The organism is Streptomyces sp. NPDC111516, from assembly GCF_055635345.1.
In genome coordinates, this window is the sequence record NZ_JBVKBV010000003.1 from 110,703 (window position 1) to 168,373 (window position 57,671).

The 57,671-nt window shown below is 70.0% G+C and carries 47 protein-coding genes (2 of these 47 cut by a window edge); 19 read left to right on the forward strand and 28 right to left on the reverse strand.

Annotated features, from left to right (window positions below; genetic code table 11):
* The 7 genes from ACZ7L9_RS08495 to ACZ7L9_RS08525 form a co-directional block, all read right to left on the reverse strand.
* Positions 1–322: the start of an ATP-binding protein gene (locus ACZ7L9_RS08495; RefSeq protein ID WP_471413673.1), read on the reverse strand. It extends 917 nt beyond the left edge of the window; only the first 322 of its 1,239 coding nucleotides appear in the window; the start codon lies at positions 320–322; the stop codon falls past the left edge of the window.
* Between the two features lie 456 nt (positions 323–778).
* Entirely contained in the window at positions 779–1,678 is a 900-nt protein-coding gene (locus ACZ7L9_RS08500) for an SCO2400 family protein (RefSeq protein ID WP_471413675.1), read from the reverse strand.
* Between the two features lie 226 nt (positions 1,679–1,904).
* The gene (locus tag ACZ7L9_RS08505; protein ID WP_471413676.1) at positions 1,905–2,738 is read right to left on the reverse strand and encodes a L,D-transpeptidase family protein; all 834 of its coding nucleotides are present in this window, start codon (positions 2,736–2,738) and stop codon (positions 1,905–1,907) included.
* A 353-nt stretch (positions 2,739–3,091) separates the two neighbouring features.
* Positions 3,092–3,760, reverse strand: a complete 669-nt coding sequence (locus tag ACZ7L9_RS08510) for a class I SAM-dependent methyltransferase (RefSeq protein ID WP_471413678.1) — start codon at positions 3,758–3,760, stop codon at positions 3,092–3,094.
* A gap of 40 nt (positions 3,761–3,800) precedes the next feature.
* Positions 3,801–4,526, reverse strand: a complete 726-nt coding sequence (locus ACZ7L9_RS08515; RefSeq protein WP_471413680.1) for a dienelactone hydrolase family protein — start codon at positions 4,524–4,526, stop codon at positions 3,801–3,803.
* A 92-nt stretch (positions 4,527–4,618) separates the two neighbouring features.
* Positions 4,619–4,816, reverse strand: coding sequence for a DUF397 domain-containing protein (locus ACZ7L9_RS08520; protein WP_471413682.1), 198 nt, complete (start codon positions 4,814–4,816; stop codon positions 4,619–4,621).
* Between the two features lie 11 nt (positions 4,817–4,827).
* Positions 4,828–5,691 carry a helix-turn-helix domain-containing protein gene (locus ACZ7L9_RS08525; protein WP_471413684.1) on the reverse strand — a complete coding sequence of 288 codons (864 nt, stop codon included), beginning with the start codon at positions 5,689–5,691 and terminating at the stop codon, positions 4,828–4,830.
* A gap of 204 nt (positions 5,692–5,895) precedes the next feature.
* On the opposite strand from ACZ7L9_RS08525, the gene ACZ7L9_RS08530 reads away from it, so the two are divergent.
* Positions 5,896–6,315: an ATP-binding protein gene (locus ACZ7L9_RS08530; RefSeq protein WP_471413686.1), complete on the forward strand. Its 420-nt coding sequence runs from the start codon at positions 5,896–5,898 to the stop codon at positions 6,313–6,315.
* 138 nt (positions 6,316–6,453) lie between these two features.
* Here the strand turns inward: ACZ7L9_RS08530 and aspS are convergent, their stop codons facing one another.
* Positions 6,454–8,238, reverse strand: coding sequence for an aspartate--tRNA ligase (aspS, locus tag ACZ7L9_RS08535; RefSeq protein ID WP_471413688.1), 1,785 nt, complete (start codon positions 8,236–8,238; stop codon positions 6,454–6,456).
* A 195-nt stretch (positions 8,239–8,433) separates the two neighbouring features.
* Here aspS and ACZ7L9_RS08540 point away from each other — a divergent pair, with 195 nt between their 5' ends.
* Entirely contained in the window at positions 8,434–10,524 is a 2,091-nt protein-coding gene (locus ACZ7L9_RS08540; RefSeq protein ID WP_471413690.1) for an ATP-binding SpoIIE family protein phosphatase, read from the forward strand.
* Between the two features lie 105 nt (positions 10,525–10,629).
* Here the strand turns inward: ACZ7L9_RS08540 and ACZ7L9_RS08545 are convergent, their stop codons facing one another.
* From ACZ7L9_RS08545 to ACZ7L9_RS08555, 3 genes are all read right to left on the reverse strand, one after another.
* Positions 10,630–11,709, reverse strand: a complete 1,080-nt coding sequence (locus ACZ7L9_RS08545; RefSeq protein ID WP_471413692.1) for an AI-2E family transporter — start codon at positions 11,707–11,709, stop codon at positions 10,630–10,632.
* Between the two features lie 82 nt (positions 11,710–11,791).
* Positions 11,792–12,748 (reverse strand): pirin family protein, encoded by a 957-nt coding sequence (locus ACZ7L9_RS08550; protein ID WP_471413693.1) that lies wholly within the window; start codon positions 12,746–12,748, stop codon positions 11,792–11,794.
* A 149-nt stretch (positions 12,749–12,897) separates the two neighbouring features.
* The gene (locus ACZ7L9_RS08555) at positions 12,898–13,338 is read right to left on the reverse strand and encodes an SseB family protein (RefSeq protein WP_072487501.1); all 441 of its coding nucleotides are present in this window, start codon (positions 13,336–13,338) and stop codon (positions 12,898–12,900) included.
* A 172-nt stretch (positions 13,339–13,510) separates the two neighbouring features.
* Here ACZ7L9_RS08555 and ACZ7L9_RS08560 point away from each other — a divergent pair, with 172 nt between their 5' ends.
* The 5 genes from ACZ7L9_RS08560 to ACZ7L9_RS08580 all read left to right on the forward strand — a co-directional run bounded on the left by ACZ7L9_RS08560 (position 13,511) and on the right by ACZ7L9_RS08580 (position 21,533).
* Complete coding sequence (locus ACZ7L9_RS08560; RefSeq protein ID WP_471413695.1) at positions 13,511–15,337, forward strand: acyl-CoA dehydrogenase; 1,827 nt, start codon at positions 13,511–13,513, stop codon at positions 15,335–15,337.
* A 275-nt stretch (positions 15,338–15,612) separates the two neighbouring features.
* Complete coding sequence (locus ACZ7L9_RS08565) at positions 15,613–16,233, forward strand: Uma2 family endonuclease (RefSeq protein ID WP_471413696.1); 621 nt, start codon at positions 15,613–15,615, stop codon at positions 16,231–16,233.
* Positions 16,234–16,336: 103 nt separating this feature from the next.
* Complete coding sequence (locus tag ACZ7L9_RS08570) at positions 16,337–17,665, forward strand: M18 family aminopeptidase (protein WP_471413698.1); 1,329 nt, start codon at positions 16,337–16,339, stop codon at positions 17,663–17,665.
* Positions 17,666–17,784: 119 nt separating this feature from the next.
* Entirely contained in the window at positions 17,785–20,604 is a 2,820-nt protein-coding gene (locus tag ACZ7L9_RS08575) for an AfsR/SARP family transcriptional regulator (RefSeq protein ID WP_471413700.1), read from the forward strand.
* 173 nt (positions 20,605–20,777) lie between these two features.
* Positions 20,778–21,533: a DUF4232 domain-containing protein gene (locus tag ACZ7L9_RS08580; protein WP_471413702.1), complete on the forward strand. Its 756-nt coding sequence runs from the start codon at positions 20,778–20,780 to the stop codon at positions 21,531–21,533.
* 107 nt (positions 21,534–21,640) lie between these two features.
* Here the strand turns inward: ACZ7L9_RS08580 and ACZ7L9_RS08585 are convergent, their stop codons facing one another.
* Positions 21,641–23,500: an NHL domain-containing thioredoxin family protein gene (locus tag ACZ7L9_RS08585; RefSeq protein WP_471413704.1), complete on the reverse strand. Its 1,860-nt coding sequence runs from the start codon at positions 23,498–23,500 to the stop codon at positions 21,641–21,643.
* Between the two features lie 530 nt (positions 23,501–24,030).
* Complete coding sequence (locus tag ACZ7L9_RS08590; RefSeq protein WP_471413705.1) at positions 24,031–25,581, reverse strand: recombinase family protein; 1,551 nt, start codon at positions 25,579–25,581, stop codon at positions 24,031–24,033.
* Between the two features lie 132 nt (positions 25,582–25,713).
* On the opposite strand from ACZ7L9_RS08590, the gene ACZ7L9_RS08595 reads away from it, so the two are divergent.
* Entirely contained in the window at positions 25,714–26,205 is a 492-nt protein-coding gene (locus ACZ7L9_RS08595; RefSeq protein WP_471413707.1) for an LURP-one-related/scramblase family protein, read from the forward strand.
* A 329-nt stretch (positions 26,206–26,534) separates the two neighbouring features.
* On the opposite strand, the gene ACZ7L9_RS08600 is transcribed toward ACZ7L9_RS08595, so the two are convergent.
* Complete coding sequence (locus tag ACZ7L9_RS08600) at positions 26,535–27,335, reverse strand: carbon-nitrogen family hydrolase (protein WP_471413709.1); 801 nt, start codon at positions 27,333–27,335, stop codon at positions 26,535–26,537.
* Between the two features lie 171 nt (positions 27,336–27,506).
* Here ACZ7L9_RS08600 and ACZ7L9_RS08605 point away from each other — a divergent pair, with 171 nt between their 5' ends.
* Positions 27,507–28,331 (forward strand): maleylpyruvate isomerase family mycothiol-dependent enzyme, encoded by an 825-nt coding sequence (locus ACZ7L9_RS08605; RefSeq protein WP_471413711.1) that lies wholly within the window; start codon positions 27,507–27,509, stop codon positions 28,329–28,331.
* Positions 28,332–28,444: 113 nt separating this feature from the next.
* On the opposite strand, the gene ACZ7L9_RS08610 is transcribed toward ACZ7L9_RS08605, so the two are convergent.
* Together ACZ7L9_RS08610 and ACZ7L9_RS08615 are read right to left on the reverse strand one after the other, a co-directional pair.
* Positions 28,445–29,755: an MFS transporter gene (locus ACZ7L9_RS08610; protein ID WP_471413712.1), complete on the reverse strand. Its 1,311-nt coding sequence runs from the start codon at positions 29,753–29,755 to the stop codon at positions 28,445–28,447.
* A complete protein-coding gene (locus ACZ7L9_RS08615; protein WP_471413714.1) occupies positions 29,752–30,459 on the reverse strand; it encodes a GntR family transcriptional regulator in 708 nt (235 codons plus the stop codon). Before ACZ7L9_RS08615 ends, ACZ7L9_RS08610 begins: the two co-directional genes overlap by 4 nt.
* 281 nt (positions 30,460–30,740) lie before the next feature.
* Here ACZ7L9_RS08615 and ACZ7L9_RS08620 point away from each other — a divergent pair, with 281 nt between their 5' ends.
* Positions 30,741–31,640 carry a D-alanyl-D-alanine carboxypeptidase family protein gene (locus ACZ7L9_RS08620; RefSeq protein WP_471413716.1) on the forward strand — a complete coding sequence of 300 codons (900 nt, stop codon included), beginning with the start codon at positions 30,741–30,743 and terminating at the stop codon, positions 31,638–31,640.
* Positions 31,641–31,793: 153 nt separating this feature from the next.
* On the opposite strand, the gene ACZ7L9_RS08625 is transcribed toward ACZ7L9_RS08620, so the two are convergent.
* From ACZ7L9_RS08625 to pdhA (ACZ7L9_RS08640), 4 genes are all read right to left on the reverse strand, one after another.
* Positions 31,794–32,465, reverse strand: coding sequence for a DUF4232 domain-containing protein (locus tag ACZ7L9_RS08625; protein WP_471413718.1), 672 nt, complete (start codon positions 32,463–32,465; stop codon positions 31,794–31,796).
* 568 nt (positions 32,466–33,033) lie between these two features.
* Positions 33,034–34,437, reverse strand: coding sequence for a dihydrolipoamide acetyltransferase family protein (locus ACZ7L9_RS08630; protein ID WP_471413720.1), 1,404 nt, complete (start codon positions 34,435–34,437; stop codon positions 33,034–33,036).
* A gap of 10 nt (positions 34,438–34,447) precedes the next feature.
* The gene (locus tag ACZ7L9_RS08635) at positions 34,448–35,428 is read right to left on the reverse strand and encodes an alpha-ketoacid dehydrogenase subunit beta (protein ID WP_471413722.1); all 981 of its coding nucleotides are present in this window, start codon (positions 35,426–35,428) and stop codon (positions 34,448–34,450) included.
* Between the two features lie 2 nt (positions 35,429–35,430).
* Complete coding sequence (gene pdhA, locus ACZ7L9_RS08640) at positions 35,431–36,630, reverse strand: pyruvate dehydrogenase (acetyl-transferring) E1 component subunit alpha (RefSeq protein ID WP_471413724.1); 1,200 nt, start codon at positions 36,628–36,630, stop codon at positions 35,431–35,433.
* A 340-nt stretch (positions 36,631–36,970) separates the two neighbouring features.
* Between pdhA (ACZ7L9_RS08640) and ACZ7L9_RS08645 the strand changes: the two genes are divergently transcribed.
* The 3 genes from ACZ7L9_RS08645 to ACZ7L9_RS08655 all read left to right on the forward strand — a co-directional run bounded on the left by ACZ7L9_RS08645 (position 36,971) and on the right by ACZ7L9_RS08655 (position 39,323).
* Positions 36,971–37,630, forward strand: a complete 660-nt coding sequence (locus tag ACZ7L9_RS08645) for a response regulator (protein WP_471413726.1) — start codon at positions 36,971–36,973, stop codon at positions 37,628–37,630.
* 144 nt (positions 37,631–37,774) lie between these two features.
* Entirely contained in the window at positions 37,775–38,209 is a 435-nt protein-coding gene (locus ACZ7L9_RS08650) for a pyridoxamine 5'-phosphate oxidase family protein (RefSeq protein WP_471413728.1), read from the forward strand.
* Positions 38,210–38,330: 121 nt separating this feature from the next.
* The gene (locus tag ACZ7L9_RS08655) at positions 38,331–39,323 is read left to right on the forward strand and encodes a phosphotransferase (RefSeq protein WP_471414114.1); all 993 of its coding nucleotides are present in this window, start codon (positions 38,331–38,333) and stop codon (positions 39,321–39,323) included.
* A 47-nt stretch (positions 39,324–39,370) separates the two neighbouring features.
* Here ACZ7L9_RS08655 and ACZ7L9_RS08660 read toward each other — a convergent pair whose 3' ends face one another.
* Positions 39,371–41,008, reverse strand: a complete 1,638-nt coding sequence (locus tag ACZ7L9_RS08660) for a protein kinase domain-containing protein (protein WP_471413730.1) — start codon at positions 41,006–41,008, stop codon at positions 39,371–39,373.
* A gap of 295 nt (positions 41,009–41,303) precedes the next feature.
* Here ACZ7L9_RS08660 and ACZ7L9_RS08665 point away from each other — a divergent pair, with 295 nt between their 5' ends.
* From ACZ7L9_RS08665 to ACZ7L9_RS08690, 6 genes are all read left to right on the forward strand, one after another.
* The gene (locus tag ACZ7L9_RS08665; protein ID WP_471413732.1) at positions 41,304–42,947 is read left to right on the forward strand and encodes a protein kinase domain-containing protein; all 1,644 of its coding nucleotides are present in this window, start codon (positions 41,304–41,306) and stop codon (positions 42,945–42,947) included.
* Positions 42,948–43,092: 145 nt separating this feature from the next.
* Positions 43,093–43,827, forward strand: coding sequence for a hypothetical protein (locus ACZ7L9_RS08670; protein WP_471413734.1), 735 nt, complete (start codon positions 43,093–43,095; stop codon positions 43,825–43,827).
* Between the two features lie 80 nt (positions 43,828–43,907).
* Entirely contained in the window at positions 43,908–44,537 is a 630-nt protein-coding gene (locus ACZ7L9_RS08675) for a PadR family transcriptional regulator (RefSeq protein WP_471413736.1), read from the forward strand.
* Between the two features lie 154 nt (positions 44,538–44,691).
* Positions 44,692–45,471, forward strand: coding sequence for an ABC transporter ATP-binding protein (locus ACZ7L9_RS08680; RefSeq protein WP_471413738.1), 780 nt, complete (start codon positions 44,692–44,694; stop codon positions 45,469–45,471).
* Positions 45,468–48,314, forward strand: a complete 2,847-nt coding sequence (locus ACZ7L9_RS08685; RefSeq protein WP_471413740.1) for an FtsX-like permease family protein — start codon at positions 45,468–45,470, stop codon at positions 48,312–48,314. Before ACZ7L9_RS08680 ends, ACZ7L9_RS08685 begins: the two co-directional genes overlap by 4 nt.
* A 119-nt stretch (positions 48,315–48,433) precedes the next feature.
* A complete protein-coding gene (locus tag ACZ7L9_RS08690; RefSeq protein ID WP_323183884.1) occupies positions 48,434–48,982 on the forward strand; it encodes a bacterial proteasome activator family protein in 549 nt (182 codons plus the stop codon).
* Between the two features lie 149 nt (positions 48,983–49,131).
* Here the strand turns inward: ACZ7L9_RS08690 and ACZ7L9_RS08695 are convergent, their stop codons facing one another.
* The 7 genes from ACZ7L9_RS08695 to pdhA (ACZ7L9_RS08725) form a co-directional block, all read right to left on the reverse strand.
* Entirely contained in the window at positions 49,132–50,118 is a 987-nt protein-coding gene (locus tag ACZ7L9_RS08695; protein WP_471413742.1) for an NAD(P)H-quinone oxidoreductase, read from the reverse strand.
* A gap of 165 nt (positions 50,119–50,283) precedes the next feature.
* Positions 50,284–51,420: a potassium channel family protein gene (locus ACZ7L9_RS08700; protein WP_471413744.1), complete on the reverse strand. Its 1,137-nt coding sequence runs from the start codon at positions 51,418–51,420 to the stop codon at positions 50,284–50,286.
* A complete protein-coding gene (locus ACZ7L9_RS08705; protein WP_471414115.1) occupies positions 51,378–53,081 on the reverse strand; it encodes a molybdopterin molybdotransferase MoeA in 1,704 nt (567 codons plus the stop codon). Before ACZ7L9_RS08705 ends, ACZ7L9_RS08700 begins: the two co-directional genes overlap by 43 nt.
* Before the next feature lie 50 nt (positions 53,082–53,131).
* Complete coding sequence (locus ACZ7L9_RS08710; RefSeq protein WP_471413746.1) at positions 53,132–53,980, reverse strand: NTP transferase domain-containing protein; 849 nt, start codon at positions 53,978–53,980, stop codon at positions 53,132–53,134.
* A 98-nt stretch (positions 53,981–54,078) separates the two neighbouring features.
* Positions 54,079–55,626: a dihydrolipoamide acetyltransferase family protein gene (locus ACZ7L9_RS08715; protein WP_471413747.1), complete on the reverse strand. Its 1,548-nt coding sequence runs from the start codon at positions 55,624–55,626 to the stop codon at positions 54,079–54,081.
* Positions 55,626–56,657 (reverse strand): alpha-ketoacid dehydrogenase subunit beta, encoded by a 1,032-nt coding sequence (locus tag ACZ7L9_RS08720; protein ID WP_471413749.1) that lies wholly within the window; start codon positions 56,655–56,657, stop codon positions 55,626–55,628. Before ACZ7L9_RS08720 ends, ACZ7L9_RS08715 begins: the two co-directional genes overlap by 1 nt.
* Positions 56,654–57,671, reverse strand: the 3' portion of a protein-coding gene (pdhA, locus tag ACZ7L9_RS08725; protein WP_471413751.1) for a pyruvate dehydrogenase (acetyl-transferring) E1 component subunit alpha. It continues 146 nt past the right edge of the window; the window shows 1,018 of its 1,164 coding nt (coding positions 147–1,164); its start codon lies off the right edge, out of view — the gene reads right to left on this strand; the stop codon is at positions 56,654–56,656. The genes ACZ7L9_RS08720 and pdhA (ACZ7L9_RS08725) overlap by 4 nt, the downstream gene beginning before the upstream one ends.

Genomic DNA, 57,671 nt, shown 5'->3' on the forward strand with positions numbered 1-57,671 from the left:
TGTTCTGGGCGTTCACGACGACCACCTGCTGCTCGTCCGCGAGTCCTTGGAGGGTGCGCACGGCCGCCTTGAGGACGGCCTTGGTCTCCTCTTCCGCGTCCTTGCGGACCTCGGCCATTTCAGCGGCCTGGCGGTGCAGCAGACCGGTGTGGGCGACGTGGAGCTCGTCCCGATGCCGTTGCAGCGCGTCCCGCTCCTCCCGTAGCCGGGAGTTCTGTCTGCGAAGCCCGATATTGGTCTTACGAGCCCGCAGGACGGCACCGACAGCGACCAGTGCTACGACAACCAGCGCCCAGAGGAGCAGGCCCTGTGCAAATGTCATGAGACTCACTTCAAGTGCCATGGCTGGAAAACGGCTTGACGCTTCCTCATGTGCTGTGCAAGCCAGGCTCATTGAGCCACAGCATGGGTCACGCGGGGAAGGCCCCTCCGAAAGCGGGGCCGAGGAATTCATCCCTGCCGGAATGCCCCCATATGCCATCAGCCCACTGGAAGTAAGATGATCTTAGCATCGGCTCGTCGGGTAAATGTCAAGACCGACACGCCAGTTGCACTCTTGACGCGGAATGTTCACATCCGGGGTGCGGATCCGCCGCTCACAGGTGCGCGCCGGGGGGCCGGCTCGGGCGTACCGCAGCGGTGAGCGCCGAAGGCACACACATATATACCGGCTGTGCTCGCGGAGTGCGACGGCACCGCCCGGCCGCAGAGGTGCGGACGGGCGGTGCGCGTTTCCGTCAGGGCGAGCAGACGCCGGCGTGCGACGGCAACGGGGCAATCAGCCGATGCACAGGACGATCAGACACACCTGCTTCTGCTTCGGCGATTTCGGCTCGGCCGCCGACGTTTCCGGCAAGGGGTTCACAGTCGATGTGTCCACGCCGGTCCGCGCGGCGGAAGCGGGCGCGGTCGTCTCTGGGACTGCGGCCGGGGCGGGGGCCGGGGCTGAGGCGGCGGCGTTGTCGACGTGCGTCACCTTGGGTGACTCGGGTGCGGTGTGCCGCGTCGTGCTCGTGGTCGCGGGGGGTTGGGCCGCGGCGGCGGCCGTCGGCTGCCGGTTCGTCCGCACAGTGGAAGGCGTGGCGACGGTGACCTTCCGATGCCGGCCCGTTGTCATGGACGGATGAGAGCCGCGATGCCCCGAAGCCACCCCGGTGTCCGGTTGCTCCGATACCGAGTCGGTGGTCGCCGTCCGTGGCACCGCCGTAACCGGGTCCGGCGGTGAGGCTGCGTGCGTGTGGCCGGCGGAAGGCCTGGTGGTCGGCATCGCAGCAACGGTCAGACCGCCACCGACTAGGGCAACGGCCGTTGCAGCCAAGGCGCGACGCCGGTGCTTCTTCCAACGTGCCAGCTGCCGACGCCGAGCCGCCCGGCCCTGACCGGTGGGGACGGCACCTTCGAAACCGCTGAGTGGTTCAGTGCCCGATGTGGTGCCCGATGCGGTGTCCGCTGCTTCGGGCACCACGTCCTCGAATGCACCGCTACCCGCCCATGCCGCCTCGGAGGGATGAATGCCGAGGTAGGACCCCGGAGCAGGGACCTCCCCCGTCGTTGCCATGGTGGCGACCGTGCCGTGGAGGCGTTGGGCAGGTGGGGCGATGTCCGGAGCGTATGCGCCGCACCCTGGACACACGAGTGCTCCATTGAGATTCCGGCGGCACGTGGAGCAGTAGTCCATCTGGGATCTTCCTGTGCTGACTGCGCCGCCGTGGACCGGCGACCTGTTTCACGTTCGCACGCGGGGTCGAGCGGCCAGTAACGCTAACGGCACCCGGCGAACGTGGTGCGCAGGCCTTGTGGCGCTCCTGCGAAGATTCACTGACGGTGACATGCCATATCCCGGACATGTCGTCACGAATGCCGGGATGAGACTTCGGGCTACGAGGTGATCTTCGTGTTCCCGTTCACCGCTCCAGCGCCTCCGCGTCCCCCATCACGACGACCGGCTTCTTCTCCGGGTCGAGGAGGCGGAGCAGTTCCCTCATCCGGTCCTTGGGGAGCGAAATGCAGCCCTGGGTCGGACCGCCGTGGTCCACATGGATCCAGATGCCGCCACCGCGTTCCTGGCCGAGCGGGCGTTCCGGGTCCAGGGGGGAGGTGCCGGGGACCCGGTTGTAGTCGACGGCGACGACATAGTCGAAGGAACCCTCCAGGGCCTCCCCTTCGAACCCTTCACCGCTCACGGCGAACTCCGGGCGCTGCTCGTACGGGAACGCGGTCTCCGGGGGTTCGAAGCGGCCACCCGCGGCCGTCAGCCCGTAGACCCCCACCGGGGAGCGGAAGTCACCCTCCCGGTGATCGTCGGTCCAGCCGTTCAGGGCATTGTGGGCCGGCCAGCGGTCCGTGGCCGCGCGCCAGCCCACGGTGGGATCGTCGCGGGTGTAGAGGACCGCGGTGGACAGGCTGGAGTCGTAGGAATCGCCCGTGATGACGAGCGCCTGCCGGGAGTCCGCCGGGATCTCGCCCGTGGTGCGCAGCCCCAGCGCGGGGATCCCACGGGGATGGAGGCGCGGCGCGTACGGACCGGGGGCGGCCCGCCCCCGATCCCCCGCGGCCGGAGGACCAGCGACACCGGCGGAAGCCGTGGCCGCCGCCCGGACCTCGTGGCTACCGGCGGCGGTCTCGGAGGTATCACCGCAGGCGGTGAGCAGCAGAATCGTTCCTGCACACGTTCCGGCGCAGACGGCGTACGGGGGACGCCGCCGGGCGGCCGATGGACGGGTCGCGGACACGGGCACTCCTCAGCGGTCGTGGGTGAAGACGGCACAGGCGGGGCTCCCCGTCACGTTTCGTCCCGCCGAACCCAGTTAACGCCGCGTCGCCGATGCGCGAATCCGCACGTGGGCCATACGGCTGTACCGTCCGCCCGACACGCGCACGGATGGGCCCCGGAACCATGTCGGTCGTGTAGGTTCCGGGCCCCTTCCCCTCCGGGGGAGGACGGAGGCCTGAGGACAGGTCAGAGATCCGTGCCGGTCGCGGTCGCCGCGCCGACTGCTGCCCGCCGGAGCAGCACCTTCGACCGGTGCCGCAACCGTCCGGAGGAACCTTGCCCGGCACGAGACCCTGTGCCGCTTCCGACGCCTGATCCTCAGCCGGGTTGCTTGGCCATGACGACCAGAGCCGGCCCGCTTTGCTCATCCGCAGGGAGCCGAAGTTCGGCGACCGGGCGCAGTCCAGCCTGCTCGATCAGGTCCACGAGTTGTTCCGGCCGCCATTTGTGTGTCGTCCAACGAACGGGTACGCCTCCGTAGGCCTCGGTGCGCACCGCGTCTTCGTCGCCGACGTGTGTTGCGGTGATGAAGTGTCCGCCTGGCTTCAACGCGCGCGCGAACAGGGCGAGAACCTGAGGAAGGACGTCACGGGGGAGGTTGAACAGTGACCACCACCCGAGCACCCCGCCGAGGGACGCTTCACCGAGGTCGAGGTCGGTGGCAGAGGCGACGCTGAAGCGGCATTGCGGATGAAGACGGCGCGCGTTCTCGATCATGCGAGGAGAGAGATCCACCCCGGACACGTCGAGTCCGCGTTCGGCAAGGTAGGCGGTCACCGTTCCGGGTCCGCAGCCGACGTCGAGAACAGGCCCGAGCTCGCTCACGGTGTCGGCGAAGGCGTCGATCGATGCCTTGAGCCATGGATGCCTACGGATGTCGCCGACTCCCGTCGTCACCACCATGTGGGCGTAGTTGTCGGCCACCCGGTCATAGGACTCACGTACCACGTCGAGATCGTCCGGGCGGTCAATATGGTGTGTGCGCATCAGCCAACGATAGGACTGTGCAACGGCGTTGGCCGCCAGATCACTCCGTTACGGGCAGGCACTCGGCAAGCAGCTCGACGATGTCGCGCCAGGCCCGCTGCGCGTGCTGCGGGTGGTAGCCGACGCCGGGGAGCACGGTGTGGTCGACCGGTGGGTGGTGGAAGGCGTGCAGGGCTCCGCCGTAGACCACGAGGCGCCAGTCGATGCCCGCGGCCTGCATCTCGGCGGTGAACGCGTCCCGTTGCGCGGGCGGCATGATCGGGTCTTGCGACCCGACCCCGGCCCACACCGGGCAGCGAATGCGTGCCGCCTCGCCCGGTCGGCCCGTGGTCAGTGCGTTGACCGTCCCGATCGCGCGCAGGTTGACGCCGTCGCGCCCGAGTTCCAGCCCGATTGCGCCCCCGGTGCCGTAGCCGACGGCGGCGATCCGGTCGGGGTCGGCCCGCGGTTCGGCGCGCAGCACGTCGAGCGCCGCGTGGCCGATGCCCCGCATCCGGTCGGGGTCGGCGAGCAGCGGCATGCAACGGGCCAGCATCTCCTCGGGGTCGCCCAAATAGCGCCCGCCGTGGAGGTCAAAGGCCAATGCCACGTATCCCAGCTCAGCCAGGGCATCGGCTCGGCGGCGCTCGACGTCGCTGAGCCCCATCCCCTCGGGCCCGACCAGGACTGCGGGCCGGCGGTCGACACCGGCCGGGAGCGCGAGGTGCCCGATCATCGTCAGGCCGTCGGCCGGGTACTCGACCGTGCGCGTTGTGACCGTCGTCATGAGACTGGACCGTAGTGGTCGTCGAGCCCGGTCGGGCCGGTGTTCACCGCTGGCAGAACAGCGCGGGTGTGCGTCTGGAATGCTGCCGGATGTCACGCCCCGCGGAGCCGCCCGCCCTTCACACCCCGAAAGAACCGGGCCAGTTGCTCCGGGGTGAGCGCCAGCTCCGTACCCAGGTCGTCGCTCTCGCGTAGCCGTATGCGGCCTTCGCCGAGGGCCAGTTCGACGCAATTGGACGAATCGCCCCCGCCGGAGAACGAGGACTTTTGCCACACGACGTCCTTTGTCATGCCGGGACCTTTCACATGCTCCGCACAAGGCGACGAATGAAGTCCCTCGACTCTATGACGCCCAACGAGACCGTCTCCAGCTTGCGCACGACCTCGCGGTACCGGCAGAGCTGTGCCTGCGCGTCCAGCAATGCACCGCCGTGCGGGGTGTCCATGAGAACGGTATCGAGCGACGGCACTGGCCCACCCGCGTACACCAGCGGGTCGCCCATTCCCGCGAACCCGTCCAGATCGAATGGAATGACCCGCACCGTCACATGCGGCAGTTCGGACTGCTCCAGGATGCGCAGAAGCTGACCTCGTGCGACCTTGCTGTCGGCGACCCTGATCCGCAGAGCGGCTTCGTGAATCACCGCTTCGTAATGGCCCATTCGCCCCTCGGCAAGAGCCTCCTGCCGCCTCAGCCGGAACCGCATGCGTACCGCGAGTTCCTCCTCGGACAGTGCCGGCACCGTCGCGGCAAAGATGGCCCGGACCTGCTGCTCCGTCTGCAACAGCCCCGGCACATGCACGGTCTCGAAGTTCTTCACCCAGGTGGCATGGTGCTCAAGCTCGGCCAGGTCCAGGTACCCGGAGGGCACCTGTTCCCGGTATTCCTCCCACCATCCGCGTACGCGCTCGACAGCCATGCCTGCCAGGGCATCGATCAGCGCGGCGTCGTCACACGCGTACTGGTTGGCCAGGTGGCGCACGCGTTCAGCACTGACACCGACCCTGCCCGCCTCCATGCTGGACATCTTGCTCTCGGCCATGCCCATGGCCCTTGCGGCATCACGACCGGTCAGACCTGCCCGCTCCCGAAGCTTGCGCAGCTCAGCCCCCAACCGTTCCTGGCGTGCCGTGATGACGCTCCTACCGGGCATGTTGCCTCCCATTCAGGCGAGTTGACCGTATGAGTATCACAGTCACGCTTGACTGGGGGAAAGCTTTACCCCTACCTTCAGTGACGTGCCGCACACACTGCGAAACGCCGGGACCCCGGAAGCGCACCGCCCCGCCCTGCCATGACGGGTACGACATGCCACCGCCCGCAAACCGCCGCGCCCCACAACCACTCACGCACCAAACGGAGTTCCCGTATGCCGAACTCGCCTGTGAGCACCGATGCCCCCTGGGAGTACACGCTCTACATCCCCCACGACGCCCGCGCGGTCACGGTCTCCCGCCGGACCCTGCGTCTGATCCTCACCCTGCACGACCTGCTCCCCCTCTCCGAGACGGCCGAACTCGTCGCCACCGAACTGGTGGGCAACGCGGTACGCCACACCAAGGGTCCGGCCGCCTTACGTCTGCGCTGGGCGGGCCGCGTACTGCGCATCGGCGTCTGGGACGCGGACCCGACGCCACCCGCGCCGCCGCTCCACCCTTCCGCGGAAGCCGACAGCGGACGCGGCCTCGACCTGATCCGCAACTGCACGGACGGCTGGGGCTGGTATCCACTCAGCAGCACCGGCGATTCCGGAAAGTTCGTCTGGTGCGAGCTACTGGCCGCCGCCTGAATGGTGACGCTCGGGGGGCCGTCGTCGCGTCACTCCCGTACCACCACGGCGTAACAGCGAACGTCCCCCGACCGAACCCGGCCGGGGGACGTTTCACGTGGAACCAGGAGAAGAGGATCCAGGAGAAATAACGGGCGGCTACTTCTCCGTCTTGTCCTTCGCCGTCGCGGCCGGCTTGCGGAGCTGGATGTTCAGCTCGCGCAGGCGGGACTCGTCCAGCTCCGTCGGGGCGCCCATCATCAGGTCCTGGGCGTTGCCGTTGAGCGGGAAGGCGATCGTTTCGCGGATGTTGGGCTCGTCGGCCAGCAGCATCACGATGCGGTCGACGCCCGGGGCGATGCCGCCGTGCGGCGGGGCGCCGAGGCGGAAGGCGCGGAGCATGCCCGCGAACTCGTGCTCGACGGTCTCCCGGTCGTAGCCAGCGATCTCGAACGCCTTGAGCATGACGTCGGGCTCGTGGTTACGGATGGCGCCGGAGGACAGCTCGATGCCGTTGCAGACGATGTCGTACTGCCAGGCGAGGATGTCGAGGGGGTCCTTCTCCTCCAGGTCCTTCATGCCGCCCTGGGGCATCGAGAAGGGGTTGTGGGAGAAGTCGATCTTGCCGGTGTCCTCGTCCTTCTCGTACATCGGGAAGTCGACGACCCAGCAGAACCGGAAGACGCCCTCCTCGAAGTGGCCGGCGCGCTTGGCGGCCTCGACGCGGACTGCGGACATGATCTTCGAGACCTCGTCGAACTCGCCCGCGCCGAAGAAGACCGCGTGGCCGGGGACGAGGGACAGACGCTCGGTGAGGGTCTTGATGTCGGTCTCGGTGAGGAACTTGGCGATCGGGCCGGTGAGGCCGCCGTCCTCGCCGACGCGGACCCAGGCCAGGCCCTTGGCGCCGTGCTGGACGGCGTAGTCGCCGAGGCCGTCGAAGAACTTCCGGGACTGGCCGGCGGTGTCCGGGACCGGGAGGGCGCGGACGTGCTTGCCGGCGAACGCCTTGAACTCCGAGTCGGCGAAGATGTCGGAGATGTCGACCAGTTCCAGCTGGGCGCGCAGGTCCGGCTTGTCGTTGCCGTACTTCAGCATCGCCTCGCGGAACGGGATGCGCGGGAACGGCGAGGTGACGTGGCGGCCGTTGCCGAACTCCTCGAAGAGCTCGGTCATCAGCTTCTCGATCGGCTGGAAGACGTCTTCCTGCTCGACGAACGAGAGCTCGACGTCGAGCTGGTAGAACTCGCCGGGCGAACGGTCGGCGCGGGCGTCCTCGTCGCGGAAGCACGGCGCGATCTGGAAGTAGCGGTCGAAGCCGGAGATCATCAGCAGCTGCTTGAACTGCTGCGGGGCCTGCGGCAGGGCGTAGAACTTGCCCGGGTTCAGGCGGGACGGGACGACGAAGTCGCGGGCGCCCTCGGGAGAGGTCGCGGTGAGGATCGGGGTCGCCAGCTCGTTGAAGCCGAGAGCCACCATCTTGGCGCGGATGGAGGCGATGACGGCCGAGCGCAGCATGATGTTGCGGTGCATGCGCTCGCGGCGCAGGTCGAGGAACCGGTACTCCAGGCGCCGCTCCTCGTTGACCCCGTCTTCGGCGTTGATCGTGAACGGCAGCGGGGCGGCCTCGCCCAGCACCTCGACCTCGGTGACCTCGATCTCGATCTCGCCGGTCGGGAGCTCCGGGTTCACGTTGTCGGCGCCGCGCGCGGAGACCTTGCCGTCGATCCGTACGACGGTCTCCTTGGTGAGCTTCGCCAGGGCCTCGTTGCCGGGGGTGCCGGGGCGGGCGACGAGCTGCACCAGACCGTAGTGGTCGCGCAGATCGATGAAGAGGATGCCGCCCAGGTCTCGGCGATTGTGCAGCCAGCCGCTCAGCCGGACGTCGGTGCCGACGTCAGAGGCGCGGAGCTCGCCGCAGGTGTGGGACCTGTACCGATGCATTCTCGTTCATCCAGTCTTCGCGGTTCGGGGTGGATTCAGCCTCCCCAGGCTACCGCCCGCACCCGTACCAAATCATTGACATTGACATTTCAAGATCATCCGGCACCGGGCGGACGGGCGGCGGACCGTACCTGGAGGGGGCCGGACCGCCGTCCTCGGTGGCGTTCGCGGAGCAGATCTTCTTAAAGTGGGGCAATGCGCACCGAGGACGTCCTGGCCGCGACCGCCACCGGTCTGTGGCGCTGGGACAACGCGGCCGGGACCGTCACGCTCGATGCGGAGGCGGCCCGGCTGCTCGAGCTGCCCGCCGCGGCCGGTGTCTTCCGCGAGTCCGCGGTGCGTTCCCGCTTCCATCCGGTCGACTGGAACGAGATCTACGGTGTGGTGAATCTCGCGGTCGCCGAGCGCACCCTCGCCGAGGCCCGGCTGCGGATCGTGGACGGACACGGCCGGGTGCTGCGTACCGTACGCAGCCGTTCCAAGCCGCTCCCGGCCGTGCAGCCGGACGGCACGGACTACGTGCTGGTCGGCACCCTTCAGGAGGTCGCCGAGCCCCAGCCAGGCACCACCGGCGCGCACACCCGCATCACCGGGGACTGGCGCCGCTCCCGCGAGGCGTTCCTGCTGGACGCCGGCCGGGCGCTGGCCGAGGCCCGGTCCACCGCGGAGGTGCTGCGGGTCGCCGCCTCGCTCTCCATGCCGGGGTTCTCGCCCGACGGCCTGGCGGTCTTCGGCATCGCGGGCGACCACCTGACGGTCATCGGGCACCACGGGCAGAACATGGACGACGAGGGCCCGTCCAACGACATGCCGCTGGAGACCGACTATCCGGCCGCCGAGGTCATACGGACGGGGCAGGCGATCTATCTGCCCTCGCCCGAGGAGTACCGCCGCCGCTACCCGGCCACCTGGCCGCTCGCCGGCCGGTTCGGACGCCGCTCCTGGGCCTTTCTGCCACTGATCGTGGCCGGGCGGACCATGGGCGCCTGGATGGCGGGGTTCCGGCATCCGGTGTCCTTCTCGCCGGAGGAGCGTTCCGTGCTGACGACCGTGGCCCGGATGCTCGCGCAGGCGCTGACCCGTGCCGGGGTCGCCGAGACCGAGCGGGAGCTGTCGCTGGGGCTGCAGCGCTCGATGATGCCGTCCCTCGGGCCCGGGGTCCCGGGGATGACGGTCGCCGCCCGCTACATCCCGACCGGCGGCGGGCTCCAGGTCGGGGGCGACTGGTACGACATGATCCCGCTCCCCAACGGCCGTATCGCCCTCGTCATCGGCGACGTCCAGGGCCACGACGTGCGCGCCGCGGGTCTGATGGGGCAGCTGCGGATCGCCCTGCGCGCGTACGCCTCCGAAGGGCACCGCCCGGACGCGGTGCTCTCCCGCGCGTCCCGGTTCCTGTCCGGGCTCACCGACGCGTACGAGGACGGGGCGGAGACCGGGCCGCGCTTCGCGACCTGTCTGTACGCGGAGGCCGACCCGGAGACCGGCACCCTGGAGATCGCCCGGGCCGGCCACCCCGAACCGGTGGTGATGACCGCCGACGGGACCGCGTTGATCCGCCGGACCGAGGGCGGGCTGCCGCTCGGCGTCGAGGCGGACGCCGACTACCCGACGACCAGATTCACCCTGGAGGCCGGAGAAACGATCATGCTCTGCACGGACGGGCTGATCGAGACCGGCGGCCATGACATGTGGACCGGCTGGATCCGGCTGCGGCCGGTCCTGGAAGGGGAAACGGCCGATCTGGAGAAACTCGCCGACGCCCTCGTCCAGGCCGTGCACGGGCCGACGTCGCACTACACGACGGGGCCGCTGGCGGACCGCCGCGAGGACGACATCGCGGTGCTGCTGCTGCGGCGCGACGGGGGGACGCCGACGGATACGGCGCTGCGGCGCACCGCGCTGACCATCGCGCAGGCCGAGCCGGAGCGGATCTCGGCGGCCCGGCAGCAGCTGCGGGAGCTGCTGCACGACTGGGCGGATCCGGAACAGGTCGACGCGGCGGTGCTGATGTTCTCCGAGATGGCCACCAATGTCCTCGTCCACACGGACGGGGACGCCCTGATGGTCGCCCGCGCGACGGGGGAGCTCGGCGAGCGGCGGCTGCGGGTGGAAGTGGCGGACGCCAGCGACGAGCTGCCGCACAGGCGGCGGCCCGGGGAGATGGCCTCCAGCGGGCGGGGGCTGGTGCTGATGGAGATGCTCGCCGACGCGTGGGGGGTGGATCCGCGAGGGTCGGGGAAGTCGATCTGGTTCGAGCTGTACGAGTCGGAGGCGGGAGGCTGAGAGCCGGGTCGTCGGGCTCGGGCTCTCCGGGTGAACGGTTCCGTCCTCGAACGACGGTCGGGCCGGCCCGGGTCGCCGTGGTCCGGGAAGGGGCCGGCCGCCCCGTCAGACGTCGGACGGGCCGGAAGGCCGAACGCCGGACGGGCCGGGACGCTCTCCGCGCAGTTCGCCGAGGATGCCGAAGGCCGCCGCGCAGGCCGGCACCGCGAGCAGCATGCCCAGCAGGCCCGCCACGCTGGCGCCCGCGGTGATCGCGATCATGATGGTGGCCGGGTGCATCTGGACCGTACGGCTCTGAATCATCGGCTGCAGGACGTGGCCCTCCAGCACCTGTACGGCGAGCACGACCCCCAGTGCCCAGAGCGCGATCACGAATCCCCGGTCGGCGAGCGCGACGAGCACCGCGACCGCGCCCGAGATGAACGCCCCGAGGTAGGGGATGTAGGCGCCGACGAGGACCAGCGCACCGAGCCCCACCGCGCCCGGCACCCTCAGGATCAGCAGGCCCACGGTGATGCACACCGCGTCGATCAGTGCGATGAACGTGGTGCCGCGCATGAAGCCCTGCACGGCTTCGAAGGCCCGCCGCCCCATGGCCTCGACCAGGTCCCCGGTACCGCGCGGGGCCACCGAGTGGGCGAGGCCCACGGCCTTGTCGGAATCGCGCAGGAAGAAGAAGGTCAGCAGGAGGGCGAGGATGCTGGTCGCGATCAGCGAGCCGATCAGGCTGATCCCGGAGAGGAGCCCGCCCGCGGCGCTCGCGCCGAACTTCTGGACGATTTTCTGGGCGTTCGCGGCGAGCTCGTTCACATTGGTCTGCCTGCTGATGCCGAAGTGGTCGACGACCCACTGCCCGGCGTCCTTCAGCGAGCGGAGGATCTGGTCGCCGGTGTCGACGAGCGCGGTGACGACGATGTAACCGGCGCCGCCGACCACCGCGACGAGCAGGGCGCAGGTGAGCCCCGCGGCCAGCGAACGGTTCATTCCGCGGGCGGTCAGCCGGCGGTGGACCGGTCCGAGCAGCGCCGTACCGAGCAGCGCGAGCAGCACGGGCGTGACCGCGGTCTTGAAGATGACGCACAGCCAGACGGCAACCGCGGCGACCCCGGTGACGAGGAGAACAACACCGCACCAGGCGGCCGTACGTCGCGCGCCGTCGGGCAGGAGGGGTTTGGGGGTCTGCACCCTCCCACCCGATCACGGCGCGGGGCGATAATCCGCTTGCACCGCCGTACGTGTGTGGATCGTCACACGTCGGCGGCAGATGTCACATCCCGTGCACGGCGGGCACCGTACCGAGTCGGCCGGCCTGGAAGTCCTCGAAGGCCTGCTTCAGTTCGGCCTGGCTGTTCATCACGAACGGCCCGTAGTGCGCCATCGGCTCGCGGATCGGACGGCCGCCGAGCAGGACGACCTCCAGGTCCGGGGTGTTGCCGTCCTGCTTCTCGTCCGCGCGGACGGTCAGCGAGGAACCGGCGCCGAAGACCGCGGTCTGCCCCATGTGGACGGGGCGGTGCTCCGCGCCGACGGTGCCGCGCCCGGCGAGGACGTACGCGAGTCCGTTGAAGTCCTCGCGCCAGGGCAGGGTCATTTCGGCGCCGGGACGGACGGTGGCGTGGATCATCGTGATCGGGGTGTGCGTGATGCCGGGGCCCTCGTGCCCGTCGAGCTCACCGGCGATGACGCGGAGCAGCGCGCCGCCGTCCGGGGAGGACAGGAGCTGGACCTGGCCGCCGCGGATGTCCTGATAGCGGGGGTCCATCATCTTGTCGGCCTTGGGCAGGTTCACCCAGAGCTGGAGGCCGTGGAAGAGACCGCCCGACATCACGAGGGACTCCGGCGGGGCCTCGATGTGGAGGAGGCCGGACCCGGCCGTCATCCACTGGGTGTCGCCATTGGTGATGGTGCCGCCACCGCCGTTGGAGTCCTGGTGGTCGAAGGTGCCGTCGATGATGTAGGTGACGGTCTCGAAGCCGCGGTGGGGGTGCCACGGGGTCCCTTTCGGCTCCCCGGGCTGATACTCCACCTCGCCCATCTGGTCCATCATGATGAACGGGTCGAGGTACTTGTAGTTGATCCCGGCGAACGCGCGGCGAACCGGGAAGCCCTCGCCCTCGAATCCGCTCGGCGCCGTGGTGACGGCGAGCACGGGACGGGCCGTGGCGTCGCCCGAGGCGGCGACCTTGGGCAGGGTCAGCGGGTTTTCGACGGTCACTGCGGGCATGGGAGCCACCTCCGGGATTGTCCTGAGTTCAATTTAGTTGAATGGTGAACATCCTGCAAGGCGGCATCCATTCCCGCACCCCGGCCACCACGACGAGAAGGGGCCCGTACCTGGCGGTACGGGCCCCTTCTCGAACGAAGAACCGGACGTCAGCCGTACATACGGCGCATCGCGAAGTCGACCATCTGCTCCACGGCCTTGGCGTCGAAGACCATGCGGTGCTCGCCCTCCATGTCGAGGACGAAGCCGTAGCCGGTCGGCAGCAGGTCGATCACCTCGGCCCCGGTGATCACGAAGTACTTGGACTCCTTGCCCGCGTACAGCCGAAGCTCCTTGAGCGTGGTGAACATCGGGATCACCGGCTGCTGGGTGTTGTGCAGCGCGAGGAATCCGGGGTTGTCGCCGCGCGGGCAGTAGACCTTCGACGTCGCGAAGATCTGCTGGAAGTCCTCGGCGGACAGCGAGCCGGTCGTGAAGGCCCGTACCGCGTCCCCCAGGGACGGCGGCGAGGGCTCGGGATACAGCGGCTGCTCGCCGTAGCCGCCACCCATCTGCTGCTGTGCGCCGGGGTTCTGGTCGTAGCCGTACATGCCGCAAAGAGTAATCGGACACATCAGGCCCTTGAGGGGTTGCGTCTTATTACTGACGGGTAGCATCATCGGAGAGGTCAGCTGATATACGCACCACCAGCTCGTCGCCCGCCCGGCCCATACCCCTTCCCGGGGCGCTGTGCGCCACTGCTATTGATTACGGAGCCTTCCCATGGGGCACTACAAGTCGAATCTCCGCGACATCGAGTTCAACCTCTTCGGGGTCCTCGGGCGCGACAAGACGTACGGCACCGGCCCGTTCGCCGAGATGGACGTCGAGACGGCGAAGAGCATCCTCGACGAGATCGCCCGCCTCGCGGAGAACGAGCTGGCCGACTCCTTCGCCGACGCCGACCGCAACCCGCCGGTCTTCGACCCGGAGACCAACACCGCACCGGTCCCGGAGACCTTCAAGAGGTCGTACCAGGCGTTCATGGACTCCGAGTACTGGCGTCTGGGCCTGCCCGAGGAGATCGGTGGCACCACCTCCCCGCGCTCCCTGATCTGGGGCTACGCGGAGCTGCTGCTCGGCTCGAACCCGGCCATCTGGATGTACTCCTCCGGCCCGGCGTTCGCCGGCATCCTCTTCGACGAGGGCAACGAGGCGCAGAAGAAGATCGCCGAGATCGCCGTCGAGAGGCAGTGGGGCTCGACGATGGTGCTGACCGAGCCGGACGCCGGTTCGGACGTCGGCGCGGGCCGCACGAAGGCCGTCGAGCAGGAGGACGGCTCTTGGCACATCGAGGGTGTGAAGCGCTTCATCACCTCGGGCGAGCACGACATGTCCGAGAACATCATCCACTACGTGCTGGCCCGCCCCGAGGGCGCCGGCCCCGGCACCAAGGGCCTCTCGCTCTTCATGGTCCCGAAGTTCCACTTCGACTGGACCACCGGCGAGCTGGGCGAGCGCAACGGCGTGTACGCGACGAACGTCGAGCACAAGATGGGCCTCAAGGCGTCCAACACCTGCGAGATGACGTTCGGCGACCGGCACCCCGCCAAGGGCTGGCTGATCGGTGACAAGCACGACGGCATCCGCCAGATGTTCCGCATCATCGAGTTCGCCCGCATGATGGTCGGCACGAAGGCCATCGCGACCCTGTCGACCGGCTACCTGAACGCGCTGGAATACGCCAAGGAGCGCGTCCAGGGCACCGACCTGTCGCAGTTCATGGACAAGACCGCCCCCAAGGTCACCATCACGCACCACCCCGACGTGCGCCGCTCCCTCATGACGCAGAAGGCGTACGCGGAGGGCATGCGCTCCCTCGTGCTGTACACCGCCTCCGTCCAGGACGCGATCCAGGAGAAGGAGGCGGCGGGCGAGGACGCCAAGGCGCTGCACGGCCTCAACGACCTGCTGCTCCCGATCGTGAAGGGCTACGGCTCCGAGAAGTCGTACGAGCAGCTGGCGCAGTCGCTCCAGACGTTCGGCGGCTCCGGGTATCTCCAGGAGTACCCGATCGAGCAGTACATCCGTGACGCCAAGATCGACACGCTGTACGAGGGCACGACGGCGATCCAGGGCCAGGACTTCTTCTTCCGGAAGATCGTCCGCGACCAGGGCGCCTCGCTCAACGCGCTCTCCGAGGAGATCAAGAAGTTCCTCGCGGGCGCCCAGGGCAACGAGGAGCTGTCCGGTGCGCTGGACTCGCTCGCCAAGGCGGCCGTGGACCTGGAGGCGATCGTCGGCACGATGATCACCGACCTGACCGCGACCGGCGAGGACGTCAAGAACATCTACAAGGTCGGCCTCAACACCACCCGCCTGTTGATGGCCTCCGGCGATGTCGTCGTCGGCTACCTGCTGCTCAAGGGCGCGGCCGTGGCGGCCGAGAAGCTGCCGACCGCCGCCGCGAAGGATGTCGCCTTCTACCGGGGCAAGATCGCCGCCGCGAAGTTCTTCGCCGCGAACGTCCTGCCGGGCGTCTCCACCGAGCGCGCGCTCGCCGAGTCCGTCGACAACTCGCTGATGGAGCTGGACGAGGCGGCGTTCTAGTGCCGTGACCGGCAATGTTTGCCCCGTAAGGAGCGTCGTCCGGTGCGTGCGATCGCAAGGCGGCCGGAAGTCCTTGTAGCGGAGCTACCAGGGCTTTTGGCCAACGCGGCGAGCGTGCGTGCTGGGCGGCGCGACGGGGCAAAGCTTGCCGGGAGGGGCACTAGCCTCCGGCCCCGCTCACGATCGTCAACCCGCACCGCCACCCGGACATGCGTCGGGTGGCGGTGCTGTCGTATCAGCTGGGTACGCTGAGCGCACGGCCGAGAATCCCGTCCATGGGAGGAACCGTGACCGCCGAGGCCCTGCCCCAGGCGTCGCAGCCGCGGCGCGAGACATCCAAGTGGCCGGTCCCGCCCGAGGACGGCTACACCGTGGACGATTTCTTCACGCTTGACCTCCCGCCACACACAGAGCTGATCGACGGGAGCCTGGTTTTCGTCAGTCCGCAGCAAAAGTTCCACACGCTGGCGATGTATCTGCTGGAGCAGGGCCTGCGCAGGCACGTACCCGCCGATCTGCGCGTGCGCCGGGAGATGGCCATCGTGCTCGGCAAGCGGAACGCCCCGGAACCCGACCTGGTTGTGGTGCGGGAAGAAGGTGCGGTGAACCAGCGGCAGACGCGCTACGACGCCGCCGACGTCCTGCTCGCCGTGGAGGTCGTCTCGCCCGACTCCGAGGCCCGGGACCGCGACACCAAGCCGCACAAGTACGCGGGGGCGGGCATCCCGAACTTCTGGCTCGTCGAGATGGCCGGGAACGACCGGCCCGTGGTCTGGACCTACGCGCTGGACCCGGTCAACAAGAAGTACGTCTCCACCGGCGTCCACCACGACCGCCTGAAGCTCTCCGACCCGTACGACATCGATATCGACCTGACCGCCATCGACCAGCTGTAGGCCCCGCCTCCCCGCACGCGCCCCGGCCTCCGCGGGGCGCCCCGCGGCACCGCCCGCGAACGACGGTGAAACCTCCCCGTCCGGCCTCGTTACAGTGAAGAACATGAGTTCCTCCCTCCGCTTCGACCGCGGTCACACCGACGACCTGATGGCCTTCCTGATGGCCTCCCCCTCCCCGTACCACGCCGTGGCCACCGCGGCCGAGCGGCTGGAGAAGGCCGGATTCCGCCAGGTCGAGGAGACCGCGGCCTGGGACGGCACCAGCGGCGGGAAGTACGTCCTGCGCGGCGGTGCGATCGTCGCCTGGTACGTGCCGGAGGGCGCCACGGCGCACACCCCGTACCGGATCGTCGGAGCGCACACCGACTCGCCGAATCTGCGGGTGAAGCCGCTGCCCGACACCGGGGCGTACGGCTGGCGGCAGGTCGCCGTGGAGATCTACGGCGGGACGCTCCTCAACACCTGGCTCGACCGTGACCTCGGGCTCGCCGGCCGCATCTCGCTGCGAGGGGGCACCTCCCAGGCCGGAGGCTCTGGGGGAGGCACGCACAGGCTGGTGAACATCGACCGGCCGCTCCTGCGCGTACCGCAGCTGGCCGTGCATCTGGACCGGTCGTCCAACACCGACGGTCTGAAGCTCGACCGGCAGAAGCACATGCAGCCGATCTGGGGGCTCGGGGACGTCGAGGAGGGCGACCTGATCCGGTTCGTCGCCGAGGAGGCGGGGGTCGACGCCGCGGACGTGACCGGCTGGGACCTGATGCCGCACCCCGTCGAGCCGCCCGCCTACCTGGGCCGGGACCGCGAGCTGCTGGCCGGGCCCCGGATGGACAACCTGCTCTCCGTGCACGCGGCGACCGCCGCGCTCGCCGCCGTCGCCGGGCAGCCGGACTCCGAGCTTCCGTACATCCCGGTCATGGCCGCCTTCGACCACGAGGAGAACGGCTCCCAGTCCGACACCGGCGCCGACGGACCGCTGCTCGGCACGGTCCTGGAGCGTTCCGTCTTCGCCCGCGGCGGCACGTACGAGGACCGCGCCCGGGCCTTCGCCGGGACCGTCTGTCTCTCCTCCGACACCGGCCACGCGATCCACCCCAACTACGCCGAGCGCCACGACCCGACCCACCACCCGGTGGTCAACGGCGGACCGATCCTCAAGGTCAACGTCAACATGCGGTACGCGACCGACGGCAGCGGCCGGGCCGTGTTCGCGGAGGCGTGCCGGAAGGCGGACGTGCCGTGGCAGACGTTCGTCTCCAACAACTCGATGCCGTGCGGCACCACGATCGGCCCGATCACCGCAGCCCGGCACGGCATCCAGACCGTGGACATCGGCGTCGCGATCCTGTCGATGCACAGCGCCCGTGAACTGTGCGGCGCGGACGACCCGTACCTGCTGGCCAACGCGGTGGCGGCGTTCCTGGCGGGCTGAGCCCTCCGGCCGCGCCGACCGGGCGGCAACCCTTCACCGGCTCCACGGCACCCCCGATATCCTGGGTCATTGCCCGTGCCCCCACCTCGGGTGCACCTCGCCCGGAAGGGAACCCGTACGTGGAGTTCCGGCTGCTCGGCACCGTCTCCGTGGACACGCGCACCGGGCCGCTGCCGCTCGGCCCGGCCAAACGCCGCAGCCTGCTGGCCGCGTTGCTGCTGTCCGCCAACACACCCGTATCCGTCAGCCGGTTGGCGGACTCCCTGTGGGACGACGAGCCGCCGCTGCATGCCCGCAGCGTCATCCAGGGACATGTGTCGCGGCTCCGCGCCCTCCTGGTGGGCGCGGACGCGGAGGCGTACGGGGTGGAACTGATCACGCTCGGCGACGCGTATGTGCTGCGGGTGCCGGAGACCCTGCTGGACTCGCAGCGGTTCGAGGAGCTGCTGGTCCTGGCGCGGGAGCAGCGCAGCCCCGCCGACGCCGTGCTGATGCTCAAGGAGGCCCTGTCCCTGTGGCAGGGCCCGGCGCTCACCGGTGCGTTCGCCGGCCCGCCGCTCCAGGCCGCCGCACACTCCCTGGAGGAGTCGCGGCTGGCCGCGGTCGAGCAACTGGCCTGCGCCTATGCGGCGCTGGGGGAGCACAGCCGGGCGGCGTCGGTGCTGCGGGCGGAAGCGGTCGCCCATCCGATGCGGGAGTCGCTGGCGGCGGCGCTGATGACGGCGCTGTACCGGGCGGGGCGTCAGTCGGAGGCACTGGACTGGTTCCACCGCACGCGGCGGCTGCTCGCCGATGAGCTGGGGATCGACCCGGGACACGAACTCGCCGACGCGTACGCGCTGATCCTGCGCGGCGAGCCAGGGCCGGAGGACCGCGCCGAACCGGCCGACGGCTCGGGGGACTTGAGCAGCGGTACCGGGAAAAGCACGATCAGGGCAGGGGCCGGAGCCCGTACGGACAGCACGCCCGGCCCGCCGCTTTCGCCCCGTCCCCTGGCTCCACCGCCCCTCGTCGGCGAGCCGCACCCCACCGATCTGCTGCCCCGCGCGCCTCGCGGCTTCCACGGTCGGGTCCCCGAACTGGCCGCGCTCACCCGGGCCGCGGCGGGCGAGGCCCCCGTCTGTCTGGTCACCGGACCGGCCGGCGTGGGAAAGACCGCGCTGGCCCTGCAGTGGGCGCACCGCAACCCCGCCGCCTTCCCGGACGGACGGCTCTTCGCCGATCTGCGCGGGTTCAGCGACACCGGAGAGCCGGCGCTCATCGAGGTCCTGCGCGAGTTCCTGCTGGCGCTCGGTGTCGCACCACGCCGCGTCCCCGAGTCCGTGCGCGCCGCGGCCGCGCTCTTCCGGTCCCTGACCGACCGGCGCCGGCTGCTCGTCGTCCTCGACAACGCCCGTGACTCCGCCACCGTCAGGCCCCTGCTGCCGGGCGGCACCGACTGCGTCACGCTGGTCACCAGCCGGCACCGGCTGGAAGGACTCATCGCCTCGGACGCGGCCCGCCCCGTCCCGCTCGACATACTCGAACCGCACGACGGCACGGCCCTGCTGGCCGGTGTGCTCGGCGAGGAACGGGTCCTCGCCGAACCCGTGGCGGCCCGCCGGCTCGCCGGGCTCTGCGGCGGACTGCCGCTCGCCCTGCGCGTCACCGCGGCCCGGCTGGCTGGACGTCCGCAGCGGACACTGGCCGGGCTGGCCGACGAACTGGCCGACGAACACAGCCGCCTGACGTACCTCGACGTGGACGACACCGGTGTCTCGGCCGCGCTGCGGCTGACCGTGCAGCAGCTACCGCCGGACGCCGTCCACCAGTTCAGCCGGCTCGGCCACCACCCCGGCAGCCACTTCGACCCGCACACCGCCGCCGCACTCGCCGGCACGGACCCGGTCACCGCCGCCGCGGCGCTGGAACGGCTCGCCACCGCCCACCTCGTCACCGAGAGGGCACCCGGGCGCTGGGTGCTGCACGATCTGGTCCGCCTCTACGCCCGCGGCCTGGACCCCGCGTCCGGACCCGAGGCCCTCCTCTGCGTCCTCGACCACTACATAGCCACCGCGCTCGCCGCCGCCGACACGGCCGAACCCGGCGGTGAGCCCTGCTTCGTCCTGCCGGACGGCTACCACCGCCCCTCCGCCGTCAGGGACTTCACCGACCGGGCGGCGGCGATGAGCTGGCTGGCCGCCGAACGCGACGATCTGGCCCTGGCCGCCGTCGCGGCCCGGACCGCCGGGCTCGACGACCGGGCCTGGCGGATCATTCTGCTCCAGTGGCCGCAGGTGGTGTGGCGGGTCCGGGACGGCTGGGCCCCGCTGCTGGAACTGGCGCTGGACTCCGCCCGCACCGAGAACGATCCGTACGCCGAATCGCGGGTGCTCAATCTGCTGGGCTGGGTGCTGACCGAGGAGGGCAGGAACGCTGAGGCCATCGCCCTGCTGGAGCGCTCGCCCGCTCTTGCCCGGCAGGCCGGAGACCGGCTCGGTGAAGCGACCGCGCTGATCAACCTGGCCATCGTCCAGGCCGAACAGGGCGGGCTCGACATGGCGCTGGAGGGCTGCGAACGCGCCGTCGGCCTGGCCCGCGAGGAATCCGACGCGCGCACCGAGATGCTCGCCCTGCAGCACCTCGCCCGGATGCAGCTCACCGCCAACCGCCCGCAGGACGCCCTGCACTCCGCCCGGACGGCGCTCGACCTCGGGCCCGAGCACGAGGAGGCCGCACGCCGGGTGCTGCTGCTGACCGTCAGCGGCGAGGCCCGGCTGGCACTCGGCGAGGAGGACGACGGCATCCGGCTGCTGGACCTGGCGGCCGGGGAGGCGGAAGCCGCCGGTTACGACGAGGGCGCGGTCCGGGCCCTCGAAGCACTGCTCCGCGTCACGGCACGGACGGAGTACCGCAAACGGTACGAAGAGGCGGTCCGGCGGCTCACCGAAGACGGCTGAGAGCCTGACGCCCGTGCCGTGACGTCAGAGCGCCGGTCCCGGACATCAGCGGGACGTCAGTGGGACGTCAGCAGAACATGAGCGACGCACCCCAGAGTCATGCATGTCAGCAGGTCAGGGGCGCTCGCCAATGACCAGGCGTCCGCCGCACCGTCACACTCGGGGGAAATTCCATGAGTACGCTCCGCAACCGCACCACCGTCCTCGCCGCCGCGACCACCGCCGTGCTCGCACTGGCCCTCACCGCCTGCGGCGGGGACGACTCCGGTACGAAGTCCGCCGGCCCGGCGAACGACGCCGCAGCGGCCGCCGCTTCGGCGGACGCCTCCCAGCCCGCCACCGACGCGACGACCGCGAGCACCGCGAAGAACGGCGGTGCCGCGCAGAACACCGGAGCCACCAAGACGGGCACCTCGAAGACCGGCACGTCCAACGGCAGCACCGGGACGGGCGGCAACACCAGCGACAGCTACGCCTACAAGCACCCGTGCGAGAGCGGGGACCTGTCGGTGCGCGTGTACCCCCGCGAGGGTTCGGCCACCCAGCAGGTGATCGAGGTCAACAACACCGGCGCGAACTCCTGCGGCCTGAGCTACTTCCCGCGGGTCAGCCTGGGCGCCGCGAAGGCCTCGGACCACAGCGGGGACGTCCGGCCGGCGGTTCCCGGCGGCCTGGGCGGCGCACCGGCCTACCCGGTCAAGCCGAAGACGGCCGCCATCGCGGTGATCGACCTCAACCCGAGCGGTGCGAACGGTCTGACCTGGATCAACGAGATGAACGTGCTCGCCGACGGCGACCACATGCCCAACGCGGACACGCAGAACTTCGAGCTCGGCCCCGATGTGAAGGTGCGCGACCCGAAGCTCGGCCTGTACCGGAGCACGGTCGCCGAAGCGGTGAGCTCCATGAAGCAGGCGGGCACCTCCTGACCCGCTGAGCCGGGCCGTACGACGAGCCCCGCGGGATGCGGCCCCTACCCCGCCGCACACACCGCACCCGGCGCAGAAGGCCCCCGTATCCGGGGCTCCGCGCGCCGTCAGGCCCACTCGTCCATCCCTGCCAGCACCAGCGGCAGCCGGGGCGTTCCCTCCGTGGTCACGCGGACGGGGACGCCCCAGTCCTGTTGGTGGACGTGGCAGGCCGGGTACTCGTTCGCAGGGTCGTCGTCGCAGGACGCCGCCATCGCGGACACGTGCAGGACCCCCTCGGTGACGCCGTCGGCCAGGACCAGGTCGCGGAAGAGATCGGTTCCCGGACCGGAGCCCTCCGCCAGCAGCTCGGGCGGGGTCGCCGAGACCAGCAAGCGGGTCGAGGGACCGTACCGGGTGTCCAGCTTCTGCCCGGCGGGCGCCTGGAAGACCACATCGAGCCGCAGTGTGCCCGGTGCGATCTCGGTCGCCGCGCGCTGTGTGCGGTGCGCCCGGTCGGCGACCCGTACGGCCTCCTCCGGGAGCCGCAGCCGGGTCAGCCGGTGCCGCGCGGACTCGACGACGACGAGATCGCCGTCGACCAGCACCGCGTCGCTGGGCTCGCGCAGATCCGTGGCCAGGGTGGTGACCTCGCCGCTCACGGGGTCGTAGCGCCGCAGCGCGTGGTTGTACGTGTCGCAGACGGCGACGGACCCGTCGGGCAGCGCCGTCACGCCCAGCGGGTGCTGGAACAGCGCCTGCTCCGCTCCGCCGTCGCGGTGTCCGAAGTCGAAGAGTCCGGTGCCGACGGCGGTACGGACGACGAACCCGGTGCCCTCCCGCTCGACGTACCGCAGGGCGGACGTCTCCGAGTCGGCGACCCACAGCCGCTCCCCGTCGGCCGACGTGGCGAGGCCGGACGGCTGGGCGAACCAGGCCTCGTCGGCCGGCCCGTCGACCAGGCCCTCGTTGGTCGTGCCCGCCGCGACCCGCACGGTCCCCGTCCCGGGGTCGTACGTCCACAGCTGGTGCACGCCCGCCATGGCGATCCACAGCCGGTCCGCGAACCAGGCGACGTCCCAGGGGGAGGAGAGGTCTACCTCGCGGGCCGGGCCGGCCGTCGGTGAACCCTGCCACCACTGGCGGCCGGTGCCGGCGAGGGTCGTCGTGATCCCGGTGGTGAGGTCGAGGGCGCGGACGGCGTGATTGACCGTGTCGGCGACCGCGATCCGGCCGTCGGGCAGCACGGCGAGTCCCTGAGGCTCGGAGAACCGGGCCTCGTCGGGCCCGCCGTCGGCGAATCCCCTGTCGCCCGTTCCGACGTGACGGCGGACCGTTTCGCCGTCACGTTCGATCTCGACCAGGCGGTGCCGGGTGGTGTCGGAGACCAGGAAACCGCCGTCGGGCAGGAGCAGGGCCTTGCCGGGGAAGCGCAGATGCGTGGCGACCGGCTCGGGCGCGACATAGGGGCCGTCGCCACGGCGCAGCGTGCCCTTCGCCCCGTGCTCGGCCTCCAGCTCCTCGACCAGCTTCTCGATGGCGTGCGCATGTCCCTCGCCCGCGTGCTGAGCGACGATGTAACCCTCGGGGTCGATGACGACGAGCGTGGGCCAGGCGCGTACCGCGTACTGCTTCCAGGTCGCCAGCTCAGGGTCGTCGAGGACCGGGTGGTGGACCTCGTACCGCTCGACGGCGTCGACGACTGCCTGGTGCTCGGCCTCGTGGACGAACTTCGGCGAGTGCACACCGATGATCACGACGGTGTCGCGGTGCTTCTCCTCCAGCTCGCGCAGCTCATCGAGAACATGCAGACAGTTCACGCAGCAGAAGGTCCAAAAATCAACAACAACGCACTTACCTCGCAGGTCGGCGAGGGTGAGTTCCTTGCCTCCGGTGTTCAGCCAGCCGCCATTGCCGATCAGCTCAGGGGCACGGACACGGGCATTTCGGCGGGGCGCGGGGGTGTGCGCCGAGACGGCATCGTTCATGCTTCAAGCTTGCCATCCTGGTATGAACGGCGAATCACGCACGTGCGCCAGTGCAGGAGCAACGGTTGGCTGTGGACGGGAACAAAACGACGGCCGACGGGGTGGCGGAGGCGGCACAGGGATTCATGGCGTTGCCGAGACGTATGGAGGACCGGCAGGAGGCGTTCGCCGAGTGCCTGGCGGACGTCGTCCGTGCCCTCTCGCTCGACGTCGTTCCCGAGTCGGAGCCCGGCGATCGGCGGACCTGGGTGCACCGCGTCCGTGCGGCACTGCGCGAGCCTGCCGACACGGCACGACGGTTTCCGAGGAGTCCTTCGACGCACTGGTCAGGGCGGCCGTCCACGCCCCTGGCCCGAGCTTCAACCGTCAGTTCATCGAGCCGGCTCTGAACGCCTTCGGGCACGTGCGCGTGCAAGCCGCGCTGCCCGGGTACCTGCGAACGGGCACAGACCTTGAGCGGGCGGGCGCCGCGCGGTGCGGCTCGGAGGTCCATTGGCGGTCCGGGTTCAGGCACGCCCGTGGCCGTGGGCTCACGCCGCGGTGTCGGTACCCGCCGGCTTCGCCCAATGGATCTGGATTCGCTGCTCGGGGATGATCCTCTGCCCGCGCACCCCCTTGCTCACCTCAACGCGGTCTATGGCGAGCGAAAGCCGTTCACGCCTGTCTTCGTTCGTCGCATCCGCCCACGTCTCTCGCAGGGTGACGCCATCGAGTATCGGACACACATCCACGGTCGGCATCGGAAGCCTGTGGAGATCGCCGCGGAGGCCGTCGATTCGCCCCCTCAGGCGCGCTGAAAGCCGGTTGTAGCGCTCCACGGCTGCAGCGCCATTGAACTCACCACGCACGTAGCGTGCGTCCTCCAGATCAGCCAGGCGAGCTTCCTCGTCCTGGATCTCCGCAGTGAGGGCATCACGTTTCACAAAGGTCTCAGGATCCACACGGTGCACCCAGCGATCAACGATCGCGACAAGCAGCGGATCGTCCGGTTCGAGCGCCGGGAGCTTGGTGAGGAACTGTTCCGTCACGTATTGGTCGACCGCCTCAGCCAGCGCCGACGCTCCGATGCACTGATTGCCCGCACGGCGAGCCATGCACTGGTAGCTGCCGCCCACACGGTGCATCCGGCGCCCGCAGCCAGGAACCGCGCAGTGGACGAGTCCGGTGAGCAGCGCCGTCCCCTCGGGCTTCGGCCGCCGCTTTCCTGCGTGCCCGAATGTTCTGGATTCCAGGGTGCGGATGATCTGCTCACGCTCTCCGACCGTGATGATCCCCTCGCCGATCCCGACTGTGTCGAGCGTTTGGGGATCGCGGTACGGAAAGACCCTGCCCGTGTACTTCCGCTCACCGTCGTCCGTCTCGACGGTCTCGGTCTCCGGCATCAGGCCGGCGAACGCCGGGGAGCGCAGGAGCTGCATGATGCTGGCTGCGTTCCACTGCCCGCCCCTGGGCGACAGGATCTCGTACTCGTTGAGGAGTCGGGCGATCTTGACCAACGATGTCCCTGCAAGCGCTTCATCCGCGATCAGACGGGCGTAGACGACGTACTCCGGGTCGTGGACAAGCTTCTTCGTCTTCGGGTCGATGAGCAGCCCGTACGGAGGCTGCCCGCCGATCCACTGGCCCTTGCTGCGCAAGTAGCGCTTGGCGTGGCCGACGCGCGTGCCGAGATTCTTCGACTCGGACCTGGCGAGCTCAGCGAGCATCGCGACGACCACGCGCGCTGAGTCGTTCGACGTGTCGAGACCATCCACGACTGAGACGAGACGGCCGCCGGCCTTCTCGATGTCGGCCAGCACCTTGCCCACCTGGCCGATGCCCTTGCGGGACAGGCGGTCCAGTTTCCAGACGATCAGTGTGCCGACAACACCGGCGGTGACTGCCGCAAGCGCGGCGTCGAAGCCCTTGCGCTCAACGGTCTTGTAGCCGGAGCGCCCTCTGTCTATGTGGACCTTGCGGACAGTCAGTCCGTTGCGTTCGCCCCAGGCGCGGCAGTCGGCTTCCTGCCGCTCGATCGCAGTCTTGCCGTCCCGATCGAGAGACAGGCGGAGGTAGAGGTCGCAGATCGTGTCTTGGTGCACACACTCAGTGTGACCACAAGTTCGGTGCGCTGTTGTCTATTTTCAAAAATCCAGGATCACAATGTGTCCTCGCAGGTCAGCGAGGGCGGAGGGTCCATGTATTCCGGACGGTCTTGGGGGAACCTGTGAGCCATGAGATTCCTGGTGCGTGAACGCCTCTTCGCCGTCGGTGACGACTACTGGATCGAGGACGCGGACGGCCGCAAGGTCTTCCTCGTCGACGGCAAGGCCCTGCGGGTGCGTGACACCTTCGAGCTGAAGGACGCGCAGGGCCGGATCCTGGTCGAGATCCGGCAGAAGCTGCTCAGCCTGCGCGACACGATGCTCATCGAGCGCGATGGCGAGCAACTCGCCAAGGTCAAGCGCAAGCGGCTGTCGCTGCTGCGCAACCACTACCGGGTCACGCTGGTGGACGGCACCGAGCTCGATGTCAGCGGAAAGATCCTGGACCGCGAGTTCGCCATCGACTACGACGGGGAGCTGCTGGCCCAGATCTCGCGGCGGTGGCTGACCGTCCGGGACACGTACGGCATCGACGTCGTACGCGAGGACGCCGACATGGCGCTGCTGATCGCCGTATCGGTGTGCGTCATCGTGCTCGCCGACAAGGAGCACGAGAACTGACGAGCTCGAAATCAAGCCCGTCGAGGAGTCCCCCCATGCTCTTGGAGGAGCTCACAAAATGGGAGTCCGATCAGCTCGCGGCGTCTGGTGCGTGCGATCGCAAGGCGTCGGAAGGTCCTCGGATGGGGTCTCCCCTGCTCGAACGAAGCTGAGAGCTTGGGGAAGGAGCTACTAGGGCATTTCGGCAACGCAGCGAGCGTGCGTGCCAGGCGTCGCGAGCCGGGCGCCCATTTTGTGAGCTCCTCTTAAGGCTATGGGGGAGATTGAGGACGGAACGACCGGCGGGTGGGCCGGCGATGACATGACACCCGGTTTCACGTGAAACGTGACTACTCGCCCGTCTCGGGCGGGGCCAGTCCCAGCCGCCGGTCCTTGAGCGCCGGGAACTGCTCGCGCGTGGCGGCGACCTTCGCCGGGTCGAACTCCACGCTCAGCACCTCCTCGTCGGCACCCGCCTCCGCGAGCACCTCGCCCCACGGATCGATGACGGTGCTGTGTCCGGCCTGCTGGATTCCGGCGTGGGTGCCCGCGGTGCCGACGGCCAGGACGTACGACTGGTTCTCGACAGCGCGGGCCCGGGCCAGCAGCGTCCAGTGGGCGCGGCGCCGCTCGGGCCAGCCCGCCGCGACGATCAGCGTCTCGGCGCCCGCGTCGACCAGGCCGCGGAACATTTCCGGGAAGCGCAGGTCGTAACAGGTGGCGAGGCCCAGGGTGGTCTGCGGCAGGGCGACCGTGACGAGGTCCTCCCCGGCCCCCATCATGACCGCCTCGCCTTTGTCGAAGCCGAAGCGGTGGACCTTGCGGTACGCGGCGGCCCGCTCGCCCTCGGGCGTGAAGACGAGCGCGGTGTTGTAGAGGGTGCCGTCGGCCGCGCGCTCGACGAAGGAGCCCGCGTGCAGCCAGACCCCGGCGTCGGCAGCGGCCTTGGCCATGATGTCGTGAGTGGGCCCCTGGAGCGGTTCGGCCTCGTCGGCGAAGGCGGTGTACGCGAACGCGCCGACCGGCCAGAGCTCTGGTAGAACCACCAGATCCGCACCGCGCTGGTCCGCGATCAGCGAAGCCGCGCGCTGCCTACGGAAATTGACCGATTCGTCCGGGTCTACTGCGATCTGGATGAGGGAGGCGCGCACACTACCACCGTCCTGGCATTCGAGCCGTCAACACGGGCCTACGATCGTCACACGAAAGCACTGCCGGGGTGCCTGCTCGCAGCGTAACTTAGCGATCGAACCTCCCACGCAGTCCGCCGCCCGCGCCCAAGCACTCCAGCCCATGCACCGCAGAACCGCACGAGGGGTCCCGTGACCGTCCATCCCAGCCTCCAGACCTACGCCGATGCCTGGACCCACTCCATCGAGTCGATAGCCGAGCTGGTGAAGCCGCTCGCCGAAGGAGAGTGGAACCGCCGTACGCCGTGCCCCGCCTGGTCGGTGCGCGACATCGTCTCGCACATCATCGGCATGGAGTGCGAACAGCTCGGCGACCCACGCCCGATCCACACGCTGCCGCGCGATCTGTACCACGTGCAGAACGACTTCGCCCGCTACATGGAGATGCAGGTCGATGTACGGCGCCACCACACCGCGCCGGAGATGACCTCCGAGCTGGAGTACACGATCATTCGCCGCGCACGTCAGCTGCGCAACGAGTCACGTGACCCCGAGACCATGGTCCGCGCGCCGCTCGGTGCCGAGCAGACCCTCGAGCTGGCGCTGCGGATGCGGGTCTTCGACGTCTGGGTACATGAGCAGGATCTGCGGGCGACGCTGGGGCAGCCCGGCAATCTGGACTCCCCCGGCGCCACCGTCGTCCGGGACACCCTGCTCGCCGCGCTGCCGAAGGTGGTAGCCAAGGACGCGGGCGCACCGGCCAATTCGGCGGTCGTGCTCGATGTGCACGGAGCACTGGAGTTCCTGCGCACGGTCAGGGTCGATGCGGAGGGCCGCGGTTCGGTGGACGGTTCGCCGTCGCTCGGGCCCGCGGTGACGCTGGCGATGGACTGGGAGACGTACTACCGGCTCGCCTGCGGGCGGGTGCGCGCGGCCGCGGTCGCGGACCGGATCAAGATCGAGGGCGACCCGGACCTGGCGGCGGCGATCCTGCAGAACTTCGCCGTGACGCCGTAAGGCCGCGAGGCTCCGAGGCTCTGCGGCCGTAGCGCCCCGGCGCCGCGCCCCCGTGATCGGCGGCGCCCGTCGTGCGAGGACGGCCCCGCCGCCGATCCGGCGCGACGGGCGCGTCATGCGGGTACGTGCACGGCCTCCACGCGGCTGATCACATGGTGGTCCCGCTCGCGGTGCGTGGCCCGGGAGTGCAGCCGCAGGATCTGTACGACGCCGAGTGCCTCAAGTGCGAAGACCGAGGCGAAAGCGATCCGGTAGTTGTCCCCGGTGGCGTCCAGCAGCACGCCGACGGCGAACAGCGTGGTCATGGAGGCGATGAAGCCGCCCATGTTGACGATGCCCGACGCGGTGCCCTGGCGCTCCGGCGGGTTGGCGGGCCGCGCGAAGTCGAAGCCGATCATCGAGGCGGGACCGCACGCGCCGAGCACCACGCACAGGACGATCAGCAGCCACATCGGTGCGTGGTCGCCCGGGTAGAAGATGGTCGACGCCCAGAGCAGCGCCGTGACCGTGGTCGTCCCGAGGGCCAGCGGCGCGCGGGCCGCGTGGTGGCGGGCGATGATCTGCCCGTAGACCAGCCCGAACGCCATGTTGGAGAGCACCACCAGGGTGAGCAGCTCACCGGCGGTGGACCGGCTCAGCCCCTGCGCCTCCACCAGGAACGGCAGCCCCCACAGCAGCAGGAACACCATGGCCGGGAACTGCGTGGTGAAGTGCACCCACATACCGAGCCGGGTGCCGGGCTCCCGCCAGGCGGCGGCGATCTGCCGGCGTACGTAGGCGGCGCCCGCGTGCTCGGCGGGTGGCGGCTCGTGGCCCTCGGGGTGGTCCTTCAGGAACAGCAGAAGGAGTACGAGGACGAGAACCCCGGCGGCGGAGCTGCCGACGAAGGTGGTGGTCCAGCCGAATCCGTGCAGGGCCCGTGCGATGAAGAGCGTCGAGACGAGGTTGCCCGCCATCCCGAAGAGCGCGGCGACCTGCCCGATCAGCGGACCGCGCCGGGCCGGGAACCAGCGGGCGCCGAGCCGCAGCACGCTGATGAACGTCATCGCGTCGCCGCAGCCGAGCAGCGCCCTGGACGCCAGCGCCATGCCGTACGAGGGGGAGAGCGCAAAGCCCAGCTGCCCCAGGGTGAACAGGACGGCCCCGAGGGTGAGGACCTTCTTGGTGCCGAGCCGGTCGACCATCAGGCCGACGGGTATCTGCATGCCCGCGTAGACGAGCAGCTGGAGGATGGAGAACGTGGAGAGCGCGGAGGCGTTGACGTGGAACCGGTCGGCGGCGTCGAGTCCGGCGACCCCCAGGCTGGTGCGGAAGATGATGGCGACGAAGTAGACGGCGACGCCGATGCCCCAGACCCACACGGCACGCCGGCCGCCGGGTGGATCGCCGGGCAGGGACAGGGTGGGAGCGGCGGCGGAACTCACCGGTCCTCACCCCGGACCAGCACCTTGACCCGGCTGACATGGCGGCGTACGACCTGCGCGGCACTGTCCGCGTCACCGGACCTGATGGCCTCCAGCAGCTCACCGTGCTCGGTGATGTTCGCGGCGATCCTGTCCGGGTGCGCCTCCATCACGGCCACGCCCATCCTCAACTGCCGGTCGCGCAGCTGGTCGTAGAGGCGCGAGAGGATTTCGTTGCCCGCGTTGCGCACGATCTCGGCGTGGAAGCAGCGGTCCTTCACGGACACGGCGGCCAGATCCCCGGCCTCCGCCAGCTGCCGCTGCTCTTCGAGAAGCTCTTCGAGCCGCCCGATCAGCTGCGCGGAGGCGGGCACGGCCTTGCGGGCCGCGAACTCCTCGACCAGCAGCCGGGTCTCCACCACGTCCGCGATCTCCTGGGCGGAGACGGCGAGCACGAGAGCCCCCTTCTTCGGATACAGCTTGATCAGCCCCTCGACCTCCAGCCGCAGCAGTGCCTCGCGCACGGGCGTACGGGAGACTCCGACGGCCTCTGCGAGATCACCCTCGGTGAGAAGCGTGCCGCCCTCGTAGCGGCGCTCCAGGACGGCTTCCTTGATATGGGCGTAGACGCGCTCGGCGGCGGGGGGCTGCTTGACGGAAGACTTCTCGGTGGACTTCACGGCTGACTTCACACGGGGCTTCACGGCTGGGGGCGCGGCAGGCATGTACACAGCATAGATACAAGATGCGTGCATGATGACACCCGTCCGGGATCTGGACAGGCGAAACCTCGACACCGTTCCCCGAAGTGATGAAACCCGCACCGCGCACACCTGCCTCCGCTCCGGCGGCGTCGCACCGGGTGGCGCGCCGACCCATGTCCCGAACCACCCGTGGCCCCGAAATTGCCCCAGGAATCAGCACATCCTTCGCCGGGTCTCATGAGTCTCATCACCGAGCGGCACCCTCATGTGGCCGCATTCCAGGGGCATTTGGAGCATTCAAGTTGAAAATCGGAATCAAGGGCATAAACCGCGTTTCGGCCGCTGCCACCGTGGCCCTCACCGCGGGTGCTGTCATCGCGGGCAGCGCGTTCGCCTCCACGGCACAGGCCGCGACGCTGCCCACTCCCACGATCACCGCCAAGGGCGGTTACGTGATGAACAACGGCACCGCGAAGACCCTGTACTCCAAGGCCGCGGACACCCGTCGCTCCACCGGTTCCACCACCAAGATCATGACTGCCAAGGTCGTCCTGGCACAGAAGAATCTCAACCTGGATTCCAAGGTCACGATCCAGAAGGCATACAGCGACTACATCGTTTCCAAGGGCGCCTCGTCGGCCCACCTGATCGTGGGTGACAAGGTCACCGTCCGCCAGCTGCTCTACGGCCTGATGCTGCCGTCCGGCTGCGACGCCGCGTACGCGCTGGCCGACAAGTTCGGCTCCGGCACCACCCGTGCGGCCCGCGTGACGTCGTTCATCGGCAAGATGAACGCCCAGGCCAAGTCCCTCGGAATGACGAACACCCACTTCGACTCGTTCGACGGCATAGGGAACGGCTCGAACTACTCGACGCCGCGCGATCTGACGAAGCTCGCGAGCAACGCGATGAAGAGTTCCACGTTCCGCGCGGTCGTGAAGACCAAGTCGACCAAGCAGAAGGTCACCACGAAGAGCGGTGGCTACCGCTACATGTCGTGGTCCAACACCAACACGATGCTCAGCAGTTACAGCGGCGCGATCGGCGTGAAGACCGGTTCCGGCCCGACGGCCAAGTACTGCCTGGTCTTCGCCGCGACCCGCAACGGCAAGACGGTCATCGGCACGGTGCTCACCTCCACCAGCGCGACCACCCGCACCGCGGACATGAAGAAGATCATGGACTACAGCTTCAAGAAGTAGTCCCGCCCGACTGCGGGCAAAGAGGGGCCCGGCGCACATCACCTTGACGTGCGCCGGGCCCTTTCGCGTACCGCCAGGTGGATCCGGCCGACTCGCGAGGCCGGCTCCTGGGGACATACACCGAAGTCCGGCCGGAGTACCGGGGCGTGCGGGTCAGCCGCCCTGACCGGCGCTCCCCATCGGGCCGACCTTCACCTGGGAGCCGGAGCCGTCCGTGACGGGCAGCGTGGCGGCGCCCGGCCAGTCGAGGGTGACCGACTTCGTCTCGTCCGGCGGCGTCACCACCAGCCCCGTGATGCGGACCCCGGAGCCTCCCGACTTGTTGATCGGGTAGTTGATGCCGAAGTACACCGACTTCCCGTCCTTGAGGGTCATCGGGGTGGCCTTCTCACCCGTGCGCGTCGCGGACAGCGACCCCGAGCTGGTCTTCAGGTCGACGCCCGCGTACCCGGAGAGCACGCAGTCCCGGCCGCCGCCGTTCTTCAGCTCCACCGCGACGGTCCCATCGGAGTCGCCGTCGATGGTGCTGTCCATCGCCGTGATCTCCAGCTCGTCGGTGCGGCACTTGCCGACCTTGCCGTTCTCGTTGGAACCGGTCCCGGCGGCCGTGCCCTGCCCGCCCGTGCTCTTCCCTGCGGAGTCCTTCCCGTCGCCCTGATCCGAACCGCCCGAGCCCGAACCCCCGCCCGAGGAGGACGAGGAAGACGCATTGGACGCGGACGACGAGTCGGTCTGTCCCATGTCTTCGTCGCCGTTCTGGCAGGCCGTGAGCGAGAGACCCGCGACAACGGCCAGGGCGGCGAAGGTGAGCTTGCGAACGCGCATCGTTTCTTCCTCAATGTCGGTGGGGGGTACGGGCTGCTCGGTACGAGCCTGTACGAGCGAGCGTTTGTGATTGCCAAGACCCGCCCGGCCCGGTGAACCGTTCCGCCCAACCACCCCTAATACAGGCCTGTTACACGCACAGCCAGGCACAACGCGCACCCCCCACCGGGCGCACCGCGCCGGGGCACGCCGCCGGCCAGCCGGCTCGGCGGTTCCCGCCACCGTTCCGCACCTGTTCGCGGCCGTCGTCCGCCGGGACAGACCCGTAACCCGGCGGAGCTTGACCACAACCGGTGGCGTGCCCTCCTCGACCCGCCTCGCGCGGCGAGTGCGGACTCCGCAGTCGCGCGCCCGGCCACGATCCCGAACGCCACTCGACCGCGCCTGCCGCGTCATCCTGGACTCGACGAAGGGTTCGATCTCATCGGGGTCGTCCCAGGACCCGTTCCCCGCACCGTCGGCAAGACCGTCTTCGCCGAACTCGCCGTGCGGCGACCGGCGCCGGACACGCGAGTGGGCCCGCGCGAACATCGCGCGGGCCCACTCGACACACGTACCGCCAAAACCCCTACGCCCAGGTGATCAGCCGCTTCGGCTGCTCCAGGATCGCGGCGACATCCGCCAGGAACTTGGAGCCGAGTTCGCCGTCGATCAGACGGTGGTCGAACGACAGGGCCAGCGTGGTGACCTGGCGGGGCTTCACCTTCCCCTTGTGGACCCAGGGCTGGAGCTTGATCGCGCCGACCGCGAGAATCGCGGACTCGCCCGGGTTCAGGATCGGCGTACCCGTGTCGACGCCGAAGACGCCGACGTTGGTGATCGTCACCGTGCCGCCCGCCATGGCCGCCGGGGACGTCCTGCCCTCACGCGCCGTGGAGACCAGCTCGCCCAGAGCCGCGGCGAGCTCCGGCAGTGTCTTGTCGTGCGCGTCCTTGATGTTCGGCACGATCAGACCGCGCGGGGTGGCGGCGGCGATGCCCAGGTTGACGTAGTGCTTGCGCACGATCTCCTGGTTCGCCTCGTCCCAGGCGGAGTTGACCTCCGGGTTGCGCCTGATCGCGACGAGGAGCGCCTTGGCAATGATCAGGAGCGGGTTGACCCGGACCCCTGCCATGTCCTTGTCCTCCTTGAGCTCCGCCACCAGCTTCATCGTGCGCGTCACGTCGACGGTCACGAACTCCGTGACGTGCGGCGCGGTGAAGGCGCTGTCGACCATCGCCTGGGCGATGGCCTTCCGTACGCCCTTGACCGGGATACGGGTCTCCCGCGCGCCCGCGGCGGCGGCCGGTGCCTCGGGGGCCGGAGCGCCCTGCACCGGTGCGGGGATGACGGGGGCCTGCGCCTGGGCCGGTACGGGCGCGGCCGCAGCGTGCACGTCGTCGCGGGTGATGATCCCGCCCTCGCCGGTCGGGACGACCGTCGCCAGGTCGATGCCCAGGTCCTTGGCCAGCTTGCGCACCGGCGGCTTGGCGAGCGGCCTGCTCTCCCGGACGGCCATGGCGCCGTGGCCGTTCAACTCGCCCTGGATCGCGGCTGCCGCGACGGGCGTCGGCGCCTCGGCGCCCTTGCGGGCGCGCCGCTTCGTGGAGGCCTCGGCGACGCCGTACCCCACGAGGACGGGCTGACGGCCCTTGGGAGCCTCGGGCTCCGGTTCCGGCCGCGCGGCCGGCTCGGGCGCCGAGGCCGCGTCACCGGTGCCCGGGGCCACGTCCACCGCGATGATCACCTGGCCGACGTCGACGGTCGTGCCCTCGGGGAAGCGCAGCTCGTGCACCACCCCGTCGTACGGAATCGGCAGCTCCACGGCCGCCTTCGCCGTCTCGACCTCGCACACGACCTGGCCGTCGGTGACGGTGTCGCCGGGCTGGACGTACCACTTGAGGATCTCGGCCTCGGTCAGTCCCTCGCCCACGTCGGGCATCTTGAACTCACGGAAGCGAGCAGCGTTGGAAGTGTCGGTCATCGTTGTCACGCCCCAGTCCTCAGTACGCCAGCGAACGGTCGACGGCGTCGAGCACACGGTCGAGACCCGGCAGGTACTCGTCCTCCAGCCGCGCCGGCGGATACGGGGCGTGGTAGCCGCCGACCCTCAGCACCGGTGCCTCCAGGTGGTAGAAGCAGCGCTCGGTGATCCGGGCGGCGATCTCCGCCCCGGAGCCGTAGAACACCGGCGCCTCGTGGACCACGACGAGCCGGCCGGTCTTCTCGACCGAGGTCTGGATGGCGTCGAAGTCGATCGGGGACATCGAGCGCAGGTCCAGGACCTCGATCGACTTGCCCTCCTCCTGGGCGGCCGCGGCCGCTTCCAGGCAGACCTTCACCATCGGCCCGTACGCGACGAGCGTCAGGTCGGAGCCCGTACGCGCCACCGCGGCCCGGTGCAGCGGACCGGGGATGGAGTCGGTCTCGACCTCGCCCTTGTCCCAGTAGCGGCGCTTCGGCTCGAAGAAGATGATCGGGTCGTCGCTCTGGACGGCCTGCTGCATCATCCAGTACGCGTCGCTCGCGTTCGACGGCGAGACCACCTTCAGGCCCGCGACGTGCGCGAACAGGGCTTCGGGGGACTCGCTGTGGTGCTCGACGGCACCGATGCCGCCGCCGTACGGAATCCGGACGACGACCGGCAGCTTGATCTTGCCGAGCGCCCGGGCGTGCATCTTCGCGAGCTGCGTGACGATCTGGTCGTACGCCGGGAAGACGAAACCGTCGAACTGGATCTCCACGACGGGCCGGTAGCCGCGCAGGGCCAGTCCGATCGCCGTACCGACGATGCCGGACTCGGCGAGCGGGGTGTCGATCACCCGGTCCTCACCGAAGTCCTTCTGGAGTCCGTCGGTGATCCGGAACACTCCGCCCAGCTTGCCGACGTCCTCACCCATGATGAGGACCTTGGGGTCGGTGTCGAGAGCCTTGCGCAGCGACTCGTTGAGAGCCTTCGCAATGGACATCTTTTCCATGGCCATGGCTACTTGCCCTCCTCGGCGGAGTCGGAATCGGCGAACGATGCCTGGTAGGCGGCGAACTGGGCGCGCTCCTCGTCGACGAGCGGGTTCCCGTCGGCGTAGGCGTGGTCGAAGATCGCCATCCGGTCCGGATCGGGCATCGCCCGTACCGCCTCACGCACCCGCTTGCCGAGGGCCTCGCTCTCCTCCTCCAGGGCGGTGAAGAACGCCTCGTCGGCGCTGCCCTGCTTCTCCAGGTAGGTACGCAGCCGCAGGATCGGGTCCTTGGCCTCCCAGGAGGCGCGTTCCTCGTCCGCCCGGTACTTCGTCGGGTCGTCGGACGTGGTGTGCGCGCCCATCCGGTAGGTGAACGCCTCGACGAGCGTGGGCCCTTCCCCCCGGCGGGCCCGTTCCAGCGCCGACCTGGTGACGGCCAGGCAGGCGAGTACGTCGTTGCCGTCGACCCGGACTCCGGGGAAGCCGAAGCCCTGCGCGCGCTGGTAGAGCGGGACGCGGGTCTGCCTCTCGGTCGGCTCGGAGATCGCCCACTGGTTGTTCTGGCAGAAGAAGACGACCGGGGCGTTGTAGACCGCGGAGAAGGTGAAGGACTCGGCGACGTCTCCCTGACTGGAGGCGCCGTCGCCGAAGTACGCGATCACGGCCGAGTCCGCGCCGTCCTTGGCGACGCCCATGGCGTAGCCGGTGGCGTGCAGGGTCTGCGAGCCGATGACGATCGTGTACAGGTGGAAGTTGTTGCTGTTCGGGTCCCAGCCGCCGTGGTTCACACCGCGGAACATCCCGAGCAGATTGGTCGGGTCGACCCCGCGGCACCAGGCGACGCCGTGTTCGCGGTACGTCGGGAAGACGTAGTCGTCGTCGCGCAGGGCCCGACCGGAGCCGATCTGGGCGGCCTCCTGGCCGAGCAGCGAGGCCCACAGGCCCAGCTCGCCCTGGCGCTGCAGGGCGGTGGCCTCGGCGTCGAATCGGCGGGTCAGGACCATGTCCCGGTACAGGCCCCGCAGTTCTTCGGCGGTCAGATCGATCCCGTAGTCCGGATGCTCCACGCGCTCGCCCTCGGGCGTCAGCAGCTGTACGAGCTCGGGCTCGGAACTCTGTGGCGTCTTGGCGGGCGTCTTGGCGGACGTCCTAGCGGGCGTTTTCACGGCGCTGGTCCGCTTACTGCTGCGTCGCGGTTTGCTCGCGGCAGTGCTCTCCACGGTCACGTGCGTGCTCCTCCGTCGGTCCGGCCCCCGGGGTCTGCCGGGAAGCCAGTGCGGCTCGCCTGTGTCCGTACCCGTGCACGGGGTGGGTGCCGCTCGGTCCGGGAACAGGCGTGACAGGTGCCCCGGCGAGCGCCCTGCCAAAAGCACGTTACCCAGTACGCCGCATAACTGCGAAACCCTATCTGACCTGCGATTTTGCTTGGATTTCCAAGTAAATCGAAAAAGACGGGAACTCTCGCTGGTCACAGCACTGGGAACAGCCTTGCAGGCCGCCGGAACAACGGCACGTTATCCCGCCGTTCGGCGGCAGGGAAGAGGCGAGTGTGTGAGACTGCATTTTGTGCGCGAACAAGGAAAAATCACCGTTTTTCTGCTGGACGACCACGAAGTCGTCCGGCGCGGAGTCCATGAATTGCTCTCGGTCGAGGACGACATCGAGGTCGTCGGCGAGGCCGGCACGGCGGCGGACGCGCTGGTCCGCATCCCCGCGACCCGGCCCGATGTGGCGGTGCTCGACGTACGGCTGCCGGACGGGAGCGGAGTGGAGGTCTGCCGGGAGATCCGTTCCCAGGACGAGAGCATCAAATGCCTGATGCTGACCTCGTACGCCGATGACGAGGCGCTGTTCGACGCGATCATGGCGGGCGCCTCGGGGTATGTGCTGAAGGCGATCCGCGGCAACGAACTGCTGAGGGCGGTACGGGATGTGGCGGCCGGGAAATCGCTGCTGGACCCGGTCGCGACCGCCCGTGTGCTGGAGCGGCTGCGTGATGGAAAGAAGGGCCGGGGCGACGACAAGCTCGACAGTCTCACCGATCAGGAGCGCAAGATCCTCGATCTGATCGGGGAGGGGCTGACGAACCGGGCGATCGGCGAGCGGCTGCACCTCGCCGAGAAGACGATCAAGAATTATGTCTCCAGTCTGCTCTCCAAACTGGGCATGGAACGGCGCTCGCAGGCCGCCGCGTACGTGGCCAGGCTGCAGGCCGAGAAGGGCTGAACGGCGGGCCGGCGCCGTACGCCGGAAGAACCAAGACGCGCACGGAGCGGCCGTGGTCCTCGGTGATCTCCGGGACTTTGGTCCCGGACCACCTGGGGCCGCGGCCTCTTTCTACGGTCTCCCCGGTGGCGGAGAGTGGTGGGCATGTCCTCTGAGGAACTCCACGCGATCGATCTGCTCGGCCGCGTCCCGTACGGCCGGCTGGCGACGAGCATGCGAGCCCTCCCCATACTGGCGATCGCCCGCCACATCGTGGTCGACGGCCGCGTCGTGCTGCGGATGCACGGCGGCCTCGGCTACCACGAGGCCTGCGACGGCACGGTCGTGGCGTACGGAGCGGACAACTTCAACACCACGCCCTCGGAGGACGACGGCGAACTGTGGTCCGTGCAGTTCACCGGCCCCGCCGAGATCGTGCACCCGACCCCCGAGCAGCGGGAGCGCTTCGGCGCCGCCCCCACCCGGATGAACGGGGAGCCCTTCGCCCCGGCCTACCTCGGGGTCGACCCGTACTTCGTCTCCGTGCACACTCTGGGCCTCCCACGCAAGTCAGCCGAGCCGCAACGCAGCGTGATCTAACATCTGGTGAGTGCCGCGCTCATCTGTAACCCTTCCGTCTGCTCCGCCGGTCGGCGAGGTGCTGTGCTCCTCCGCGCCCCGTTCAGCAGTGCCCCGCCCGCCCGTTCCTCCGGTGGACGAGGTGCTGCGCCGCTACCCGGATGCCGGTGAGCCCCTCACCTGCAAGCCCGTCACCCAGGGCCTCCTCAACCACGGCTACCGCGTCTCCACCACCCGCGGCCACTACTTCCTCAAGCACCACCTCGACGACTCCACCGGCGACCGCGCCACGATCGTCCGCCAGCACCGCGCCACCCAGCGGCTCCAGTCACTCGGCGTGCCCGTCGCCCCGCCCGTGGAGGACACCGAGGGCGACACGGTGACGGAGATCGGCGGCCGCTGCTACGCCCTGCACCCCTGGGTCGACGGGCTGCACCGGGCCGGCGCCCAGCTCACCGCCGCCCAGTCGCAGCGGCTCGGGGCGCTGCTCGGGGCCGTGCACACCGGGCTCGAACAGGTCATGGAGGCGGGCACGGGACTCGCGGGGCGGTCCGGCGGGTACCGGAGCCCCGACCCCGCCGACACGTTCACGCTGATCGAAGACCTGCTGGCGGCCGCGCGCGGCCGCCGCCCCCGGGATTCCTTCGACGAACTGGCCGAACACCGCCTCCTGGAGCGGCGGGCCCTGCTGGAACAGCATGCGGACCGCAGGCCGCCCACCCCCGACATCCCGGCCACCGGGTGGGTGCACGGCGATTTCCACCCGCTGAACGTCCTCTACCGGAGCACGGAGCCGGTCGCGATCCTCGACTGGGACCGGCTGGGGGTCCAGCCTCGCGCGGAGGAGGCGGTGCGGGCCGCGGCGATCTTCTTCGTGCAGCCGGCCGGGAAACTGGAACTGGAGAAGGTTCGGGAGTACGCGGGGGCCTACCGGCGGGCGGCCGGGGCGGGGGCGGCGGAACTGGCCGCGGCGGTACACCGCGTGTGGTGGGAGCGGCTCAACGACTTCTGGATACTGCGCTGGCGGTACTGCCTGCACGACCGAAGGGCCGACCCGCAGTTCCCTGCGGTGTCGGCCCTGGCGGTCTGGTGGACCCGCGAGTACGAGGCGGTGTGCGAGGCGTTCACGGGGTGAGACCCCGCGCGTTCACGGAGTGGGATCGCGCCGTGAACGCTGCGGGGCTACTGGGTGGTGGTGCCCGCGGTGGTGCCCGCGGTGGTGCCGGCTGAACCGGCCGCGCCCGCAGAGGTTCCGCTCGACGTACCCGTGCCACCGTCGGTCGCCCCGGTACCGCCGTCGGTCGCACCCGTGCCACCGTCGGTCGCCCCGGTACCACCGTCGGTCGCACCCGTGCCACCGTCGGTCGCCCCGGTACCACCGTCGGTCGCACCCGCGCCACCGTCGGTGCTGCCACCCGTAGCCGGATTCGACGGCTCGGTCGACGGCACCTCGGACGACTGGCTCGGCGTGACGGGCGGGGAATAGTGCTTCTTCGGCGGTGATTCCTGCTGGTTGCCGGTGGAGTTCTCCGGTTGGCTCTGCTCGCTCTGCTGGTCGCTCGGCGCGGGCGAACTCTCCGGCGAGGACGGTGAACTGGAGGTCGTCGCGGGCGTCTTCTCGTGCTTCGTGCCGCCGCCGTTCGCCGCACTGACCGCGAAGGCGACACCGGCGCCGATCGCGATCAGCGCGAGCACGACGAACAGCCACAGCTTGCCGCGGCCTCCACCGCCCTGGTGTCCGCCTTCGTAGCCACCGTCGTCGGGGTTCATCGGCGGCAGGATCGGGCCCTGCGAGGTGTCCCCGTGCTGCGGGTGGCCCATCGCCATCGTGCCCCCGGCGATACCCATGGCCGGAGTGTGTCCGCCTTCGTGCATCGCGACCGGGCCGGTGTTCCACGTACCCGTGTGGCCGCCCTGCACCTGGAGCATCTGCAGGCCGTACTGGATGAGGCCGCGCATCTCCTCGGCGCTCTGGAACCGGTCGTCCGGGTCCTTCGCGAGTGAGCGCATGACCAGCCCGTCCAGCTCCGGCGGCACCGCGTCCAGCACCTCGGACGGCGGGACCGGAATGTCCTGCACATGCTGATATACGACGGAGAGCGGCGTCTCGCCGGTGAACGGGGGCCGCAGCGCGAGGAGTTCGTACAGCAGGCAGCCGGTGGCGTAGAGGTCGGAGCGGTGATCGACGGCCTTGCCCAGCGCCTGCTCGGGGGAGAGGTACTGCGGCGTTCCCATGACCATGCCGGTCTGCGTCATCGTCGACTGTGCGCCGTGCAGCGCACGGGCGATGCCGAAGTCCATCACCTTGACCGCGCCCGAGTTCGTGATGATCACGTTGGCGGGCTTGATGTCACGGTGCACGATGCCGTGCTGGTGCGAGTACGCGAGGGCTTCCAGCACGCCCGAGACGATGATCAGGGCCTGCTCGGGCGGCGGGGCCTCGGCGTTGAGGAGCAGATCGCGGATGGTACGGCCCTCGACGAGCTCCATCACGATGTAGGGGACGGTCTGGCCGCCCACCACGTCCTCGCCGGAGTCGTACACGGCGACGATGGCGTGGTGGTTGAGGCCCGCGACCGACTGCGCCTCGCGCGTGAACCGGGCCTTGGAGACCGGGTCCTCGGCGAGATCGGAACGCAGGAGCTTCACCGCGACCGTACGTCCCAGCCTGACGTCCTCGGCCGCGAAGACCTCCGCCATGCCGCCCCGGCCGAGCCGGTGGGTCATCCGGTAACGCCCGTCACCGACGACGCCGCCGATGCCCCAGGAGTCGGTGCCATCCGAAACTCCGCCGCCGTTTGCTTCGGAATCGGGTGCCATCAGTCCTCGCCGTCGTATCTGTCCGCGCGTCCGCGGGTTCTCACGGTGTCTAGCTGCATTGCCACGTCACGCTACAGCCTCTGCCGGACACACCGTTCCCGAGAGGGACCGGTCATCCAACCGCCCGGCGCGCCGCCCACGCAAATTCGATGCGGATCCTGTAACGCTTCCGAGACGCTTCTTGTGCGTAGGGTCACGGAACGGGCACCCGGCTTGACGTGTCGTACCCCTCGGGCAGACTTGGCGCGTAAATGGGGATCACCCCGTCAGTCGCGCGCCGAGGGGGAAGCAAGTCATGAGCCAGGACGGCGCACACGGCGCTCAGGGGCGCTACGCGGGCGGTTCGGTCGCCGGCGGCCGATACCAGCTTCGCGACCTCCTCGGCGAAGGCGGGATGGCGTCCGTATATCTGGCGTACGACGCCGCTCTGGACCGCCAGGTCGCGATCAAGACTCTCCACACCGAACTGGGCCGCGAGCAGTCGTTCCGCGAGCGGTTCCGGCGCGAGGCACAGGCCGTTGCCAAACTGCAGCACACCAACATCGTCTCGGTCTTCGACACCGGCGAGGACGAGCTCGGCGGCGCGCTGATGCCGTACATCGTCATGGAGTACGTGGAGGGGCAGCCGCTCGGCTCCGTGCTCCAGGCGGACATCCAGAACTACGGGGCGATGCCGGCCGACAAGGCGCTCAAGGTGACGGCCGATGTGCTGGCGGCGCTGGACACCAGTCACGAGATGGGCCTGGTCCACCGCGACATCAAGCCCGGCAATGTGATGGTGACCAAGCGCGGTGTCGTGAAGGTCATGGACTTCGGCATCGCCCGCGCCATGCAGTCGGGCGTCACCTCGATGACGCAGACCGGCATGGTCGTCGGCACCCCGCAGTACCTCTCCCCCGAGCAGGCCCTGGGCCGCGGGGTGGACGCGCGCTCGGACCTCTACTCGGTCGGCATCATGCTGTTCCAGCTGCTGACCGGGCGCATCCCGTTCGACGCCGACTCGCCGCTCGCCATCGCGTACGCGCATGTCCAAGAAGATCCGGTCGCGGCCTCCACCATCAACCGCTCGATCACCCCGGCGATGGACGCGCTCGTCGCCCGCGCGCTGAAGAAGAACCCGAACGAGCGCTTCCCCAGCGCCGCGGCGATGCAGGACGAGATCGCGCGCGTGCTGAACGCGGGCGGGCAGACGGGTGCCCCGGTGATCGTCGCGGGCGGCGGCGCGCCGGCGAACAGCGGTTCGGGCGTCGGCTCGGCGGTCTTCCCGCCGGTCGACCAGTCCACTCCGACGCCGCAGAACGTCCAGACGCCCTACCAGCAGGGCCCGTACCAGTCGGGGCCGTACGGTGCGCCGACCCCGGCGCCCACCCCGGCCCCGTCGTACGGCTATCCGCAGTCGGCTCCGGCCTACCAGAGCCAGGCGCCGATGGCCCCCATGTCCCCGATGCAGCAGCAGACCCCGCCGCCGTACACGATCACGCCGCAGACGCAGGGCGGCTCCGGCCGGGGCGACGCCAGGCGGAACATGCCGGTGATAGTCGGCTCGATCGTCGTCGCGCTGATCGCGATCGGCGGGCTGATCACGGTGCTCTCGCTGAAGGACGACCCGGGTTCGAAGGGCGCCTCGCCGAGCGAGTCGTCGGCGTCGAGCGAGCACAAGGATCCGGAACGGAACCGGACGATGAAGACCGATGCCTGCACGGACCCCATGGAAAACGACGACGTGAACATGGTCGACGCACCGAGCTTCCTCTACAAGGACATCCTCTCCGCGAAGGCGTGCGCGGATGCGGCGGGCTGGACGATCAAGCAGATCAAGGTGCCGGGGAACACCTACGCGGAGGACCAGGTCATCGACCAGTTCCCGACCTCCGGAACCGCCGTGCCCAAGAGGGGCGCCCACTTCGAACTCCGCATCGCGACGGGCGACCCGGCCTGAGCGGACGCGGTACGCGCGTGCGCGGCAGTGGCGGGGCGCGGGCGACCTCCCGGGGGCGTCACATATCCGAGATGCCGGTCATATCGTCACATGTGACGCTGACCCCATGGCTCAAGGACTTCTTCCATCGCGGTCCACGAGGTGCGTGGTCTGCCTCATATTCTCGGCGGGCGCGGCACTGGGGGCCGCAACGGGCCAGGCACACGCGGACCGGCGCACCCCCGGCGGGGCGCCGGGGGCGGCCGGCGGCTCGGTGACGCCTCCAGCAAGGACCTTTGCCGCATCTTCCGCCCGCCCCTCCACCGGCCCCGGCGCCCCGGGTGCCCAGCCGTCGGGCAAGGGGTCGACCACCCCTTCGGCCGAACCCTCGGACATACCGACGGCCGCTCCCTCGGACGGCAGCTCGGCCGCCCCCGCACCCCCGGCGCCTCCCCTGCCCTCCTCCCCGGCATCCGGCTCCCCCTCGGCCTCCCCCTCCGGCCCGTCGCCCTCCGCCGCCGCGGACACGGAGTCGCCGCCCCGCGAAGCGCAGTCCCCGCTCGCCGGATTCGAGGCCGGGGAGGGGCGGCTGCGGCCCGGGCGGCCGCTCGCACCCGCGGGCAGCTCGTCCGCCGAACCCGCCGAACCTGCGGAACCCGTCCGGTCCGATGTACCCGACACGTCCGACATGCGGCCCACGGCGACCGATCCGGGGCCGGTCCCCGCCGCGATACCCGCGGCGAGCACGTCCCCGGAGCCCGGCCGACCCGCACCGCAGGCCCTCGACAGGCCGGCCGTACGGCGCCTGCAGCAGGTGTCCCTGGGCGCGGGAATCGCGCTGATAGGGCTGGGACTGGGCTTCCTCGCGTTCCGTATGCGCCGTATGCGCCGCTCGGCCTGAGAACCACGGGCCCGCAACCAGCGCGCAGGCACTCCGAACGTGACTTGCGCCGAGCAACATACTGGGTATACATACTCAGTATGTCGATCCGTCACGGGCTACTGGCCCTGCTGGAGGGGGGGCCCAGATACGGCTCCCAGCTCCGCACCGAATTCGAGTCGCGCACCGGCTCCACCTGGCCGTTGAACGTCGGCCAGGTGTACACGACGCTGAGCCGGCTGGAGCGCGACGGCCTGGTCGTCCAAGACGACGAGGACGACCAGGGACACGCCCTCTACGCCATCACCGACGACGGCCGCACCGAGCTGCGCAACTGGTTCGAGACGCCCGTCGACCGCAGCAGTCCGCCCCGTGACGAGCTGGCCATCAAGCTCGCCATGGCGGTCGGCGCGCCCGGTGTGGACATCCGGGCCGTCATCCAGTCCCAGCGCCACCACACCCTCAAGGCGATGCAGGACTACACCCGCCTCAAGGCGCAGGCCCTCGCCGATGTCCCGGCCAACCGCGACGAGGTCGCCTGGCTGCTCGTACTGGAACAGCTGATCTTCCAGGCGGAGGCGGAGGTCCGCTGGCTGGACCACTGCGAGTCCCGGCTGGTCCGCTTCGCCGAAACCGCCGCCACGGAGCCGGAACCCGAGGTACGTACGGCCGGCCGCACCCCGGCCGGCCGCACCCCTGCCCGTATCGCCCGTCCGCGCAGCCGGCGCTGACCACCAACCACCCGCGTACACCCGGCACATACCCGGACCACCCGGCACCCGGCACAAACCCCGGACCGTCCACGCACGCACCCGGTGCCGGCCACGGACCGCTCCCGGGGCCGCCGTCGGCCCACAGACCCGTTCCAAGGGGGAACCACCCACCATGTCCTCGCGCGCCCCGTCCCGATCCGCGTCCTCGTCCGGCGCACCGCTGTCGGTCGACGCACCGGTGCTCGAACTCCGAGCGCTCACCCGCACCCACGGCACCGGCGTCGCCGAGGTGCACGCCTTGCGCGGCGTCGACCTCGCCGTGCACCCTGGTGAACTCGTCGCCGTCATGGGCCCCTCCGGCTCCGGCAAGTCGACCCTGCTGACCATCGCCGGCGGTCTCGACACCGCGACCAGCGGCCAGGTCATCATCGAGGGCCAGGACATATCCGGCCTCGGCCGCAAGGGCGTCGCAGCCCTGCGCCGCCGCAGCGTCGGCTATGTCTTCCAGGACTACAACCTGATCCCGGCGCTGACCGCCGCCGAGAACATCGCCCTGCCGCGCGAGCTCGACGGAGTCTCCGTGCGCAAGGCGCGCAAGGAGGCACGGACGGCGCTGGAGGAGATGAAGCTCCTGGAGATCGCCGACCGGTTCCCGGACGAGATGTCGGGCGGCCAGCAGCAGCGCGTCGCGATCGCCCGCGCACTGGTGGGGGACCGGCGCCTCGTGCTCGCCGACGAACCGACCGGGGCGCTCGACTCCGAGACGGGCGAGGCCGTGCTCGCGCTGCTGCGCAACCGCTGTGACCAGGGCGCGGCCGGCGTGATGGTGACGCACGAGTCGCGGTACGCCGCCTGGGCGGACCGGGTCGTGTTCCTCCGGGACGGTTCGCTCGTCGACCAGACGCTCACCGCCGGCGCCGACTCGCTGCTGGCCGCCGAGGGCGCCAAGTGAGCCTCTTCACGGGCTGGCGCGCCTCCCTCCGCATAGCCAGGCGCGACGCGATGCGCGCCAAGGGCCGCAGCGCACTGGTGGTCGCGATGATCGCGATACCGGTACTCGGCGTCACGGCCCTCGATGTGACGTACCGCAGCATGACGCCGAGCGTCGCCGAGCAGCTGACCAGCAAAATGGGCTCCGCCGACGCACTGTTCAGTGACGAGATGATGGGGCCCATCGAGCAACTCCCCGATGGAGCGGTGAGCCACATCTACATGGGCGTGGACGACACGCCGCCCGTGGAAGACGTCGCCCCGGTCGACATCAGGACGACGTTCCCCAAGGGGTCGCGGGCGATCAGCATCCAGTCCGTCCCGGCGAGTGTCACCACCCGGTACGGCATCACGAACACCGACATCGTCGAGGTCCGGACGTCGGACACGATGGTCCGCGGCAAGATCGACCTCGTGCGCGGCGCCTATCCGCACGGCACGGGCGAGATGGCCGCCACCGAGCCGTTCCTGAAGGCGACCGGACTGCACGTCGGGTCGACCACCACCGTGCGCAACTCCGGCCGGACGTACACCATCACCGGCGCGGTCGAGCTGCCCAGCGAGCTGAAGACCGAGGCGCTCTACGCCGACCCCGGTGCGGTCATCGCGCCGTGGAAGAACAGGGCCGACCACGACAAGAAGGTGCTTCCGCCGAACGCCGGGTCCACGGACTGGCTGGTCAAAGGCCCCGCAGGGGTAGGCGTGACCTGGCCGCACATCATGGAGGCCAATAAGTCGGGCGTGCTCGTCACGTCCCGGCAGGTCGCCCTCGACCCGCCGCCGGACTCCGAGGTCCCGCTGATGGCCAGGAACCCGCACATCGCCGACAGCGGCTCCGGAGAGCTCAGCACGGCACTCGTCACCGTGATCGCCATGGCGGTCCTGGAGATCGTGCTTCTCGCCGGACCGGCCTTCGCAGTCGGTGCGCGCCGCTCCCGCCGCCAGCTCGGCCTTCTCGGCACCTGCGGCGGAGACAGGCGCCATGTCAGGGCCGTGGTGCTCGGTGGCGGTCTGGTGCTCGGTGGCATCGGAGCGGTGGCGGGTGTCGTGGTCGGTCTCGGGCTCACCGCGGCCCTCCAGCCCGTGATCGAGAACTGGGCCGGACACCGGTTCGGCTCTCTCTCGATGCCGCCGCTGGAGTTGCTGGTCATCGCCGCGATCGGCTTGATCACCGGTTTGCTGGCGGCGTTCGCCCCGGCGATCGTGGCGAGTCGGCAGTCCGTACTGGAGTCGCTCACCGGACGACGCGGCGTCCGCCGCTCCTCACGGGTTCTGCCCGTCCTGGGCGCCTGCGTGCTGGCGTTCGGCGCCGCGATCGCCGGCTACGGGGGCATCAGCGGGAATTCGACACTGGTCGCCGGCGGATCGATCGTCGCCGAACTCGGTCTGCTCGCCTGCATCCCGGTGATCGTCGGCTTCCTCGGACGGCTCGGCAGGAGGCTGCCCCTCTCGCCCCGGATGGCGCTGCGTGACGCGGCCCGCAACCGTGGTCGTACCGCTCCCGCCGTCGCCGCGGTGATGGCGGCGGTCGCGGGCTCGGTGGCCATCGCCACGTATACGTCCAGCCATACTGCCGAGTACGAGTACAACTACCTCCCCTCGCTCGCCACGGGCACGATCGTCGTCTCGTCCTCCGACGAGAAGGCGGCCGAACACCTCCCGCTGGCACGGACGGCGGTGGAGCGGAACATGGCCGTCACCAGCGGGCACGCGGACTTCCGGCGGGTCTGGGCAGGCAGCGACTGCAACAACTACGAGGAGAACCGATGCGGCTCGCTGGAACTGGTCAAGCCCACCGGCAAGGCCCACAGCTGCCCGCTCACCCGCAAGGGAGCCAAGGAACTCGCCGCACGGCTCTCCGCCGACGAGCACAAGAAGCTGATGCGTTCCCCCGCCTGCCTCAGCGACCTGATGGCGTCGGGTGTCTTCAACACCGATGAGAGCAACATCGTCGTCGCGGACGCGGACCTGCTCGACACGTATGTGAAGCTCGACGACCCCGCAGCCGCCAAGGCACTGGCCGCGGGCACTCCTGTGCTGCTCAACCCGGTGTACGCGGAGAACGGCGAGGTCACCGTCAAGGCGGTCCACCGGTACAGCGAGAAGGACAAGGAGTACGGGACGCAGCACCCGGGCAAGGCGCGGACCACCATGGACAAGCTGAAGGTGTACGTGGCCCCCGCGAAGTACGCCGCCACCCCCGGAATCCGCATGATCCTTCCGGAGAAGACCGCAGAGCGGCTCGGCCTGCACACCAGGGCGTCCGGGAGCGTGTATGCGGTCGCCCATGCGCCGAAGGCCGCCGAGCACCAGCGGGTTGCCGGTGCCATCGAACAGGCCGGCGGCGGCATCTGGGTGCAGTCCGATTACGGCCCTGGCCAGGAACAGGACACCACCCTGCTGATCCTGACCCTGTTCGCCGGCGTGGTGACCCTGGGCGCGGCCGCGATCACTACGGGCCTGGCCAAGGCGGACGCGGAAGCCGACCTCAACACCCTCAGCGCGGTGGGTGCGCCTCCGAGCGTGCGGCGGAAGCTGTCCGGCTTCCAATGCGTGGTGGTGGCGCTCACGGGGGTGGTGCTCGGCACACTGGCGGGCCTGGTGCCCGCGGTGGCGCTGCGCCTCATCGATCTGCGGGAAGCGCTGAAGTCGATGCGGCTCGATCCCACGCAGTCGGCGTACACGCCGATCGTGCTGCCCTGGGCGACCATCGGTCTGCTCGTCGTGTGCGTTCCGCTGCTGGCCGGCGCGCTCGCGGCGGCGTTCACGCGGTCGCGCCTGGCGCTGGCGCGGCGGGCCGGATGATGACACGGGCGGTGCGGTCAGTGGCCTGACCGGCTGTTTCGGTGCCCTCGAAAACGGTGGATCAACCGTTCTCGGGGGCACCACCGTGTTGTACAGCAGGTGTGCGAGACAATGGCGCCATGGAGATGCCGAGGAATGAACGGTCGCAGGAGCACCCCCAAGTCCTCGTGGTGGGGCAGGACGGCATGGCGATCGGCGGCGGTGGCACTGACGACGAGTCGCGTGAGGTCCCAGTGACGGAGATGGTCGAACAGCCCGCGAAAGTCATGCGCATCGGCAGCATGATCAAGCAGCTCCTGGAGGAGGTCAGGGCTGCTCCTCTCGACGAGGCGAGCCGGGTCAGGCTCAAGGAGATCCACGCGAGCTCCGTGAAGGAGCTGGAGGACGGCCTCGCGCCGGAACTGGTGGAGGAGCTGGAGCGGCTCTCCCTGCCGTTCACCGAGGAGTCGGTGCCCTCCGAGGCGGAACTCCGGATCGCGCAGGCCCAGTTGGTGGGCTGGCTGGAGGGCCTCTTCCACGGCATCCAGACGGCGCTGTTCGCCCAGCAGATGGCGGCGCGGGCCCAGTTGGAGCAGATGCGCCGCGCCCTTCCGCCGGGGAGCGGACACGAGGACGAGGACGGCAGCGGGGACCAGCACGGGGCCATCCGGTCCGGGCCGTATCTGTAGTCGGTACGCCGCTCTGGTCCGTACGCCGCTCTGGTCCGTACGTTCCGATGACGCAGCAACACCAAGGCCCGGCACGCATGGTCGACGACCTGTGTGCCGGGCCCCGTTGTGTGCGGTACCTGCCCGATGGCGGGGGCAGGGGCGGAAGGTCAGCCCGCGGTTGTCCGCAGAAGCACCTTCCCGATGTGCGCGCTGGACTCCAGCACCCGGTGGGCCTCGGCGGCGTCGGGCATCGGCAGCATGCGGTCCACGACCGGCCGTACGACACCGTCGGCGATCAGCGGCCAGACATGCTCGCGTACGGCGGCGACGATGGCGGCCTTCTCGGCGAGCGGACGGCCGCGCAGTGAGGTCGCGGTGATGGCGGCCCGCTTGTTCAGCAGGGCGCTCAGATTCAGCTCACCCTTGACGCCGCCTTGGAGGCCGATGATGGCCAGTCGGCCGTTGACAGCGAGTGCCTTCACGTTCCGGTCCAGATACTTCGCGCCGACGATGTCGAGGATGACGTCCGCACCGGCGCGGTCCGTAGCCCTGCGCAGCTCCTCGACGAAGTCCTGCTCCCGGTAGTCGATCAGGATGTCGGCGCCCAGCTCCGCGCAGCGCGCCAGCTTCTCCGGTCCGCCCGCGGTCACCGCGACCCGTGCGCCCGCGGCCTTGGCGAGCTGGATCGCCATCGTGCCGATGCCGCTGGACCCACCGTGCACCAACAGCGTCTCGCCGGGGCGCAGATGGGCCACCATGAACACGTTCGACCAGACCGTGGCCGTCACCTCGGGCAGTGCCGCCGACAGCGTCAGGTCGACTCCGCCGGGTACGGGCAGCAACTGCCCGGTGGGTACGGCGACCTTCTCCGCGTAACCGCCACCAGCGAGCAGCGCACACACCTCGTCGCCGACCGACCAGCCGCTGACGCCGGGCCCGACCGCCGAGATGCGGCCCGCGCACTCCAGGCCCGGGTACGGGGAAGCACCGGGCGGCGGGTTGTAGAACCCCTGCCGCTGCAGCACATCGGCGCGATTGACCGCGCTGGAGACGACATCGACGAGGACCTCGCCCTCGCCGGCTACCGGATCGGGCACCTCGGCCCATACGAGCGCCTCGGGGCCACCGGGTTCGGGGATCGTGATCGCATACATGGCGGCGAGGCTACTCCGTGGCACGGGACGGCCGGAGTCGTGGCGCGGGACGGACAACCACGCGGCGGCGGGAAGTGACACCGCAACGCCGGAGGGCGACTCCATGACGCGACGGGCCGTACCGGCGGCGCCCGATGACGAGCGCGACGCCCGCGCGATGCCCGGCTACGAGCGCGGCGCGCCTGGCGCCGGGTGGCTCAGCGGTGGTTCGTTCGAGGCACGCACGATGGTGATCAAACGGTCCGTCAGCTGCAGGGGACTGGCCGCCGGATCGTCGTATCCGAGCAGCCGATGCCCCCGCAACACGCTGACGACGAGATCCTCGGTCTCCCGGACGCTCTTGCCCACCTCGGCCTTTATCACCGGCCGTTCGACGAGATCGAGACCGCTGCCTTGCTGGATCAGATCCTCCATCACCGTGCCCGCGCTGGGACTGAGGACGGAGAGGCCGAGCAGCCGGCCCGCGGCGCTGGCGCTGGTGATCACCGCGTCGGCGCCGGACTGCCGGAGCAGCGGGGCGTTCTCCTCCTCGCGCACCGCGGCGACGATCTTCGCGCCGCGGTTGAGCTGCCGCGCCGTCAACGCCACCAGCACCGCCGTGTCGTCGCGCTGGGTGGCGATGATGATCTGACGCGCCTTCTGGAGCTCGGCACGCAGCAGAACTTCGCTGCGCGTCGCATCGCCGACCACACCCACGAACCCTTCGGCGTTGGCGATCTCGATCACCTTGCTCGCCGGATCGACGATGACTATCTGTTCTTTGCTCAGGCCGGTGGCGCGCAGGGTCTGGATGGCCGAACGGCCCTTCGTGCCGAAGCCGACGACGACGGTGTGGTCACGCAAGTTGGCTCTCCAACGCTTCAGCCGAAAGTCCTCCCGGGTCCGTTCCGTGAGGACCTCAAGAGTGGTACCGACCAGGATGATCAGGAACAGCACCCGCAACGGTGTCACGAGCAGCACATTGCTGAGCCGGGCGCTGTCGCTGTACGGGGTGATGTCTCCGTATCCGGTGGTGGAGAGGGTGACCGTCGCGTAGTACACCGCGTCCAGCAGGTCGACCTCGTCATCGGCGGCATCGTGATATCCCCCGCGGTCGAGCCAGACGATCAGCACAGTGGCGGCAAGCACCAGCAACGCCATCATCAGCCGCTTGGCGACCTGCCGCGCCGGCCCCTCGGTGACCCTGCGCGGGAGCTGTACCCGCGTGGGCGCGACATGCTCGTCGGCGCGCCTGGCCATCGCATCATGGCCGGGAAGTTTCACGTGAAACACCCTTCCGCCCACGGCGTCGCCGAGGCCCACGGTAGGTCGAGGATCTCCACCTCGGTGCCGGACCGTACCCCGCCCGGAGGTACGACGGCCAGTCCGTCGGCCGCGGCAATTCCTCGGAGCATCGCCGGACCGTTGTAATGCAGCGGTACGGCGTACTCGGCACCGCTGCCGGTTCCCGCACCGCCGAGAATGCGGGCGCTGTCGTCGGTTCCGCCCGCGCGGTGGACGACGGGTACCAGACGGGTGTCGTGCGGGTGCCCGTGCACCTCGTCGCGCACCACGGCCCGGTACGGCGCCTCCGGCGCATGGCCGGCCAGCCCGCGGAGCAGCGGCTCGGCGAGCGTGAGAAGCCCGGAGACGGCGGCCAGCGGATTGCCCGGCAGCCCGACGAGATACGGGCCCCCATCCGGTCCCTCCGCCCTGAGCCTGGCCAGCAGCATCGGGTGGCCGGGGCGGACGGCAACGCCGTCGACCAGCAGCTCGGCCCCGATCTCGGCAAGGACGGGGTGGACATGGTCGACAGGGCCGGCGGCCGTACCGCCGGTGGTGATGATCAGATCCGCGTCGGAGGCGGTGAGGGCGTGTCGGAGGGCCGCGGCGTCGTCGCCGAGGCGCTGCGGGGCGGAGACCTCGGCGCCCAGGGCGCGCAGCCAGGGGCCGATCATCGGGCCGAGCGCGTCACGGATCAGCCCGTCGTGCGGCAGCCCACTGGTCAGGAGTTCGTCACCGAGGACGAGGACATCGACGCGGGGGCGGGGGACGGTGCCGAGCTCGTCGTACCCTGCGGCGGCGGCCAGCCCGAGAACTGCGGGCGTCACCAGGGCCCCGGCGGGCAGGAGTTGATCGCCGGAACGGCACTCCTGGCCTCGGGGCCTGATGTCCTGTCCTGGATGTACCTGGTGCGTCGCGTGGAGCAGCCCCTTGGACTCGTCCACGCGAGCGTGCTCGCTACGGATCACCGCGTTGGCGTCCGCCGGGATGCGTGCGCCGGTGGCGATCCGTACGGCATCCCCGTCGGGGAGCGCGGCGGGGGCGCGGTGCCCGGCAAGGATGCCCAGATCTTGGCTCGGACGTGGGCTTGTGTCGCCCTCCTCGCTTTCGCTTCCTTCGGCCTCGCGTATGGTCCATGGACCCGGTCCGGTGACGACCCAGCCGTCCATGGCGGAGGTGTCGAAGGACGGCAGATCGGTGAGTGCGACGAGCGGTTCGGCGAGCACGTGTCCGAGTGCCTGGTCGAGCCGGAACCGCCGGGCACGGACGGGAACGTCACGGCCCGACCGCGCGGCGAGCGCGCGCGCCTCCCACCAGGAGTACGCCCGGCTGTGCCGGTCACGCCCGTGCGGCCGGACGGCGCCCTGGTCCGGCGGCGGGGAAGGAAACGGAGCCGGGGACCCGGACGGGGATACGGACGCGCGCTCTTCCGTGGGGCGGGGCCGGTCCGTGGAGTTCGACGACTCCGAGGAACAGGAGTCCATGGAGTGGGACCGATCCGCAGGCCGACGCTGATCCACAGAGTGAGGTCGACGTGACGGTTGAGGTGCGCCTGACGACCGGCGCCCAACCAGCGCCAGGGCCTGTTCGACGGCCCGGTCCTCCTCGGCGGCCCGCAGTTCCTCCTGGGTCGGCCTCCGCTCACCCGACGCCGGACTGTCGCGCGCCGAGGACCCGGCGTCCACCGGCGCAACGCCCATCGACGGGACATCGGCCGCCGGGAGCGGGTCGGACCGGTCGTTGCGGGCCGTCATGGGGTCTCGTTCTCGTCCGCCCACCGGAGGGCCAGCGCGGCGGCCTTGCGGGCGGCCTCGGCCACCGCCGCCGAACCGTCGCCGTCGCTGCTCGCCTTCGCCGCCGCGTACCCGACAAGGAACGTCGTCAGGGGCGCGGCGGGACGGGCAACGCCGTGGGCGGCGTCACGGGCGAGATCGAGCAGGACGTCGGTGTCGACGTCGAGTTCGATGCCCAGTTCGTTCTTGACTGCGTTGATCCATTCATCCAGCACGGTCCCATGCTCTCTGATACGGGCCCGGGCCGACGCAATGTCCTCCCAGGTGTCGCAGTCGAAGGAGGCGAGGGGGCCGGCCTCCACCCGGGCAAGGTCGAGCTCGTTCGTCAGCAACCGCAGGGGAAGCCCGGACAGACCGCCGTGCTCGGTGGCGATCAGGGCGAGCTCGCGGCGCAGCGGTTCGCCGCGGTAGACGGCGACGAGAGGCTGATCGCGACCATCCTGGTCGGCGCACAGGGCCCCGTCCCGCTGACCGTCACGGGCGGCGGCCAACAGCGCTCCGACGGTGCTCTCCCCGAGGAACGGCAGATCGGCGGAGAGTACGAGAACCCATTCCGCGCCGGTACGCCGGACGCCGGCGTCGAGCGCGGCCAGCGGACCGCCGCCCTGCGGTTCTTCACGCGTCCAGGTCACGGAGCGCACGGTAGGCCGCCGCCCGCCCACCACCACGGTGGTCGAGGCGTCGCCGCAGGCCGCGAGCACCCGGTCGAGCAGCGCACGGCCACCGACCCGGATCCCGGGCTTGTCGGCGCCGCCGAGCCGCTTGGCGGCCCCTCCGGCAAGGACGATGGCGTCATACGCGGTCATGCTCCGAGTATGCGGGCCACGGCCCCCCGTTGATCCTCCCCGGTCCGCAACTCAGCAGATCCGCCAGGGAAGAAACGGGAGCCCGCAGCCGAATCCACCTACAACGTGCGCAGCAGGACCGCCGGTTGTTCCACGCAGTCGGCCACGTAACGCAGGAATCCGCCCGCCGTACCGCCGTCGCAGACCCGGTGGTCGAAGGTCAGCGAGAGCTGGACGACCCGGCGCACGGCCAGCTCACCTTCATGCACCCACGGTTTGGGCACGATCCGGCCGACGCCCAGCATCGCCGCCTCCGGGTGGTTGATGATCGGGGTCGAACCGTCGACCCCGAACACCCCGTAGTTGTTCAGCGTGAACGTGCCGCCGGTCAGCTCTGCGGGGGTCAGCCTCCCCGTCCGGGCCGCCTCGGTCAGCCGGGCGATCTCGGCCCCGATCGACTCCGCGTTCCGGTCCTGCGCATCCCGCACGACGGGGACGACCAGGCCCCGCTCGGTCTGCGCCGCGAACCCGAGATGAACCTCCGGCAGCCGCACTATCTCCCGCGCTTCCGGATCCACCGTGGCGTTGAGCTCGGGGAACCGGGCCAGCGCGGCAGTGCAGATACGCGCCAGCAGGGCGAGCACCGACACCTTGGGCCCGGCGGCCGTGCCACCGGCGCGGTTCATCGCGGATCTGGCTGCCATCAGCTCGGTGGCATCGGCGTCGACCCAGCACGTCGCATCGGGGATCTCTCGCCGACTGCGCGCCAACTTGTCGGCGACCGCACCCCGTACACCGCGCAACGGAATGCGCTCCACGGCTGGACCCGTGGCCCTCCGCGCCGCCGACGGCCGCACCTGAGGCAGCGATGTCGATACCGAAAGCGGCTCCGGTCCAGGCTCGGTCGCCGAAACCGACTTCGACACCGGCGCCGACACCGGCACCGAGACCGCGTCCGGCGAAGAAGCCGCCGCCCCCTCCGCCAGCGCCCTGATCGCGGACTCGACATCGGCACGCATGATCAACCCGTTCGGACCGGAGCCCACCAGCTGCCTCAGATCGAGGTCATGCTGCCGCGCCAGCTTCCGTACCAGCGGGGAGACAACGGCCACCGGCCGCTTCGCCGCGTCCGGAACAGAAGCAGATGCCGCAGCCGCAGCCGTCATGTCTGCGGCAGCATCCGCCGCCACCGCCTCGGGCCGGACCCGCCGGCGGCGCGCCGCCGGCGCAGCCGTCCCGTACCCGACCAACACATTGCCGGACGACTCCACCTCACCGGCCCCGTCTCCGGCCTGGGCCCCGGAGCCAGAACCCGCCCCGCCCGAACCGGCCCCGGACCCCACCGCCGACACCACCACCCCAGCCCCCGCACCTTCCCCTGCCCCCGAGCCCGCCGATCCCGCAGGCCCCAAGCCCCCCTCGGACCCCACAGCCACCGTCAACAAAGGTGACCCGACCGGAAGTTCCGTGCCCTCCTCGCCGAACCGCGCGGTCACCACGCCCCCGTAAGGACACGGCACCTCCACCATCGCCTTGGCCGTCTCGACTTCGACGACCGGCTGGTCGATGGCGACGACATCGCCGACCTCCACCAGCCAGCGCACGATTTCCGCCTCGGTGAGCCCCTCGCCGAGGTCCGGCAGCTTGAATTCGAGCACCCGTGGCATCAGCTCTCCGCCTCCCACTGCAAGCGGGCGACCGCGTCGAGCACCCGGTCCACGCCCGGCAGATGGTGCCGCTCCTGCATCGGCGGCGGATACGGAACGTCGAACCCGGTGACCCGCAGCACCGGCGCCTCCAGATGATGAAAGCCACGCTCGGTGACCCGGGCCGCTATCTCGCCGCCCGGACCGCCGAAACCGGAGGACTCATGGACGACGACCGCGCGCCCCGTACGCCGCACGGAAGCCGCGACGGTCTCGTCGTCGAACGGGACCAATGAGCGCAGATCGACGACTTCGAGATCCCAGCCCTCTGCCACAGCCGCCTCCGCGGCCTCCATACAGACCGGCAATGACGGCCCGTACGTGATCAGCGTCGCGCTGCGCCCGGTCCGGCGGACGACGGCCCGTCCGATCGGTTCCACGGCCACCGGCGCCTCGGGCGACCAGTCCGCCTTCGACCAGTAGAGCCGCTTCGGCTCCAGGAAGACCACCGGATCGTCGGAGGCGATCGAGGCCCTCAGCAGCCCGTACGCGTCCTCGACCGTGGCGGGCGTGACGACGTGGAGGCCGGGCGTCGCCATGTAGTACGCCTCCGAGGAGTCGCTGTGGTGCTCGACCCCGCCGATCCCGCCGCCGTACGGCACCCGGACCGTGATCGGCAACGGCATGGCACCGGCCGTACGGTTCCGCATCTTGGCGACATGGCTGATGAGCTGCTCGAACGCCGGATAGGCGAAGGCGTCGAACTGCATCTCCACCACGGGCCGCAGCCCGTACATCGCCATACCGACGGCCGTGCCGAGAATGCCCGCCTCGGCCAGTGGGGTGTCCGTGCAACGGTCCTCGCCGAACTCCTTCGCGAGACCGTCGGTGATCCGGAAAACCCCGCCGAGCGTGCCGACATCCTCGCCGAGCACGTGCACCGTCGGATCCTCGGCCATCGAGTCGCGCAGCGCTCGCCCGAGCGCCTGCGCCATGGTGGCCGGCTTGGCCTTCGCCGTCCGCTCTCCGGCCGGCGCCGCTGCGGTGGTCATTGCCCTCCCTCCAAGTCGTTGTGGCCGTGCTGTTCCTGCTCGGCCTCCAGCTCGACACGCAAGCGGGCGGCCTGCTCCCGCAGTTGGGTGGTCTGTTCCGCGTAGACATGGGCGAAGAGATCCATGGGTTCGAGCACCGGATCGGCGTTCATCCGCTCGCGCAGGGCTGCCGCCATCCGCTCCGCGTCCGCGCGCGCGTCCTCGATCGCGTCGTCGCCGAGCAGCCCCCGCCCGATCAGCTCCCGCTCCAGGAGCTGGATCGGATCGTGCGCACGCCACGCCTCCACTTCGCTGTCGACGCGGTAGCGCGTGGCGTCGTCGGCGTTCGTGTGGGCGTCCATGCGGTACGTCACCGCTTCGACGAGCGTCGGCCCGCCACCGCTCCGGGCCCGTGCCACCGCCTCACCGAGGACCTGGTGCACGGCGGGCGCGTCATTGCCGTCCACCAGCCGGCCCGGCATCCCGTACCCCACGGCCTTGTGCGCCAGGGACGGAGCCGCGGTCTGCTTCGCCAGCGGCACGGAGATCGCGAAGCCGTTGTTCTGCACGAGGAAGACGACCGGGGCCCGCCAGACGGCCGCGAAATTCAGCGCCTCGTGAAAATCGCCCTCGCTGGTCCCGCCGTCACCGACCATGGCCAGTGCCACCACGTCGTCGCCCTTGAGCCGCGCCGCGTGTGCCAGGCCCACGGCGTGCGGCAGCTGAGTGGCGAGGGGGGTGCAGAGCGGGGCGATGCGGTGTTCGCGCGGGTCGTAACCGGTGTGCCGGTCGCCGCGCAGCAGCGTCAGTGCCTCGACCGGGTCCAGGCCGCGCGCCACGGCCGCCAGCGTGTCGCGGTAGCTGGGAAACAGCCAGTCCCGCTCCTCCAGCACCAGTGCGGCCGCTATCTCGCAGGCCTCCTGCCCCGTGCTCGACGGGTAGACAGCGAGCCGGCCCTGCTTGGTGAGAGCGGTGGCCTGTGCGTTGTACCGCCGGCCGCGCACCAGCTCCGCGTAGAGCCGCAGCAGCAACGCG

Bases quoted from the DNA above. Each gene is read 5' to 3' on its own strand.
- ACZ7L9_RS08540 (WP_471413690.1), top strand. From the start codon at position 8,434: ATGCGCACCGAGGACGTCCTGGCCGCGACCGCCACCGGTCTGTGGCGC.
- ACZ7L9_RS08650 (WP_471413728.1), top strand. From the start codon at position 37,775: ATGTCCTCTGAGGAACTCCACGCGATCGATCTGCTCGGCCGCGTCCCG.
- ACZ7L9_RS08580 (WP_471413702.1), top strand. From the start codon at position 20,778: ATGAGTACGCTCCGCAACCGCACCACCGTCCTCGCCGCCGCGACCACC.
- ACZ7L9_RS08560 (WP_471413695.1), top strand. From the start codon at position 13,511: ATGGGGCACTACAAGTCGAATCTCCGCGACATCGAGTTCAACCTCTTC.
- ACZ7L9_RS08720 (WP_471413749.1), bottom strand. From the start codon at position 56,657: ATGACCACCGCAGCGGCGCCGGCCGGAGAGCGGACGGCGAAGGCCAAG.
- ACZ7L9_RS08555 (WP_072487501.1), bottom strand. From the start codon at position 13,338: ATGTACGGCTACGACCAGAACCCCGGCGCACAGCAGCAGATGGGTGGC.
- ACZ7L9_RS08530 (WP_471413686.1), top strand. From the start codon at position 5,896: ATGCCGAACTCGCCTGTGAGCACCGATGCCCCCTGGGAGTACACGCTC.
- ACZ7L9_RS08520 (WP_471413682.1), bottom strand. From the start codon at position 4,816: ATGACAAAGGACGTCGTGTGGCAAAAGTCCTCGTTCTCCGGCGGGGGC.
- ACZ7L9_RS08690 (WP_323183884.1), top strand. From the start codon at position 48,434: ATGGAGATGCCGAGGAATGAACGGTCGCAGGAGCACCCCCAAGTCCTC.
- ACZ7L9_RS08710 (WP_471413746.1), bottom strand. From the start codon at position 53,980: ATGACCGCGTATGACGCCATCGTCCTTGCCGGAGGGGCCGCCAAGCGG.
- ACZ7L9_RS08625 (WP_471413718.1), bottom strand. From the start codon at position 32,465: ATGCGCGTTCGCAAGCTCACCTTCGCCGCCCTGGCCGTTGTCGCGGGT.
- ACZ7L9_RS08635 (WP_471413722.1), bottom strand. From the start codon at position 35,428: ATGGCCATGGAAAAGATGTCCATTGCGAAGGCTCTCAACGAGTCGCTG.
- ACZ7L9_RS08680 (WP_471413738.1), top strand. From the start codon at position 44,692: ATGTCCTCGCGCGCCCCGTCCCGATCCGCGTCCTCGTCCGGCGCACCG.
- ACZ7L9_RS08525 (WP_471413684.1), bottom strand. From the start codon at position 5,691: ATGGGAGGCAACATGCCCGGTAGGAGCGTCATCACGGCACGCCAGGAA.
- ACZ7L9_RS08585 (WP_471413704.1), bottom strand. From the start codon at position 23,500: ATGAACGATGCCGTCTCGGCGCACACCCCCGCGCCCCGCCGAAATGCC.
- aspS (WP_471413688.1), bottom strand. From the start codon at position 8,238: ATGCATCGGTACAGGTCCCACACCTGCGGCGAGCTCCGCGCCTCTGAC.
- ACZ7L9_RS08675 (WP_471413736.1), top strand. From the start codon at position 43,908: ATGTCGATCCGTCACGGGCTACTGGCCCTGCTGGAGGGGGGGCCCAGA.
- ACZ7L9_RS08660 (WP_471413730.1), bottom strand. From the start codon at position 41,008: ATGGCACCCGATTCCGAAGCAAACGGCGGCGGAGTTTCGGATGGCACC.
- ACZ7L9_RS08615 (WP_471413714.1), bottom strand. From the start codon at position 30,459: ATGCCTGCCGCGCCCCCAGCCGTGAAGCCCCGTGTGAAGTCAGCCGTG.
- ACZ7L9_RS08565 (WP_471413696.1), top strand. From the start codon at position 15,613: ATGGGAGGAACCGTGACCGCCGAGGCCCTGCCCCAGGCGTCGCAGCCG.
- ACZ7L9_RS08665 (WP_471413732.1), top strand. From the start codon at position 41,304: ATGAGCCAGGACGGCGCACACGGCGCTCAGGGGCGCTACGCGGGCGGT.
- ACZ7L9_RS08500 (WP_471413675.1), bottom strand. From the start codon at position 1,678: ATGGACTACTGCTCCACGTGCCGCCGGAATCTCAATGGAGCACTCGTG.
- ACZ7L9_RS08705 (WP_471414115.1), bottom strand. From the start codon at position 53,081: ATGGGCGTTGCGCCGGTGGACGCCGGGTCCTCGGCGCGCGACAGTCCG.
- ACZ7L9_RS08510 (WP_471413678.1), bottom strand. From the start codon at position 3,760: ATGCGCACACACCATATTGACCGCCCGGACGATCTCGACGTGGTACGT.
- ACZ7L9_RS08695 (WP_471413742.1), bottom strand. From the start codon at position 50,118: ATGTATGCGATCACGATCCCCGAACCCGGTGGCCCCGAGGCGCTCGTA.
- ACZ7L9_RS08515 (WP_471413680.1), bottom strand. From the start codon at position 4,526: ATGACGACGGTCACAACGCGCACGGTCGAGTACCCGGCCGACGGCCTG.
- ACZ7L9_RS08550 (WP_471413693.1), bottom strand. From the start codon at position 12,748: ATGCCCGCAGTGACCGTCGAAAACCCGCTGACCCTGCCCAAGGTCGCC.
- ACZ7L9_RS08595 (WP_471413707.1), top strand. From the start codon at position 25,714: ATGAGATTCCTGGTGCGTGAACGCCTCTTCGCCGTCGGTGACGACTAC.
- ACZ7L9_RS08715 (WP_471413747.1), bottom strand. From the start codon at position 55,626: ATGCCACGGGTGCTCGAATTCAAGCTGCCGGACCTCGGCGAGGGGCTC.
- ACZ7L9_RS08570 (WP_471413698.1), top strand. From the start codon at position 16,337: ATGAGTTCCTCCCTCCGCTTCGACCGCGGTCACACCGACGACCTGATG.